The sequence below is a fragment of the Methylobacterium sp. WL69 genome, assembly GCF_008039485.1.
In the GTDB taxonomy this organism is placed as follows: domain Bacteria; phylum Pseudomonadota; class Alphaproteobacteria; order Rhizobiales; family Beijerinckiaceae; genus Methylobacterium.
In genome coordinates this window covers 114,360-170,920 of record NZ_VRUZ01000001.1, presented here as the reverse complement: position 1 = coordinate 170,920, position 56,561 = coordinate 114,360, and the positions used below count along the sequence as shown (strand labels likewise).

Genomic DNA, 56,561 nt, shown 5'->3' with positions numbered 1-56,561 from the left:
CTGAGGCCGTGCCCTGCTCCACCGATTTCGAGACACCCCATGATCGACATCATCCAGGCCCTGCAGCAGCGTAATCCGACGCTCGGCCCCTACGTGCTGGTGTTGCGCGCCGATTCCCGCGCCCGCGATGCGGGCGATCCCAGCCGGCTCACCCCGGAGGCCGACGCGTGGCTCGCCGAGCGGGCGCCGGGCGCTAAGTTCTCGCAGGAGACCGTGCTTCTGGCGCCCTATCCGGGTGCGATGCCAGCCGACCGCGTGGTCGCCGTGATGGCCTTTGCCGATGCGCGCCAGCTCGCCGCCTTCGCCACCCACTGGACCGGCGATCCGGAGCCGCCTGAGGACGAGGCCGCCTGACGAACAGCGTCAGAAGTGGCTGAAGGACGCCGCCGCGAAGGTTTTGCGTGATCCGTCCGACGCTTCGAAGGCCGGGGGAGCGTCACCGGCGGTTACCGTCCCGATGGGGTAAAGCGGAATGCCGATGGCCCCCGCGGCGAGGAGACAGGCATCGAGGCGCTCAGGCGGAATGGCGCAGAGGATCTCGTAGTCGTCGCCGCCGGTGAGGACCGTGTCCATGAGGATCGGCGCCTGCGCCACGGCGCGGGCGGCGGCCGGGGAAAGCGGAACATCGGCGAGCCGGATCAGGGCGGAGCGCCCTTCACCCGTCAGCATCTTGGCGAGATCACCGGCGAGCCCGTCCGAAATGTCCATGGCGGCCCGGGCATGGCGCCGCAGAATCGGCGCGAGGCCGAGGCGCGGACGCGGGTGCCAGTAGCGGTCGACCAGGGCGGCGCGAGCATCCCCACCGATGACATGACCCCAATCCGGTAGGGGTGAGCGACGAAGGGGCAACCCGAGGGCGGCATCGCCGATGGTGCCACTGACGCAGAGAACGTCGCCGATCTCCGCCGTCATCCGCCGTACCATGGTCCCGTTAGAGACCTCACCAATGGCGGTGACGCCGATCATCAGCGGCCCGGCGGCACGCACGGTATCGCCACCCAGCAGCGTACCGCCGAAATCCGCCAGGGCGTCGCCGAGCCCGGCGGCGAAAGCCCCGAGCCAGGCTTCGGTCCAGTCGTCGGGCAACGCCAGGGTCAGGAGGATGCCGCGCGGAGCCGCGCCCTTGGCGGCCAGATCCGAAAGGTTCACCCCGACGGCCTTGCGGGCGATGGAAGCCGGCGGATCGTCGGCGAAGAAGTGGATGCCCGCCACGATGGCGTCGGCCGTCAACACGAGGTCGCAGCCGGGGCTCGGCGTCAGGGTGGCGGCGTCGTCACGCATCCCGTCGGCCCCGGGGCCGGCGAGCGGCGCGAAGAAGCGCGCGATGAGGCCGTCCTCGGTGGGACGGTTCCCGCTCACGCCCGGCCGGAACCGGGCAGGCCGGCGAATTCCTGGCCGCGAACCTCGCGCGCCACTTTGTCGAGGACGGCATTGACCATGCCGGGCTCGTCACCACCATAGAAGCTGTGGGCCACATCCACGTACTCGGAGATGGCGGCTCGCGCCGGCACGTCGCGGCGATGCATGAGCTCGTAGGCGCCGGCACGGAGAATCGCACGCAGCACCGCCTCGATGCGCTTCAACGGCCAGCCCTGCGACAGGGCGCCGTCGAGCATCGGATCGATGGCGCGCTGCTCCTCGACGACGCCGCGGAGGAGATCGCGGAAGAAGGCGATCTCCGCCGGGGGATGCTCGACGCCGTCGACGGTCTGGCCGATCCAGAAGGTTTCGAACTCGGCCACCGCCTCGATGACGCCCTTGCCGGAGATCTCCATCTCGTAGAGTGCCTGCACCACGGAGAGGCGCGCGCCGCTGCGCTCGATGACTTTGGCCATGGTGCTCAATCCTCTCCGACGGGCGCGGCCGCGGCGGCCCGCTTGAGGGCCAGCACCGCGAGCGCCGCCTCGGCGGCCCCACCGCCCTTGTTCATCTCGGACACGCGGGCGCGGGCGAAGGCCTGCGCTTCCGTCTCCACCGTCAGGATGCCGTTGCCGAGCGGCAGCAGCCGCTGCACGGACAGGTCCATCAATGCACGCGCACTCTCGCCGGCGACGATGTCGTAGTGCCCGGTTTCGCCCCGGATGACACAGCCGAGCGCTACGGCGGCGTCGTAGGGCCGGCCGGCGCGCGCGGCGGCTTCGATCAGGATCGCGATGGCGGCGGGAATCTCGAGGGCGCCCGGTACGGTGACCACGGTGGCCTCGGCCTCGGAGGCGTCCAGCGCCGCCTGCGCGCCGGCAAGCAGTTCGTCGGCGAGTTCGTCGTAGTAGCGCGCCTCGACCACGAGGACGCGCGCACCCCTCACGATGGCGGGCGACGGACGGGAGGCGGGTGGGGTCGAAACCATCGAGGGGCCTTATCGAATGCGCGGCGTTTGGGCGGGCTTTTCGTGCTTTTTGGACGTCGCCACCCCGGATCGACCGGGTTGCCCCGGCTCGCGCGCCGAGTCTGTGCCGTAGCCGACCCGATCGGAAGGCCCGAGCGATAGACCTTAGGCGCCCGGCGGACAAGGCGGCGGACAACCGTCGCGGCCGTTTCAGTCGGCGAGCGCAGCCTATGCTTCCGTAAGGCGCGCGGCGTAGCGGGCAATGAGATCGACCTCGAGGTTGAGGGAATCGCCCTCGCGGCGCCGGCCCCAGGTGGTCACCGCCAGGGTGTGGGGGATCAGGAGGACCGAGAACAGGTTGCCCGCGACGGTGTTGACGGTGAGCGAGGTGCCGTCGAGGCAGACCGAACCCTTCTGGGCAATGAAGCGGGCAAGCCCCCCCGGCGCCCGTAGGGTGAAGCGGTCGCTCGGCGCCCATTGCGGATCGCCGATGCCCCCGGTCACCGATTCCCGGGCGACGATCTCGGCGCGGCCATCGACATGGCCGGTGACGAGGTGGCCGCCGAGTTCGTCACCGATCTTCAGGGAGCGTTCGAGGTTCACCCGCGTGCCCGCGACCCAGGTGCCGACGGTTGTCAGCGCCAGGGTCTCGGCGGCGGCGTCGACACTGAACTCGCAGCCCCCCGCCACGCCCTCTACGGCCACGGCCGTCAGGCAGGGGCCGGAGCAGGCGATGGAGGCGCCGAGGGCGACGGTGGCCGGATCGTAGGCAGAGCGAATGCGAATACGGCGCAGGCGGTCGTCGCCCGACACGCTCACGACCTCTCCGACATCGGTGACGAGACCGGTGAACATCTAGGGGCTCCGCTCATACGTGACCGCGCGGTCGGGACCGAAGTCGCGCGTCTCGACAGGTGTCAGATGGCCCCGCGACAGGCTGGCGTCGAGGTGCGGCCCGATCGCCGGAAGGCCGCCCGTTCCGAGGGCATGAGGGCCGGTGATCAGGGTACAGACATCGACGAGATCGGCGCGCGCCAGGGCATCGGCGAGATGGGGACCGCCTTCGCAGCAGATGCGAGTGACGCCGCGCTCGGCCAAGGCTTCCAGGGCAGCGGGAAGATCGATCCGACCGCCCGGCTCGGCGGCGACGCTGATCACCTCAACACCGAAGGAGGCAAGCATGCGCTTCGGATGAGCCGGTGCGTTGCGGGTGGTGATCACGAGGGTGGGGATGTCGCGTGCGCCCCGCACGAGGTGGGTCGAAGGCTGCAGCCGCAGGCTCGAATCGAGGACGACGCGCAGGGGCGAACGTCCCGAAAGACCGGGAAGGCGCACGGTGAGGGACGGGTCGTCGGCCCGGGCCGTGCCGATGCCGACGAGGATCGCGTCCGCATGGGCTCGCCATAAGTGGACGGCACCGTCGGCGATGGGGCCGGTGATGCGCAGGCGCTGGTCCGGCGCCCCGGCGGCGAAGCCGTCCAGGGTCCGGGCGAGCTTGAGGTGCAGGCTCGGGCGCCCCTTGGTGACGCGCGTGACGTGGCCGATGTGATCACGGGTAGCGCGCTCGCGCAGAAGTCCCGTCTCGACGACGATTCCGGCGTCCTCGAGGAGTCTGTGGCCGCGTCCGGCAACGCGCGGGTCGGGATCCTCCACGGCGGTGACGACGCGGGCGATCCCGGACGCGATGATGCTGTCCGTGCAGGGCGGGGTGCGGCCGTGATGCGAGCACGGCTCCAAGGTCACGTAGAGGGTGGCGCCGCGTACGGCATCGCCCGCCATGGCGAGCGCCTGCGGCTCGGCATGGGGCCGGCCGCCAACCGCGGTCACGCCCTGTCCGACGATGCGTCCGTCCGCCACTACGACAGCCCCGACGGAGGGGTTGGGCCAAGTCCGCCCGAGGTTGCGGTGGCCCAAGGCCAGGGCGAGCCCCATGAAGCGGATATCTGTGCCGCTCATGATCGTGGCCGGGGCAGGCCCTTGGGGCGCAGGGGCGTTACGCTGGACTCGTCGGTGGGCGCGGATCCGGCCGACGATTCGCCCAAGGTGCCCAGCAGCGCCTTGAAGTCGCTGGCTTCGCGGAAATTCTTATAGACCGAAGCGAAGCGCACGTAGGCGACGTCGTCGAGACCCTTCAACCCCTCCATCACCAATTCGCCGATGGATTCGGTGGTGATCTCCGCTTCGCCGCCGCTCTCGAGCTGGCGGGTGATGCCGCTCACGAGGCGCTCGATCCGCTCGGGGTCGACCGCCCGCTTGCGGAGCGCCACGCCGATGGAGCGCTGAAGCTTGTCCCGGTCGAACGGCACGCGCTTGCCCGAGCGCTTGAGCACGGTGAGCTCGCGCAGTTGCACCCGCTCGAAGGTGGTGAAGCGGCCACCGCAATCCGGGCAGACCCGCCGCCGGCGGATCGCATCGTCGGTGGGGCGCGAGTCCTTCACCTGGGTGTCGGGGCCGCTGCAATAGGGACAGCGCATCGGGCGGACACCTGTGTGGGCGCGGAGAAACGAGAAACGGCCGCGGATCACGTGACCCCCGGCCGCCCTCCTTAGCCTGTTGCAGTGCACGCGTTAAGCGCGAACACCGCCGTGCGGCTCATGCGTAGATCGGGAACCGATCGGTCAGCGCGTGAACCTTCTGCTTCACGGCCGCTTCAATCTCGGCGTCACCCGCCTCGCCCTTGGCCACGAGGCCGTCGAGCACTTCGACGATGAAGCCACCGATCTGCTTGAACTCGGCGACGCCGAAGCCGCGCGAGGTGCCGGCCGGGGTGCCGAGGCGGATGCCGGACGTGATGGTGGGCTTCGCCGGATCGAACGGCACGCCGTTCTTGTTGCAGGTGATGTCGGCGCGGCTGAGCGCGGCTTCAGCTGCCTTGCCGGTGAGGCCCTTCTTCTGCAGATCGACCAGCATCAGATGGTTGTCGGTGCCGCCCGAGGTGATGTCGTAGCCACCCGACATCAGGGTGTCCGCGAGCGCCTTGGCATTCTCGATGACCTGACGCGCGTAGATCTTGAACTCGGGCTTCAGGGCCTCGCCGAAGGCCACCGCCTTACCGGCGATGACGTGCATGAGTGGGCCGCCCTGCAGGCCGGGGAAGATCGCCGAGTTGAACTTCTTGGCGAGCGCCTCGTCGTTCGTCAGGATCATGCCGCCACGCGGGCCGCGCAGGGTCTTGTGGGTCGTGGTGGTGGCCACGTGGGCGTGCGGGAACGGCGACGGGTGCACGCCGGCGGCGACGAGGCCGGCGAAGTGGGCCATATCGACGAAGAAGTAGGCACCGACGGCATCGGCGATCTCACGGAACTTGGCGAAGTCCCAGTGGCGCGGGTAGCCGGAGCCGCCCGCGATGATCACCTTGGGCTTGTGCTCGTGGGCCAGCGCCTCGACCTGCTCCATGTCGATGCGCTGGTCGTCGCGACGCACGGTGTAGGAAACGGGCTTGAACCACTTGCCCGAGACGTTCGGGGGCGCGCCATGGGTGAGATGGCCGCCGGCGGCGAGATCGAGGCCGAGGAAGGTGTCGCCCGGCTGCATGAGCGCCATGAACACGCCCTGGTTCGCCTGCGAACCCGAGTTCGGCTGCACGTTGGCGAAGCCGCAATCGAACAGGCGCTTGGCGCGCTCGATGGCGAGGTTTTCGGCGATATCGACGAATTGACAGCCGCCGTAATAGCGGCGACCCGGATAGCCCTCGGCGTACTTGTTGGTGAGAACCGAGCCCTGCGCTTCCAGCACCGCCTTGGAGACGATGTTCTCGGAGGCGATGAGTTCGATCTCGTGCTGCTGGCGCCCGAGTTCCTGACCGACGGCGGCGGCCACTTCCGGATCGGCGTCGGCGAGCGACGCATTGAAGAAGGAATTCGAGAAGTGCTTGTCGGCAACGGTACCGGCGCTCATGGAAGGCCTCGATTTGTTGAACGGGCGAAGGCGTCCGTTATCCGCTGGCGTAAGGCGGGCGGACGCTCGATGGGCAATTTACTACACGTGCGGCGGGATGAGGCCAAGCGCAGCTAATTTGCAGCGTCCTTGGAAAAAATTTGAAATTCCTTCCCACGGCGGGTTCGCGAAGCTGGGCCGATGCACCGTTGCGAGCCACGATCCGCAGGGCGGAGTACGCTCGACATCACACGAACAAACACAGAACTTACTTCTGGTTGTGAAATCGATTCGACGCAATCGCGTCGTTCCGCCTCAGCCATAACTCGTGGGAAGCCGCGTCATCGGGCGATCCGACACGGAAGGATGTTCCGATGTCATTATCTGCAACCGTTCTCGGCAACCGCCGCCTCACGACCGTCGGCGAGTGGCAGGCAGCCATCCGTGCAATCGGCTTCGATCTCGTCCTCGATAGTGAAGCGGACAGGCGCGTCGACGATCTGGGCGGCCATCTACCCGCGCACCGGGAAGGGCAGGAGGCCGGCTTCGAGTGCTGTCCTGTCGGCACCGACGACGCTGCGGAAACTGTCGAGATGGACCTGGATACGGATTTCGGCGGTCCCTGGACTTGCGCCCTCGATTTCAGGTTTGTCGGCTTTGCGAATGCGTGCGGCGTCAATATCGCGGGGGCAGCCTATGCCCACGTGACCGGCGGTATCTTCTACGAGAGCGAGGGCGGCGACCTTTACGACGCGCAAGCGGCGATCGCGTTCGCTCGAACGACGGAAATCGAAACGCGCCGGTACATCGCGCAATCCGAAGCGTAACATGCCGAAGCCTGACATGCGAAGACGGCGGACGATACCTCGCCCGCCGCCTGAGTCAGTGCTTGCGGATGCCACTCAGCGAGCTGTGCGCGCTGCGTCTCAACCTTTAGTTCTCTTCGTCGCCCGGCTCGAAGCTTGGCACCTGCTCGGCGCTGGCCACGGGAGTCGGGGCCGAGAGGGTGGACGGCACGTTCACGCCGTCGCGCTTGTAGATGTCGTCGCGGAACTGCACCGAACCGTCGGGGGTCGCCCAGGCGGTGATGTAGGTCCAGTAGACCGGCACGGGGGTGCTGAGGGTGGCGTCGACGCGCTTGCCGCTCTCAATGGCCTGCTCCACCTGATCGCGACCCCAGCCGGGCGTGTCCTTGAGAAGCCAGGTGATGTACTCGCGCACGTTCTGCACGCGCACGCAGCCCGAAGAGATGAAGCGGAAATCGTCGCCGTAGACGCCCTTGGAGTTGGTGTCGTGCATGAACACGCCGTGCGGATTCGGGATATTGATCCGCACGATGCCCATGGAGTTGAAGTCGGCACCCGAATCCTGGCGGTAGCGGTAGCGCGTGCCCTCGTCCGAGTTCCAGTTCACCGAAGCCGGGGAGATTTCGGTCTCGCCGGTGAAGATGCGGATCTTGTTTTCGGTGAGGTAGTTCGGGTCCTTCTGCATCTTGGGGATGAGGTCCTTCTTCACAATGGAAGCCGGGACCGTCCAGAACGGGTTGAAATTGATCTGCGTCGCCTTGGTGTTCATGATCGGCGACTGGCGATCGATCTTACCGACGCCGGCGGCGTGCAGGGTCACGACCTGACCGTTCTCCACCGTCTGCACCAGGGCGGCGGGGATGTTGGTGATGACGAAGCGGTTGCCGAGGTTACCTGCGTAGGAGCGCAGACGCTGCACATTGATTTCGAGCTGGTGCAGGCGGATGTCGGCCGGCACGTTCATGGCCTGCTGCGTTGCCATGCTCATGGCGCCGGTCTGGCTCAGGCCATGCCGGGCCTGGAAGCGCTTCACGCCGGCCGAGACGTAGGAATCGTAGACGCCCGAGCCGCCGGACGCCGAATCGAGGTCGCCGGAGACGATGAGGCGCTGGCGGACGGCGCCGACCGCCGGCCCCTTGGCGCCGATGCGCAGGCGGTCGGCCCCCGAGACCGGCTTCCAGCCGCCGCGGTTCACGATGTCCCGATAACGCTCGATGGTCTGCTCGGAAGCCGCGATGGTCTGGGGAGACAGGATCGGCGTCGAGGAACGCCGCACCTGCATGGTGGTCGGCGCGGCGTAGTCCTGCGCCCACTCGGCCTGGGCGAACCCGCCCTGCTCGCGGGCGGACGCCGCGTGGCCCACGAGGGCGACGGACGCGGCGAGGGCGAGGCCGAGGGACCGGGGATGGAGAGCCTGTTTCAGCATCGGGCGAACTCTGATCTGACGTAGGGTGCGGCGTCGGGGGCCCGGCCGCCGACGCCATGCGCCGGATTCGGACCACCCCTTGCCGCGAACGTGTCGGGGTGGGGTTAAGAACTCATGGCGGCCGGGCTAGAATATGGCGCCAGCGGACTTCGCGATGACTTCCGCGCGAGCGTATCGCCTCCGCCACAGGGCCAATGCGGGCGTGATCCGGGCTGCGGCCCGCTCGGGCACTATCGATCCCACACATCGGGCCCTACGGGAACCAAGCAGGGCACGGGACAAAGAGGTCTCATAAAGCATTGTCAGCACCGCATGATTCCCTGCGGCCCATCGTCGGCCCGGCCCTGCGTGGAGGAGACTGCCGGACACGAATGCCCGTGGGTCATCGCGGTCTCGTACGGTGCGCCGACGAAGTGCTCTTGCGCACGATCGATTTGCGCGCATGGTCGTCGCGCGTCGACCGCCCCGGGCTGGAGCCCGCTCGCCTCGTCCCTCCGCCTTACCTACGGACCACTTCGATGACCCAACGTATCTGCTCCGTCCTCTGCTTCGCCCTGTCGGTCGCCACCCTCGGTCTCGCTGCCCAGGCCCGCGCCACCGAGCCCGTCATGGCCGGGGCCCTGCGCATCGAGACGCCATGGATGCGGGCGACGCCGGGGGGCGCCAAAGTCGCGGGCGGCTACGTCCGCGTCACCAACACGGGCACGCAGGCCGACCGCCTCACGGGGGCGGCCATCGCCACTGCGGGCCGCGGCGCGATCCATTCCATGACCATGGCAGGCAGCGTCATGAAGATGGCGCCGGTGCCGGAGGGGTTGCCCATCGGGCCGGGCCAGACCATCGAGCTGAAACCGGGCGGCCTCCACCTCATGTTCGAGGATCTCAAGGCCGCGCCGAAGGTGGGCGAGCCCGTTTCCGGGACCTTGAGCTTCGAGCGCGCCGGCACCGTGCCGGTCACCTTCGCAGTGGCGCCGATCGGCGCGACGAGCCCGAACGCGGCCGGGCCTGCCGCTCCGGCCCCACACCATCACCATTGAGGTCATGGCGGAAGAGGGTGCACCTGCAGGCGCCTGCGTCTAGACAGCGGGCATGAGCCTCACAGCCGCCGTCGCGCCGTCCGTATCGAGCCACCCCGATGTGCATATCGGGCGCGACAACTGGCTGTTCCTGACGGGCGGCAGCAACGACGTCCAGGCGCAGTACGGCATGCCCGGCTTCCCGAGGGCCAAGCTCTGGCGCTGGCGCCGCCTTTTGGAGGAACGGACCCGGCGCCTCGCACGACGCGGCATCCGCTACGCCCACGTCGTCGCCCCGGAAAAGCTCGCGATTCACGACCACGGCTTCGATGGTCTCGTCGTCGATCCCGCCCGGTCTCCGGCCGTGCGCCTGGAGCGGTGGCTGCGCCTGTCGCCCGCCCGCCGATCCCTCGTCGATCTCGTACGGCCGTTCCGGGCGCGGGCGCGGGACACAGCGCTCTACCGGCACACCGACACGCATTGGACCTTCGCCGGCGGCTGGCTCGCCTATGCGGAGATCTGTCGGCATCTCGGTGTGCGCCCGCGCTACGACATCGCCGCGCGTCGCATGGGCTCACCCCACGTCTACGGCGGCGACCTCGGCGCGAAGTTCGAGCCGGTCCGCTGCGAAATCGCCGAACCGTGCCTGTTCGAAAGCGCGGCGCGGCGGGTCTACGCCAATGACCTGATCACGGCGTTCGAAGCGGAAGGCCGCGGTCGGGATGCGCATATCGGCGCCCACGCGATCTTTCGCAACGACTCACCGGAGGCCGATCCACGCCGCCTCGTGCTGTTCGGCGATTCCTACGCCCATCACACGGCCAACAACGCCACCGGCACCCTGACGCCGATGCTGGCCGATACGTTTCGCGAGGTGCACGTCATGTGGTCCACCAGCATCGACTGGAACACCATCAGTCGGGTGCGGCCGGACTTCGTCGTCTCGCAGATCGCCGAGCGCTTCATGGTGGAGGTGCCGCAGGCGGGGTTCGATATCGACAAGCTCGCGGCCATGGCCCTCGCGCGCAAGGGGTTTTGAGACGCGAGACCGGCCGGGACAGGGGTCCGGTCGGTCTCGCAGCGTCGCTCGTCAGTAGAGTCCGCCGGCCTGGGCGGCGCGGTCGGCATCGGGCGGCACCGCTCCGCCCGACGGGGGAGCGTTGTTGTTGGCGGGCGCCGCCACGTAGGCGTCGGGCGGCGCGGTGCCGGGCTTGAACGCCTCGAGCAGGGTGCCGGCGCCCTCCCCGGAGCCGGCGCGCATGCCCGACGAGGCCGAGACGCGGATGAGCTTGATGCCGGGCGGCACGCGGAACGGCGTCGGCGGCTTGTCCTTCAGGGCCTGCTTCAGGAAGTCGAGGGCGATGGGGGCCGAGAGGCCGCCGCCGGTGGCGCGGTCACCCAGCGAGCGCGGCTTGTCGAAGCCAAGATAGACGCCCACCGCGAGGTCCGGCGAGAAGCCCACGAACCACGCGTCCTTGGCGTCGTTGGTGGTGCCGGTCTTGCCGGCCAGCGGCTTGCCGACCTGCTTCAGGATGGTGGCGGTACCGCGCTGGACCACACCCTCCATGATCGAGACCATCTGGTAGGCGGTGAGCGGGTCGAGGACCTGCTCGGAATCGTCCACGAGCTTCGGCTCGTCCTGGCCGGACCATTTCTCCGCGTCGCAGCCGAGGCACTTGCGGGCATCGTGCTTGTAGATGGTCTCGCCGACCCGGTCCTGGATGCGGTCGATGAGGGTCGGGCGGATGCGCCGGCCGCCATTGGCGAGCATCGAGTAGGCGGTGACCATGCGCATGACCGTGGTCTCGCCGGCGCCGAGCGACATGGGCAGCACGGGCAGCATGTCGTCGTAGACGCCGAAGCGGCGGGCGTACTCGGCGATGAGCGGCATGCCGACATCCTTGGCGAGTCGCACGGTCATCAGGTTCTTCGAGTGCTCGATGCCGTAGCGGAGCGTGTGCGGGCCACCGGACTTGCCGTCGTAGTTCGAGGGCGTCCACGCCTCCTGGCCGGGGCCGGCCTCGATGGTGATGGGCGAATCCTGCACGATGGAGGACGGGGTGTAGCCGTTGTCCAAGGCCGCCGAGTAGACGATGGGCTTGAACGACGAGCCCGGCTGGCGCATCGCCTGCGTCGCCCGGTTGAACTGGCTCTCGTCGTACGAGAAGCCCCCGACCATGGCATGGACCCGACCCGTGTAGGGGTCCATGGCCACGATGGCGCCCGAGACCTCCGGACGCTGACGCAGGCGATAGGTGCTGCGCCCGCCGTCCATGGCCTCGACGTAGACCACGTCGCCGGCGCTGAGGGCGGCGGCCGGCGAACGGCCGGTCCAGCGAGTGCCCTCGGCCGCGATGGTGCCGGTCTCGCGGTCCTTCGAGACCTGACCGGACGCCTCGCGCCGGGGCTGGAGACCGATCTGCGCGGCGCCACCACTCGTGCTCAGCACCACGGCGAGGCGCCAGGGCTGCACGTCGCCGAGACCCGGCACTTCGGCCACGGCCAGACCCCAATCGCGGCCGACGAGGTCGACCTTGGCCTGCGCCCCGCGCCAGCCATGGGACTGGTCGTAGCGGATCAGGCCGTCGACGAGGGACTTGCGAGCCCAGGCCTGCATCTTCGGGTCGAGGGTGGCGCGCACGGACAAGCCGCCTTCGTAAAGCTTCTTCTCGCCGTAGCGCTCGGCGATCTCGCGGCGGACCTCTTCGGTGAAGTAGTTGGCGTTGGCAGCGTTGGCGAAGGCGACGCGCGGATTGACGCCGAGCGGCATCTTGCGGGCGGCCTCGCCCTCCTCCTTGGTGATGTACCCGTTCTGGGCCATCAGCCCGATGATCTCGTTGCGGCGGTCCAGGGCCTTCTGGGTCTGGCGATAGGGATGGTAATTGTTCGGCCCCTTCGGCAGGGCGGCGAGATAGGCCGCCTCGTTGATGGTCAGTTCGTGAACGGACTTGCCGAAATAATCCAGCGCCGCGGCGGCGACGCCGTGCAGGTTGCGTCCCGGCACGATGGTACCGAGGAAGATCTCGTTGAGGTAGAGCTCGAGGATCTTGTCCTTCGAGTACGCCGCCTCGATCCGGAAGGCGATGAGCGCCTCCTTGGCCTTGCGCTCGAAGGTCTGCTCCGGCGACAAAAGGAAGTTCTTGGCGACCTGCTGGGTGATGGTCGAGGCGCCCTGCTTCTTGCCGCTCTTGAAGTTGGTCAGGGCCGCGCGCACGAGCCCCTCGGGGTCGACGCCGCCGTGCTTGTAGAAGTTCTTGTCCTCGGCCGAGAGGAAGGCCGCAACCACGATCTTCGGCATGGCCTGGATAGGCAGATAGAGCCGGCGCTCGGTGGCGTACTCGGCCAGCAGCGAGCCGTCGGCGGCATGCACCCGGCTCATCACCGGCGGCTCGTAATTGGCGAGGGCCGCGTGGTCGGGCAGGTCCTGGCTGTACTTCCAGTAGAAGAACGCCCCGGCGGCCGAGGCGACCACGAACAACATCGCGCCGATGCTGAACAGGAAGCCGAAGAAACGAAGGATGATGCGCATCCGGGTCCCGTTCGTCGCTGGATCTGCCGCCGGTCCGGCCTGGACTCGGCTCGCCACCGTTCGGGCAGCGGGCATGAGGAAGGGCGGCGTTCGCTTGGGGCTTCCCGCGCGGCCGTTCCCGTCGAACTCGCGACGTCGGTTGGACCGGGGCGCCGTGAGCCCCGGTTTCACTCTCATTCTATGGTGAAACTGGGGCGATTGCCGCCGAGCGCCGGGGCGGGTTCGGCCGGGTCAGGGAGGTGCGGCTGCCGAAGAACGCGTCGATGGCCTTGGCCATGCCGCCGGTGACGTCGGCACGCCAGGCGTCCGACTGCAGGAGGTCGAGGTCGCGCTTGCTCGACAGGTAGCCGAGTTCGACGAGCACCGAGGGTACGTCCGGCGAGCGCAGGACCATGAATCCGGCTTCGCGGTGGGGTTTGGGACTCATCTCCATCACCGGCCCGAGCTGCGTCATGAGACCTTTGGCGAAGCCCGAGGAAAAGGTGCGGGTCTCGCGCAGGGTCAGTTCCTGGAGGATGTCGGCGACGTGCCCCGGGCCCTCGTTCGATTCCGTACCAGCGGCGGCGTCCGCCCGGTTCTCGCGTTCGGCCAGACGCGCCGATTCGGCGTCCGTGGCCTTTTCCGAACCGGTGTAGATGGTCGCACCCCGCACCTGCGGGGCGGATTGAATCGAGTCGGCGTGGATCGAGACGAACAGGTCGGCCTTGGCCTCGCGGGCGATGCGGACCCGCTCGGACAGGGGCACGAACACGTCACGGTCGCGGGTCATCCGCACCCGGTAGCGGCCACCCGATTCGAGGCGGGTGACCAGGGCCTGGGCGAACCCGAACACGATGTCCTTCTCGAACACGCCGGTCGCCGCGATGGCGCCCGGGTCGGTGCCACCGTGGCCCGCATCGACCATGATGAGCGGGCGAGCATCCATCGGCTCGACCGGGGCCATGGCTTTGCGGGGTTGGGGCGCGGGATCGCTGGCCACGGCGGCGCGCTTGAAGCCCTCGCGGTCGCTGCGCTGGAACTCGACGGTGAGGAGCACGGCGCCATCGCGGGGCCGGGTCACCGTCTCGATCCTCCCGACGGTGGCGGTCTGCGCCAGATCGACGACGATGCGGGAGCGGCCGGGTGCGAACAAACCGTAGCGGAACGAGGACACAACGCCTTCGCGCTTGCGCCCGGTCTCCGCGCCGAGCTGGAAGTTCACCTCGGCCAGATCGATGACGGCACGGTCGGGTCGTTCCATGACGAAGGCGCGGGCTTCGATGGGTTTCGACAGGGTCAGGGTGAGCTTCGTGATGCCGGGGCCGCCGTTCGACAGCTCCGCCGCGATGGCCACCGCCGCCGGGGCCCGGGCCGTCCTGTCGCCGTCCTGAGCACGCACGGACGGGCCGGCGATGAGGACGAAGCTCACCGCTAGGATCATCGACCGAAGCAGGCGGCGGCGAATCCAGCGATGCGATGCGAGCATGGGTCCGGCGTTCCGGTTCCTGATGGCGTCCGGTTAAGCGATACGACCGGGATGGTTAACTGTTCCTTGTGCCGCGGCGACGGTTTGCGCCGGGTTGTGGCCGGGGCGCGACACCCGCGCAGGTCACAGGAATCGCGAACGCAGAACGTCGGCAATGAAAACGTTCTTCGCCGCTTGGTACGCGTCCATCGGCCCGCCGTCGCATTGGATTTTCAGCGCGTTGTAACCCGCGACCAGGGTCGAATCGGCGCGCAGGGCCGCGGCGAAGCAATGGAACACATCGAAATCCCCGCCCCGGGTCGTCACCTGGATGCCGAGGGCAGGCGACGCACCGGCATCCGCGAAGGCGGCGAAGTCGGTTGTACGGATCGATCCCGCGTTGCGGGGGAAACGCGCGGCCAGGGTCGCCTCCACGGAGGGGAAGTCGTCCGCATCGACCCGCACGGCCACATCGAGGTCGCCCTTGGTCAGGCACCCTGGAATCGCCGTGGCACCGACGTGCAGCACTTCGGCGGAGGCGGGCAGGATCGGCACGAGGTCACGCCTTACCGACGCGAACAGCGCTTCGGCGGCGCGGCGGGCGCGACCCTGATCGTTCGCAAGGCTGAATGTCGCGTCGCCATCCATCGCTGCATTCCCCTCCCGGAAACTCCAGCGGGCCGGGCGCCCGGCCGGTGAAGACCACAGATGGAATCCCTCGTCCGCCGGGGGCACGCGGCTACGGGACGGGATGTGCGTCAGGGGCGCCTTCGTCACAATAGGAACGGGACTTATCGCGGGACGCACCGCGTTTCCATCTTGCCAAATCCCTGCGACGATCTGTAATGAACCTGTACCCTTCCCGGTGCCGTGCGGTATGCTCCGCGGCCCGCGGGCGTTTCGAGATCTTACTCGGGCGTCTTCGCCGTCGGTTCCCGCGCCATGCTCGCCGGTGCTCCATGAGCCGGGCAGGTGACGGTTCAAGCTGCGGCCGCTCGGCTCGCGGCCTTCTTCGAAATCCGTGGCCGGCGGTATCCGGCCCAAAGAGTCTTCGCGAGGTCAGGGAGAGGATGGGAGGACACACAGCATCGGTTGCCGTTGCTCGTGTTCGACGCATGCGCGTTTCGCGTGGCGCCGCAGTCCCGTCGGCCCTGGCCAGGATCAACCCCACGCGCGCCGATCACCGGCGCCCAAAGGCGGTTGACGGCAATCCCTTCCCCACAGTTCCCGCGATCCACGTTTTCGGGTCGTCGCGCGCGTTGACCGTCCGGCCCGATGGGCCGGGACGGGGCGGCACGCCACGGGAGCCGCTCGGTTCGAGGAGAACGACGTCGACCGCCCTGTCGAAAGTTCGTCATGGCCAACAACAACAAGATGCTCATCGATGCGATGCACCCGGAGGAGACCCGGGTCGTCACGGTCCACGGCTCTAGGGTCGAGGAATTCGACTTCGAGGCCGCCAACCGGCGCCAGCTTCGCGGTAACATCTACCTCGCCAAGGTGACGCGGGTGGAGCCTTCGCTCCAGGCGGCCTTCATCGAATACGGCGGCAATCGCCACGGCTTCCTCGCCTTCAGCGAGATCCACCCCGATTATTACCAGATCCCCCTCGCCGACCGGCAGGCCCTGCTGGAGGACGAGGCGCGCGACGCCGAGGAGCACCGCGAGCGCGAGGAGCGCAAGCCCCGCCGCCGCTCGCGCGGCCGCCGTGCCGAGGCCGCTTCCGCCAAGACCTCCGAGACCGTGAGCGTCGCGGATCCGTCGTCGGAGACCGACGGTTCGGCCGTGAGCGCCGGCGAGCAGACGGTGTCCGGGTCCGACGTGACCGAGGCCCACGGGGCGCATTCGGCCGAGACGGGCGGCGACGCGTCCGCCGAACTGGCGCAGGCCGAGCACGCCGTGGAATCCACCGAGGAAGCCGCAGCCCAGGCGAATGCCGACGAGGCCCCCGCGGCGGACGGTTCCGCGGCCGAAACCGACTCGGCCCCGGAGCCGCACGTCACTGCCGAAGCGCACGTCGCCACCGAGCCCCACGTGGAGCCCCACGTCGAGCCGGCCGCCGAGATCGACCTCGAGGCCGCGCCCATGGGTGGGTCCGCCGAGCCCGTCACGGCGCCTAGCGGCTCGACACCCGCCGAGACCGCAGAGGACGAATCCGACGAGGATGAGTCCGATGAGGAGGACGAAGACGACGACGATTCGGATGAGGATTCCGACGAGGACGACGATTCGGACGAGGACGACGACGAGGATCACGAAGGCGAGGACGGCGAACGCGAGCCCAAAATCGCCCAGGTCGGCGGCAACGGCGACGCCCTGGCCGAGATCCCAGAGCGTCCGCGCACTTATCGGCGGCACTACAAGATCCAGGAGGTGATCAAGCGCCGCCAGATCATCCTGGTGCAGGTCGTCAAGGAAGAGCGCGGCACCAAGGGCGCCGCGCTCACCACCTACCTGTCGCTCGCCGGCCGCTATTCGGTGCTGATGCCCAACACCGGCCGCGGTGGCGGCATCTCGCGCAAGATCACCAGCGCCGCCGACCGCAAGCGCCTCAAGGAGGTCGCCCAGGATCTGGAGGTGCCGGAGGGCATGGGGGTCATCCTGCGCACGGCCGGCGCGTCCCGCACCAAGCCGGAGATCAAGCGCGACTTCGAATACCTCATGCGCCTGTGGGAGAGCGTGCGCGAGCTGACGCTGTCGTCCTCCGCTCCGGCTCTGGTCTACGAGGAAGGCTCGCTCATCAAGCGCGCCATCCGCGACCTCTACAACAAAGACATTGACGACATCCTGGTGGCGGGCGACGCGGCCTACCGCGAGGCACGCGACTTCATGCGCATGCTCATGCCCGGCCAGTCCAAGGTGGTGCAGCCGTATCGCGACCCGACCCCGATCTTCGCGCGCCACGGGGTCGAGCAGCAGCTCGACGCGATGTTCTCGACGCACGTCACGCTCAAGTCCGGCGGCTACCTCGTCATCAACCCGACGGAGGCGCTGGTCTCCATCGACGTGAACTCGGGCCGCTCGACCCGCGAGCACGACATCGAGGACACGGCGCTCCGCACCAACCTGGAGGCGGCGGAAGAAGTCGCCCGCCAGCTGCGCCTGCGCGATCTCGCCGGCCTTGTCGTCATCGACTTCATCGACATGGAGGAGAAGCGCAACAACCGCGCCGTCGAGAAGAAACTCAACGAGTGCCTGAAGAACGACCGCGCCCGCATCCAGGTCGGCCGCATCTCGCCGTTCGGCCTCCTCGAAATGAGCCGGCAGCGTATCCGCACCGGTATGCTCGAGAGCTCGTCGCTGCCCTGCGTCCATTGCGGCGGCTCGGGCTTCGTGCGGGCGACGGCATCGGTGGCCCTTCAGATCCTGCGCGCCATCGAGGAATCGCTGCTCAAGAGCGCCTCGCACAACCTCGTCCTACGCACCCGCACGGAGGCGGCCCTCTACATCCTCAATCAGAAGCGGGGCCACCTGCACGAACTGGAAGTACGGTTCGGCGTCACCGTGACCATCGCGGCCGACGAGCGTCTCGCCACCACGGCAGCGTTCCAGCTCGATCGCGGCGAGCCGGCCGTGCGCGCCGAAGGCGCCATCACGGGCGTTCGCGCCATCGCCATCAACCCGGCGATGGAGACCGAGGACGACGAGGAGTTCGAGGACGAGGCGGTCGAGACCGCCGAGATCGAGGCGGAGACCGAGGCGCAGGGAACCGAGACCGAAGAGGTCCGCGAGGGAACGAGCGAAAGCGGGGAAGGTCGTGGCGGACGCCGCCGGCGCCGGCGCCGTCGTGGTGGACGCCAGGAGAATGGCGCCCAGGCCGGCGGCGAAGACGAAGGTCGCTCCGAAACCGACGAAGACGAGTCCGACGAACCCGGCGCGACCGCGCAGACGGAGGGTGACGAGGGCACTGCGGACGGCGAAAGCCAGCCCGAGGCTGCCAGCAGCGGCGACGATGACGGCTCCGGCCGCCGCCGCCGCCGGGGCCGCCGCGGCGGCCGCGGCCGCGACCGTGACGGTCGTTCGCGCGAGGCCTCGAACGGCGAGACTTCGAACGGCGAGATTCCGAACGGGACGTCGGGCGACGATGCCGAGGACTACGAGCCCGAGACGGTGGCCGATGCCCCGACGGCCTTCGCTGGCGAGGAGCCGGTGAACGCGGAAGCGGTGGCCGAGGCGATGCAGTCCAGCGCCGAGCCGGTGGCCGTGGATTTGCCGGTGGCATTACCGACATCCGAACCGATGTCCGAGGCTGCTGCGGAGGCCCCCGCCGATACCGGTCCGGCCGTCGAAGCCTCCCCGGTGCGAGAATCCGAGTCCGCCGCCGCGGCACAGGCTCCGTCCCCGGAGCCGGTCGCCGTCGTGTTGACGCCGTTCGATCCCGATCGGCCCAAGCGCGCCGGTTGGTGGTCCCGCACCAAGGCCGCCCTCTCGGGCGAATGACGCCGACGACTTCGCTGATCCTGTCTCCCTCCGACGTGGTTGCGGAGACAGGATCAGCCAGTCTGCGCGGTGCCAGGGCAAGCGTTAGAACCGCCCCGCGAAGCGATCGAACAGGTTGCGCATGCGACCAAACAGAAAGGCCGGACCAGGACATCCTGATCCGGCCTTTCCCGCATTCAAAAGTCCCTGGGGGCAGTCGAACCTACTTGGCGCCGAGGAGCTCTACGTCGAAGATCAAGGTGGCGTTGGGCGGGATCAGACCGCCTGCGCCGCGTGCGCCGTAACCCTGATCGGGCGGAATGATGAGAGTGCGCTTGCCACCGGTCTTCATGGTGGCGACGCCGGCATCCCAACCCGCGATGACCTGGCCGGCGCCGAGGGTGAAGCTGAAAGGCGTACCGCGGTCCCGCGACGAGTCGAATTTCTTCCCGGGCTTGCCGTTGTCGTCGAGCCAGCCGGTGTAGTGGACGTTGACCTTCTGGCCGGCCTTCGGCTCGGGGCCGGTACCCACGACCTCGTCGCGGTACTGGAGCCCGGAGGGCAGGGTCACGGTCTCGGCGGCGGAAGACGCTGTGGTCATGGCGAGGAACAAGGCTCCGGTGAGGGCGAGGGTCGGGCGAAACATACGGCGCTCCTGTCTGGCGAACCGATGTGGGCCAGTCGCGAGGCACGATGTGGGGCGTCAGCGGCGGCCCATCAACCTCTGAGCCATCGCACTCTCGGCCAGACGCCGCTTCGCACCGGCTTTCGCCGCGTGCTCGAACCGGGCGAGGCGCACCCGCCGCTCCAAGGACACGAGCCCGCGCCCGCCATCCGGAACGCCGACGATCTCCGCGATGGTCTCGCGGTCGGGGTAGAGGCTCTCCAGGGCCGATCCAGCGAGGGTCGCCGAGTCGAGGCGCTCGGCGAAGGCGGTCTCGTGCAGCACGCGCACGATCTCGGCTTCAAGGACAAGGCCCGGCGCCCCGGCCCGCTCGGCCTCGTCGTAGGTGGTCTTCAGGAGGCAGGCGGTTCCCCCGGCCAGGAGGGCGAGGCTGACGGCGAGCGGCCGTCCGTCGCGCGCAAGCGTATCGGCGCGCGCGCTCACGGGTCCCCCGCCTCCGGAGAACAATGCCCGGGCGAAGGCGGCATGCGGCGCCCGGCAGGCCATGGCGCTGCCGGCCGCGCCTTTCCAGCTGATCTTCTCGAGGGCGAGGAAGGTCTCGACGGCGGCGGCCAGGGCGTCGCCGACCGTCGCGGTCTCCAGGGTGAGGTGTCCGCCTTCGGAGAGGCGGCGCTGGCGTCGGCGGAGGTCCTTCAGGCGGGCACGGTGGGGATGGTCGGTGACGAAGGCGTCGTGGGATGGGCGTCGATCGAGCATCGGGCGCGCGAAAGCTTCGACCTCGCCGAGCGCCCAGCCATCGGCTTTCATGGCGGCGCAGAGGGCCTGTCCGAGGCGAGTCCCGGTGGCCAGCAGCGGCCAGCGCCAGGGCCGCCCGCCTGAGGCGGCGCGCAGGCCGGCCACGAGGGCGGCGAGGGTCGCGGGCCAATCCGGACCGTCCCCGACGAGGGGATGGGTGGCGGTGACGAAGGGCGACAGGAACGGCTGCGCGACGGGACGGCCGAGGCCGCACAGGTCGTAGGTGGACCGGAACGGCAGCACTGCGTCGAGGCGTACGCCGGAGCGGACCACCACGATCCGGAGATCGTCGGGTGCGAGGCCTGCGGCGCGGTGGGTAGCCAGGACGTGGCGGCTGTAATGCGGATGTGGATCCATAGCCCGGCTGACGAGATCGTCCCAGGCCGCCCCCTCCCGCTCCAAGGCGGCCAGATCGAGAATCGCGAAGGTCGGGGTGGATGACGGAGCGGGCAGGCGACTCGGAGCGGTCATCGCACGATCTTCCGGAAGGGGCCGAGTCGAACCGGCGTCACGAGGCCATGGATCGAACGGGCGGCCAACGCCATGGCGAGTCCCCGCACGGTGCCGGCGACCGCCATGGCGAGGGCGGCTCCGATCACGCCGTAGGCCGGGATGAGGGCCCAGCAGAGCCCGGCGGCGAGGCCCAGGGTCGCGAGGGTGATGGCCGCGCAGACGCCTTCACCGCCCAGCATGGTCAGGAGATCCTCGCCCGGCCCGAACACGCTCGCGACGATGCTGCCGGCGACGAGGATGGCGAGGATCGGCAGGCTGCCGCGGAATTCCGGACCGAACAGGCCGAGGAGCAGGGGGGCGGCCACGAGGACACCGGCCCCGATGACGATGGTCGCCGCCAGGGTCAGGTTGGCCTGAATGCGGACGAGGCTGGTAAGGCCGGGCCGATCGCCCGCCGCGTGGATGGCGGCGAAGCGCTGCGCCGTGGCGGCGGAGGCGGCGAAGTGCACGAAGACGACGAATTGCTGAATGCGGGTCGCGGCGAAATACAATCCCACAGTGGCCGGCGGCATCAAGGCACTGAGGATCACAACATCGACGACATTGAAGCCCGCACTCGCGAGATCCGTCAGCGCGATCGGCAGGCAGGCTCGGAGCCATCGGCGCCATCGATACACGCGTGGACCGGACGGGCAGACGGTTCGCAGGCGGAAGATCAGCCAGCCCGCCTGGAGCGCCACCGCGATGGCGGTTGCCAGGAGGGTGCAGGCCACGGCGACCCAGGCCTCGGCCGGAGCGCCGGACCAGACCGCCCCCACCATCGCCACCATGATCAGGCCCTGGCGCAGGAGGTAGGGCGGCGCGATGGCGAGGATCGCCCAGTTCTGGCTTCGGGCGAGGCCCTCGCAGAAGTCCTGCAGGGCGAACAGGGGCAGGATCGCGGCGGCGAGGAGGATCGGCGCGCCGTAGGGACCGGCCAGTAGGGTACCCTCCGCCCGCAGGACGAGAAGGCCGCCGACCGCCAGCAGCAGGGCGCCCAGGATCGTGACGATGGCACCGCCGACGAGGAAGCCGCGCGCCGCGTCGCTCCGGCCCTGGGCCTGCTCGGTCGGCAAGAAGCGGCAGGCCCCCTGCGACAGGCCGAGGGTGGCGGAATGGCCGAGGATCCCGATCCAGACCCAGACGGCAGCGAAGATTCCGTACTCGGCGCCGCCCATGAGGCGGGCCATCAGCACCTGGGCAATGTAGGCGAAACCCGCCGAGGCGATGCGGATGGCGAACACGTCGAGGGCGGCCCGCGCCGGTCCGGTGCGAATGCCGCGCAGGCGCCCCAAAATTCCGCGCAGGCGCCCCAAGAGGGGACCGAGGTTCGACGCAGCGATGCGATCCGTCGCCATGCCCATCTGTGCTTCCCCGGCTCGACGGAACCGGGTTTAGAGCATGGGCCTTGCGGCGCGGTTAAGCGCGAAGGTCAATCGCCGGGCGCGATGAGGACGGGCGGCGGCGGCGACGTCGCCTTCGCTGCAGCGTCGCGGGGCGGAACGATCACAGCCGCGGGCGGCTTCGCCGTTCCGGTGACGGCGGGATCGGCCTGCAGCAGCGACAGGGTGATGGCGCGGGTGACGTGCTCGGCCATGCAGCGCAGGCCGAGATCATTGAGGCGGAACTGCGAGCCCAGGAGGTGCCCCTCCCCCTTCTGGCCCTGGCCGGAGAGATAGCGCATCGCCTCGTAGCGCTGCACCAGGGGCACGCCCTCGCGCAGGGCGACTTCCTGAACCTTGCGCACGAGGTTGTTGTAGTACTCGTCGGATGCGAGGCTGGCGGTGTAGACCGGCGTGACCAGCACCACGTCGATCTCGTGGCCCTTGATCCATTGCACGGTCTCGTCCAGGGCACTGGCGAAGGCCTCGGCGTCCACCCGCGCGAGGGCGTCGTGGGTGCCGACCTGCCAGATCACGAGGTCGGGCTCGACCTCGGCGACCATGTTGCGCAGGCGCTCGGCGGCACCAGATGCGATCTCGCCCTGCATGCCGCGGCTCTCCACCACCACGTCGACGTCGGGCAGGGAGCGCTCCAGGGCGGTCTCGAGCTTGACCGGGTAGGTCGCCGACGCCCCGAGCCCGGCCGAGGACGAACCGATGGTGAGCACCCGCACCGAGCGCTTCTCCTGCAGGGCGAGCTTGACCGCCCCGAGGCGTGCCAGGGTGTAGAGCTTCGAGCCCGGCACCCGGCATTCGGGCGACAAACTCACGTCGAGGGCTTCGGCCCCGTCGCTGCCGGCTGCGGGCTTCGGGGGCGAGACCACGGTGACCGGGCCCGCCGGGGAAGCCGGATTGGCCCACGCCGCCAGGCCCGACACGGCGAGCGTCAGGCTGGCGGCGAGGAGGGCCGCGGCTTGCGGGAGCGCCATTCGACGAACCATGCGGTGAAACCCAGTGCGATCACGCCCGATCCTACGACGGAAACGTCAACGAAGACACCGCCCCCCGTCCAGAAGCGGACCAGTTGCGCGGCGAGGCTGAGGAGCGATCCGATGGAGAAGACGGCGAGGGAATTGCGCCCGAGGCCGGCGAGGTACCCAGTCACCGGGCCGAGGCGTGGCGCCAGCACGGCGTAGAGGGTCTGGAAGGCGAGCAGCATCCCGACGAAGTGAATGAGCCGCGCGGGAGTCAGGTACGTCTTGTCGAAGGTGAAGAGCAGGCGCGGCTCTGGCACGAGAAGCGGGTCGGGCCGGATCTCGAGGACTGCCAGGACGATGCCCGTGGCGACGATGGCTATACCGAGGGGCACGAGGCGCACCGACCAAGTCCGCAGCCAGGGCGAGCGCCGATTCCAGTCCTCCGCGACGAAGCCGAGGACGAGGAGGAGCTGCCAGCACAGGGGATCGAAGAACCAGTCTCCCTCCCCGGGCCAGGACGGCAGGTTCCACGCGAATACGAGGCTCGCCCCGTAAAGTCCGAAGGACAGGGCCAGGGCCGCGATGCTGTTCGCCCGGGCGAGGAGGACGAAGACCGGTGCGATCCCGAGCAGCACCACATAGAGCGGCAGGATGTTGAAGAACCCGAGCTGGTGCGTCAGCAGCACGAAGCCGACCATGGTCTGGATCGGGTCGGCGAAGAATCCACCGGCATTGTGCCATTCGAGGAGCAGCGGGTTGTCGAGGGCGAGGGCCGTGCCGGCGATCATCCCGAGCGCGAGCGCCATGGTGGTGATCTGCGCCCGATAGACCTCGATGGTGCGCGACAGCAGCCGCAGAACGGTCTTGAGGCGCGGCTCGGGATAGCCGTCCCGCCCCCGTGTGGCGATGCCGATGGACCAGCCGGCGAGGAATACGAACAGCTCGGCGGCATCCGAGATGCCGTACTGCGAGTAGGTGTAGCGCTCGAAGGTGTTGCCTGGGATGTGATTGACGAAGATCGTGACGAGGGCGAGCCCGCGCCAGAAGTCGATCGCGTTCGGTTCGCGCATCGGAAGATCCGGCTCCGTCGGCTCGAAAGGGCTTCGCGGGTGGGCCGACCCGGACGGGACGCCCCGCACGGCCGAGGCCGGCCGTGATACGGCGCGCTCAGCCGTCTGCAAAGGGTCGATCAGCCGCCGACACGTCCGTTCGCCGTGTGCGGCCGCACGGCTCAGAGCTGGCCTACGCCCTCGGCCCCTCACGTCACGGGGGGAACGCCTCTGCGGGCCGCCTGTTGCGTTAGGCTGGAGACGATGCATTTCATTCGCCTCACACGACCTCTCACCTCGATCGACCGAGTCCGTTTATGTCCTTCGCCACCGATGCTGCGCCGATCCCTACGGGCGTGCCGGGCCTCGACCAGATCCTCAACGGCGGTTACGCGGCCCAGCGGGCGCACCTCATCGAGGGTCGGCCCGGAGCGGGTAAGACCACCCTGAGCCTCCAGTTTCTCATGGACGGCGTGAAGCTGGGCGAGCGGGTACTCTACATCACCCTGTCGGAAAGCCGGCGCGAACTTCTTTCGGTGGCCGAGCGCCATGGCTGGAACCTCGACGGCATCGACATCTACGAACTGGTGCCGCCCGAACTCAGCCTCGATGCGGAGCTTCAGCAGAGCCTGGTCCACTCCTCCGACCTCGAACTCGGCGAGACCCTGCAGATGGCGCTGGCCGAGATCGAGCGGGTGCGGCCGTCACGGGTGGTGTTCGACAGCCTTTCGGATATCCGCCTGCTGTCCCAGGGGGCCCTGCGCTACCGGCGTCAGGTGCTGGCCCTCAAGAGCTACTTCCTCATCAACAATGCGACCGTGTTGATGCTCGACGACCTCAGCGCGGACGACGTCAACCTGCATTCCCTCAGCCATGCGGTGATCCGCCTGGAGCAGGTGATCCCGGGCTACGGCGCCGCCCGTCGCCGGCTGCACGTCATTAAAATGCGGGGTACGAAGTACCATGGCGGCTTCCACGATTTCACCATCCTGAAGGGCGGCCTGCGCGTCCACCCGCGCCTCGTTGCCGCCGGGCGCCATGCTCCTTTTTCGGACGAGTCCGTCGCAAGCAACGTCCCCGAACTCGACAGCGTCCTCGGCGGCGGTCTCGACCGGGGCACCACGACCCTGGTGATGGGCCCCTCGGGCGCCGGCAAATCGACCTTGGCGCTGAGCTTCCTCGTTGCGGCCCTCGAACGGAATGAACACGCCCTCGTGCTCTCCTTCGACGAGACCATCGGTATCCTTCTCCGGCGTGCGGCCGGCGTCGGCATGAATCTCACCGGCCACGTCGAGGCCGGTCGCCTGCGGATCGAGCAGATCGATCCGGCCGATGTCTCGCCAGGCGATTTCGCGGCGCGCATCCGCGACGCCGTGGAGGAGGACGGCGCCCGGATCGTCGTCATCGACAGTCTCACGGGCTACATGAGCGCGATGACGGGGGAGCCGGCCCTGGTGCTGCAGATGCACGAGCTGGTCACCTACCTGAACCAGCAGGGCGTGGTCACCCTCCTGATCCTGGCCCAGCACGGCATGGTCGGTCGGATGGAATCCCCCGTTGACCTGACCTACGTCAGCGACACCGTGGTGATGCTGCGGTTCTTCGAAGCCTCGGGCCGGGTGCGCCGCGCCCTCTCGGTGCTGAAGAAGCGCACCGGATTGCACGAAGACACGATCCGCGAGTTCCGGATCGACCGAAAGGGCCTGCGGGTCGGCGAAGCGTTGACGGGGTTCCACGGGGTGCTCACCGGCGTGCCCACCTACGACGGCGACCGCCGCGACCTCCTCGACGACCGGGATACGGGAAAGTCCGAACTCGGCGGTCTTCATGCCGACTCGTGAATCCGTCGTCCTGATCCTTGCACCCATCGGCCGGGACGGGAAGGTGGCGCAGGCGATCCTGCAGGAGGTCGGCATCGCCTCACGCATCGCGGCGAACCTCGCCGACCTCGTCGCCGGGCTCGATGGCGCCGCATGCGCGGTCATCACCGAGGAAGCGCTCCTGAAGTCGGACCGTCGCGCCATCGCCGGTTGGGTGAAGCGTCAGCCGACCTGGTCGGACTTCCCTTTCGTGCTTCTCAACCATCGCGGGGCAACGCCCGACGAGCGCCTGACCGGACTTCTGGGCAACGTCACCGTTCTCGAACGCCCGTTCCACCCCGCCGTCCTTGCTAGCGCGGTACGCTCGGCCCTGCGGGCGCGGCGCCGGCAATGGGAGGTCGAAGCGCATCTTGCGGAACGTGAGAAGACCCACGAGCGCCAGGCGCTACTTATCCGCGAGCTTCATCACCGGGTGAAGAACACCCTCGCGACCGTCCAAGGTCTCCTCGGGGCCACGGCGCGCAGTACGAAGAATATCGACACGTTCTACCATTCCTTTTCCGACCGCATCGTATCGCTGGGCAAGACCCATACGCTTTTGACGGAAGATTACTGGCAGACGGCGCCCCTGCACGAGCTCCTGCAGAACGAGCTTGGCCATTACAACGCGGCTGATGGCAAGCGCATCGTCCTCAATGGTCCAGCCATCGAGCTCGCCGCCGACCTCGCGGTACCGGCCGGAATGGCATTTCACGAATTGACCACCAATGCGGCGAAGCACGGCGCCCTGTCGCAGCCGGGGGGCAGGATCGCCGTGACGTGGTCGGTGACGCAGGGGGAAACCGGCCGTACGCTCAACCTCGATTGGACGGAATCCGGCGGACCGACCGTGTCCGTCCCGGAACGCAAGGGCTTCGGTTCGACCCTGCTGCAGCGGGTGCTGGCTCAGCAATGCAACGCACTCGTCGCCATCGAATACGACCCCGCCGGTCTGCGCTTCCATCTGGAGGCGCCGATGCCGGAGGAACGGCTGGTGCCGAGCTATTGACGCTCGGTGCGCCTACTTCACGATGCGGTCGAGGCGGTTGTTGACGAAGAAGTACAGCTCTTTCGCGCCGGGCTCCGTGTAGAGCACCTGGACCTCGCGGCCCGAACGCCCCTCACCGACGAGAACATCCGTCGGCGGCTTACCCTTGAGGCGCACCAGATCGCATTCGCCGATGCCGGGCTCGATGGCGGCTGCCGTCGTAGGTACCGGGCCGGTACAGGTGCCGTCGCCGGTCAGCACCGGACCGGAAAACGTGGGCGCCGGTGCGGGCCTCGGTGCGGGTGCCGCCACCGGTACCGGCTCGTGAACCCGTGTCTCCACGCTGGTACAAGCGGACAGACCCCATCCGATGAGGACGAGCGCGCCGAGATGCGGCAACGGGTGCGCGGAGTCTGAGATCACGGCGTATCCTTGGATCGAGACTTGCCGGCGTCGCCTCCCGGTATCCGCCGCGCGTCCAGCGCCTTCGCGAACAGGTCGGCGGCATCCTTATGGAAGGCGGCGCGCGAATCCGGGCGGGAATAGAACATGTGTCCGCCCGGGTACACGGCGAGATCGAGGCGGCCGCCGCCAAACGCCGGCATCTGGTCGATGAGGAGTTTCGAGGCGAAGTACGGCGTCACCAGGTCGGTGAAGCCATGGGCCACCAGCACCCGCAGATTGCCGTCGAGCGCCAGGACGCCGCGCAGGGTACCGATGGCCTCCGGCGCCATGCGCCCGCTGCCCCAGGTCCAGCCCCGATTGACCGCGTTGTTGAGGAGTTCGTAGCGGAGATCCGCCACCTTCCAGTTCAGACGCTCCGTGTAGAGGGCGATCATCGCGCTCGTCAGCGGCGCCTGGATGGCCGTGAGCAGCGGATCCTCGAAGCCCGACGACAAGGCCGCCGGGTCGGGGTCCCAGCCGGTGACGCCGGTGTCGTAGGCGCTGGCGACGCGGCCGGTGTCGCGGCCGATCTCGCGCTGGACGCCGTTCGACGAGAGTCGCCCGGCCTGCCGGCGGACGAAGGCCGGATCGAGCCCGGCGAGGGCCCCGACGCGGTCGGCGAGGCGCGCCACAGCGGCGGTGTCCGACGGACCCTTCAGGAGGTCGGCGAGGTAGGGGCCGGTGGCGTAGGCCTCCGCTTCGGCCAATGTCGCCCGTGTCGGCGTGCCCCCCGCCCGTTCGATGGCGGCGGCGGCGAAGGACGGCAACTTGAGGACGTGCCCCCACGGCGTCGTGCGCGGGGTCTGAAGCCAGGCGAAATCGAGGACCGGCGAGAGCAGGACGAGGCCCGACAGGCCGATGCCGATCTCTTCCTGAAGCTTCGCGGCGATGAGCGGCCCCCGGAACCCGCCGTAGCTCTCGCCGACAAAGAATTTCGGTGCCGCCATGCGCTCGTTGACGCGCAGCCAGCGGGCGATGGCCGAGGACAGGACCGACGCGTCGGACTCCACAGTCCAGTACTTCTTACCGTCTCCGTCCGCCGCGCGGCTGTAGCCGGTCCCGACGGGATCGATGAAGACGAGGTCGGTGAAATCGAGCCAGGTGCCGTCGTTCGGCACCAGATCGACCGGCGCGGACGGGCTGATGCTCGCTCCCTCGACCGGGAGGCGCCACGGCCCGAGGGCGCCGATGTTGAGGTAGGCCGAGGCAGCCCCCGGACCGCCGTTGAGGGCAAAGGTGACGGGGCGCGGCGCACCCTCCTTGCCCGGCATCGTGTAGGCGATGTAGGCAATCTCCGCCTGGAGCTTGCCGGCCTCGTCCACGAGGGGCAGGCTGCCGGCGCGCGCCGTGAAAGCCAGGATTCGCCCATCCGGCAACGTGACCTTGTGCTCGGTCACCGCGTCGGCGGGCAGCTTGCGCCCTTCGGGCCCCCGCGCTTCGGGGGGCTTTCGCACTTCCTGCGCCGGACGCTCTCCATGCGGCGAGGGCTGAGCGATGAGCGGCGTGGCGGCGATCAGCACGGCCGCGAGGCCGAGGGCGAGGCGTTGCATGGCGTATCCTTCGGGGGCGTGCATCAGGCCTTCTTCTGCCAGCGGCCATCCTCGTCCTGCTGCCAGTAGGCGATGGTGTGTCCGGCGGCCTTGGCCTCCTTCCACTGCTCACGGGCGCGCAGGAGGGCGTCCTGGTCGCTGCCGTCGAACAGCACGCAGATGCGCGCATAGTCGCCGGCGTCCGCCGGCAGGGGCGCGCCCTCCACGAGGAAGCGGATGGCGGCTTCGTTGGGGTTCGTGTCCCTGAGGGTCAGGACGACGGGCTGGCCGGCATGGTCCGGGTCACGGTCGGTACCGTGGGGCAGAAAGCTGTCGTCGGTATAGGTCCAGAGCTGATCGTCCAGGGCCTGGAGACGCTCCTCGCTCGCCGCCTGGATCGCCGCCCGCCAGTCCCGGGCCAGGGAGCGCTCGACGAGGCTCGGCAGGACACGTTCCAGGGGCTGGTGCTGCAGATGATAGAACAGGATTTCGGTCACACGGGCATCCGTCTGGGTCGCGGCGGAACGCGGGGCGTCGGGACCCGATACCACGTCGCCGTCAGATAGGTCCGCACCGGCAGTTTGACAGCCGCATCTCAACGTCACTCGGCCTCGATGAAATGCGGGACGAACAGGGCCGTGTCGGTGGTGACCGGACCGGCCCCCTCGCGCACGCACAGGCCGACCGCGACGTCCCCGACGATCCAGGACCCGACGAGTGGTCGCCTGCCGTTGAAATCGGGCAGCTCCGCCAAGCCCTGACGGATGAACCCCTCGGTGCCGTAAGGTCCGCCGGCATTCGACAGGACCTGGCCGTCCCGCAGGATCAGCACGTTGGCGCCCTCGCGCGAGTACAGGGGCTTTCGCGCGAAGGACTGCCCGAGGCTCGCCTTCTCCGGATCGGTCTCGAAGAAGGCCGGCAGCAGGTTGGGATGGCCGGGTTCGCGGGCATAAAGATGGGCGAGCAGGCCCTTGTTGGAGAGGATTGCCTTCCATGGCGGTTCCAGGAACCGCGTCGGCGTGGCGTGGAGCGCCGTGCCGAAGGGGTCGGCGAAAGTCCATTCCCACGGGTAGAGCTTGAACAGCAGCGGGATCGGGCAGAGCACCCGATCGACGAAGGTGCCGTCCGGTCCGAGACCGATGTCGGCCAGATCGAGAAAGCGCGTTCCGAGCCCGGCCTGACGCGCGCAATCCTCCAGATACGCCACGGTGCCGCGATCCTCGGGCGCGTCGGCATAGGCCGTGAAGGCCACGTCGCCCCCGGCGCCGATCTCGCGAAACCGCGCGATCAACCGCTCGTGGACGGTGTTGAACTGGTCGGCCCCTGGGGGAAGGCGGCCGGAGGCCATCGCGTCCTCAAGCCAGAGCCACTGGAACACGCCGGTCTCGTAGAGGGCGGTCGGGGTATCGGCGTTGTATTCGAGGAGCTTGGCCGGGTCGATGCCGCCATAGGCGAAGTCGAGGCGGCCATAGAGGGACGGGTCGCCCCGCCGCCAGCTCGCCCGCACCGCGTCCCAGGCATGCTCAGGGATCGCCAGTGAGGCGAGGATGCGCTCATCTTCCACCGCGTCGGCGACGAAGGCGAGGCAGAGGGCATGAAGCGCGGTGCTCGGCCCCTCGATGTCCGCCTCGATCTCCGCGAGGGTGAAGCCGTAGGCGTGGCTCTCGTCCCAGTAATCCAAGCCGTCGGAGCCGTGGAAGGTGAAGCCGTTGGCGCGCGCCGTCGCGCGCCAGTCGGGCCGGGACCCGAGGGGAACGCGGCGCATCAGCCGCCGCTTCCATGGCTCGAACCGCTACCATGGGCCGAGAAGCCGCGCCCGGTGCCGCCGAACCCACCGAAGCTGGCGCGCCGGACGGCGGACGAGGCGACTCGGGCACTCGATGCCGTACCGCCGCTGCTCGTGACAACACGGCCGCCCCAGCCTGTGCAGTACCCGCCGCCGCCACCACTGCCGACGAATCCCCGGGCCGCCTCGTCGGGGCGGTGTTCATAGACCGGCTGTGGGGCGAGTTCCTGCTCGGGACGCCGGCCGAGGAGGAAGGCCGCCATGATCGGCACGAACTGGCCCGTGGCGCCCGCGGTGACGACGGCGCCATTCAGGCAATGGTTCGCCCCGTGATGGGCTTCGCACCCCGTGAGCGTTCCGTAGCGCGGCGCGGAGTCCGGGTAGGCGGCCAGCGCCGTGGCATAGTCGCGCCGGCAATCCGCCTCCGTGCGAACACGGCCGGCCGTGCAGGCCTCGGGGGTCGGATAGACGAGGACATCTTCCTCGCGCTGGGATGGATCGACCTGCGTCAGGGCCAGGGCTGTGGCACCGGCGCCTGCCAGCAGAACGAGGGTGACGGTCTGCGAGCGCTTCGAGCGCGGCGCCGACGATTCGGTCTGCGATGCCATCTCAGATGCGGCGCGACGCGCGGTCCTCTCCCGCGCGACCGGGTTGTCGCGCCATGCCGAAGCTTAGCATCGGCATGGCGCCTTGGAAGCGCGCGAGCGTAGGAAAAATCCGCCGGGAAGCCCGGCGGACCGCGTCAGTAGGTCATCGCCGCCGCGTCGACGAGGCCGCCGGCCAGGGAGAACGCGGCGATGAGGATGGCGGACGAGACCTCGCCGGCCTCGATCCGCCGCGACAGGTCGGGCAGGATCAATCGCACGACGAAGTAGATCAGGATCTGCACCACGAGGGCGACGAGGCCCCAGATCACGCAGTCGAGAATCGTCTGTGCGTTGGCGATCGCGGCCGCCAGCGGCAGGGTATAGCCGATGAGGCTTCCGCCGAGCGCCAGGGCCGCCGCGCTGTTGTTGGCTCGGATGAGGGCGATTTCGCGATGCGCCGTCGCCGACAGGTAGACCACGAGATAAAGTGCGACGAGCCCAGCGGCCGCCGCCATGTAGGCGAGGAAGGCGGGAAGCCCCGAGATCGAGACCATCGCCCTCTCCTCAGACGAGCCGGCTCTGGACGATGGCCGCCCCGACGAAGCTCTGGAACAGCGGATGCGGCTCGAACGGACGGGACTTCAGTTCCGGGTGGAACTGCACACCGATGAACCACGGATGGCCGACATGCTCGACGGTCTCCGGCAGGAGCCCGTCCGGCGACAGTCCGGAAAACCGCAGGCCCTTGGCCTCCAGGCGCTCGCGATAGGCCATGTTGACCTCGTAGCGATGGCGGTGGCGCTCGGAAATGGCCGTTGTGCCGTAGATCTCGGCGATCTTGGTGTCGGCGTGCAGGGTCGCATCATACGCGCCGAGCCGCATGGTGCCGCCGAGATCACCGGCGGCCGCGCGCTGCTCCAGCTCGTTGCCGCGCAACCATTCGGTCAGCAGGCCGACCACGGGCTGCCTGGTCTCGCCGAACTCCGTCGAGTTCGCCTCCGGCACGCCGGCCAGTGACCGGGCCGCCTCGATCACGGCCATCTGCATGCCGAAGCAGATGCCGAAATACGGGATCTTGCGCTCGCGAGCATAGCGGGCTGCCCGGATCTTGCCCTCGGCGCCGCGCTGGCCGAAGCCGCCGGGGACAAGAATGCCGTTGATGCCTTCGAGGAAGGGCGCAGGGTCCTCGCGCTCGAACACCTCGGCCTCGATCCATTCGAGGTTGACCCTGACCCGGTGGGCGATGCCGCCATGGGTCAGGGCCTCGGTGAGCGACTTGTAGGCGTCCTTCAGCCCCGTGTACTTGCCGACGATGGCGATGGAGACCTCGCCCTCGGGGTTGCGTACGCGCTCCGAAATGGTCTTCCACCGGGTCAGGTCCGGCTCCCCCTTCGGTTCGATGCCGAAATGCGCCAGCACCTCGCGGTCGAGGCCGGCCTCGCGGTACGAGAGCGGCACGTCGTAGATGGAATCGACGTCGCGCGCCTCGATGACGGCGGTCTCGCGGACGTTGCAGAACAGGGCGAGCTTGCGGCGCTCGTCCACGGGGATCGGACGATCGCAGCGGCACAGCAGCATGTCGGGCTGAATACCGATGGAGCGAAGCTCCTTGACGGAATGCTGCGTCGGCTTGGTCTTCAGCTCGCCGGCCGATGGGATGTAGGGCAGCAGAGTCAGGTGCACGAAGGCCGTGGCGCCGCGCGGCAGTTCCTGACCGAGCTGACGGATCGCCTCGAAGAACGGCAGGCCCTCGATGTCGCCCACCGTACCGCCGATTTCGACCAGCACGAAGTCGAACGCCTCGTTGCCCTCGAGCACGAACGCCTTGATGGCGTTGGTCACGTGCGGGATGACCTGAATGGTGGCGCCGAGATAGTCGCCGCGCCGCTCCTTGGTGATGATGTCGAGGTAGATTCGGCCCGTGGTGATGTTGTCGGCCCGCGTCGCCGGCAGACCGGTGAAACGCTCATAATGGCCGAGATCGAGGTCGGTCTCGGCGCCGTCGTCGGTGACGAACACCTCGCCGTGCTGCGTCGGGCTCATCGTGCCCGGATCGACGTTGAGGTAGGGGTCGAGCTTGCGCAGGCGGACCGTGTGGCCGCGCGCCTGGAGCAGGGCCGCGAGGGCAGCCGATGCGAGACCCTTGCCGAGCGAGGAGACCACGCCGCCGGTGATGAAAACGTACCGCGTCATGGGCCTCGGTCCATAAACAAGGGTGGACGATTCGCCAAACCACAAAAACGCTTATCCCCCGCGCCGCCAGGGCAGGCGCAGGGTATCGCGTCCGGAACGACGATCGGAGATCAGGCCCGACCGAAATCGGACCTACGAAGTTCGTGCGGCCTGCCGCCAGCCGAGATCAGCGCGACTGCGGCGCCTCGGGAGCCGCCGGGGCAACGGGAGCGGTCGGAGCGGCAGGGGCCGCCGGCTGAGCGCCGCCCTGATTCTGCCGAAGGGTGTCGAGCAGGTTGCCGGCGTTCGGCTGGTTGGCGGGCTGAGATGTGCCGGCACCATCCAGGATCGACCGCGGTGCGGCGCTGCGATGCGACAGGACCCCGAGCGTCATGCTGGTGGCAAAGAACAGGGCGGCCAGGATCGCGGTGGCCCGGGTCAGGGCGTTCGCCTGACCGCGCCCGGTCATGAAGCCGGACACGCCGCCGCTGCCGCCACCGCCGAGACCGAGGCCACCTTCGGAGCGCTGGAGCAGTACCACGGCGATGAGGCCGAGGACGACGATGAGATGGATCGAGATCAGGACGGTCTGCATCTTTTATCCAGGGGCGGCACCGGCCACGGCACACGCGGGAGGGATCGGACGCGACGCACGCACCCGCGCCGGCCGCTTATTTGGCCGGCTGTTACACGAGAACGCGCGCGAACGCCACTTCTCCCAACGGCTACCGCGCGTAGGCGTCGACGATCCCCAGGAAGTCGTCGGCCACGAGGCTGGCGCCGCCGACGAGGGCGCCATCGACGTTCTCGACGGCCATCAATTCGCGGGCGTTGCCGGGCTTGACCGAGCCGCCATAGAGGATGCGCACCTTTCCGGCCTCCGGGCCGATGAGCTGGCCGAGCATTTCGCGCAAGGACGCATGGACCTCGGCGATATCGGCTGGCGTCGGGGTCAGGCCGGTGCCGATGGCCCAGACCGGCTCGTAGGCGATGACCGTGTCGGCGCCCGTGGCGCCCTTGGGCACGCCGATGGCGAGCTGCGCCCGCACGATGTCGAGGGTCCGGCCCTCCTCGCGTTCGTCCTGGGTCTCGCCGACGCAGATGATGCCGCACAGGCCGGCGCGGCGCGCACCGAGCGCCTTGGCATGGACGCCGTCATCGGTCTCGTGGTGGTAGGCCCGGCGCTCGGAATGGCCGACGATCACGTAGGAGGCGCCGAGATCGGCCAGCATCTCCGCCGAGATGCTGCCGGTGAAGGCGCCGCTGCGCTTGGCGTGGAGATTCTGGCCGCCGATGGCGATGGGCGAGCCGTAGACCGCCGCGACGCAGGACGAAATCAGGGTCGAAGGCGGGCAGATCAGGACATCGACGTCGCCGAGCAGATCCGGGCTCAGACCGTTGCGCACCGCCTCTACGACGGAGACGGAGGCGCGCAGGCCGTTCATCTTCCAGTTGCCCGCGACCAGTGGCCTGCGCCCCGTCTTCGTCATGGATCTCCGCTCCACCTGTCGACCAGTCCAGCTTCGTGCCGGCCCTACCAGATCAGTCGGGCGGGGCGCAAACCGGCGGGGCGTCGGGCCGGCGGTCTTTGCGATGGCGTGCGGATGGTCTATCGCGGGCGACCTTCAGAGTGGCGCCGGCCCGTCCGCGCGCCATTTTCAAAGACAAGAACCCGGACCTTTCGATGCTGACGAACATGCGCAAGGCGAGCCAGCACTGGCTCGGCAAGATCATCCTCTCCGTGGTGTTCGTCTTCCTCATCGCCGGCGTCGCGATCTTCGGCGTCGAGGAATTCTTTCGCGCCGGCTCCACATCGACGGTGGCGACCGTCGGCAAGACGCCGATCTCGGCCGAGGCCGTGCGCAGCGCGTACCAGAACCAGCTCCAGCGCTACCAGAGCCAGACCCGCCGCACCCTGACGCCGGACCAGGCCCGGGCGCTCGGCCTCGACCGTCAGGTCCTGGCCCAGCTCGTGAGCGAAGCGTCCCTTGACCACCAGACCGCGTCCCTCGGCCTGAGCATCCCGGACGCCGCCGTCCTGCGCGCCATCCGCGAGGAAAAGAGCTTCCAGGGCGCCGACGGCAAGTTCGATCCGTCGCTGTTCTTCCAGACCCTTCAGCGTGCCGGCCTCAACGAGGCGACCTTCGTGCGCGAGCAGCGCTCCGTCGCCGCCCGCCTCCAGCTCGCCGAGGCGGTGGCCGCCGACCTTCACGTGCCCGCCGCGCTCCGCGAGGCGGTGCACCGCTACACCACCGAGCGGCGCGCCGTGGCGCTCATGATGCTGCCGCCCTCCTTCGCGGGCGAGGTCGCACCTCCCACGGACGAGGTGCTCAAAGCCTACTACGACGAGAACAAGTTCGCCTTCCGCGCACCCGAGACCCGCGCCGTGAACCTCCTCGTCCTCGACCCCCAGGCCATGGCCAAGCCCGACTCTGTGAGCCCGGAGGACATTGCCAAGCGCTACGAGGCCGACAAGGCGAAGTACGGCACGCCGGAGCGCCGCACGATCCAGCAGATCGTGTTCTCTGACGAAGCATCGGCGGAGGCCGCGCGGAAGAAGATCGAGGCCAACGAAGCGCCATTCGAGGCCGTCGCCGCCGAGAGCGGGGCTGACGCCAAGAACCTGACCCTTGGCACCCTCACCAAGGCCGAGCTGTTCGACAAGCCCGTGGCCGACGCCGCCTTTACACTCGCCAAGGACGCCGTGAGCGCACCCGTGAAGGGACGGTTCGGTACCGTGCTCCTGCGCGTCACCGCCATCGAACCCGGGACCCTGAAACCCCTGGCCGACGTACAGGCCGACATCGCCAAGGCCATCGCGCTGGAGCGCGCCACGGACGGCATTGAGGCGGCCCACGACGCCATCGAGGACGCCCGCGCCAACACAAAGCCGCTCCCCGAAATCGCCAAAGATCGCGGCCTCCCCCTCGTGGCGGCTACGGTCCTGAATGCGCAGGGCCTCGACGCGGACGGCAATCCCGTTGCGGGCATCCCCGACCGCGAGACCACCGTTACGGCCCTGTTCCGCTCCGAGATCGGTGGCGACAACGAGCCCCTGCGCACGAAGTCGGGCGGCTATGTCTGGTACGACGTCACCAACATCGACCGCGCCCACGACAAGCCTCTGGAGAACGTCCGCGACGAAGTCGTGGCGCGCTGGCGCGCCGCCGAGAGCGCGCGCCTCCTCGCCGCCAAGGCCAAGGAGCTGTCCGACCGCCTCGACAAGGGCGAGAGCGTCGAGGCCGTGGCCCAGGCCGCCGGCCTCAACGTCGAGTCCGTGTCCGACATCGCCCGCAACCAGCCCCAGGGCGACCTCACCGCCGACGTGGTGAACCGCATCTTCGCCACGGCGATCGACAAGTCGGCCTCGGCGGAAGCCGGCGAGCGCCGCGCCCTGTTCAAGGTCACCGCCGCCACCATGCCGGCCTACGTCCCCGGTGCCCCGGCCGACACGGCGATCGCCAAGCGCTTCCAGTCGACGCTCGCTGACGACGTCCTCGGCGAGTACATCGCCGAGGTGCAGAAATCCGTTGGCATCACCGTCAACCAGGCGGCCTTCCGTCGGGCCGTCGGCGGCGGCGAGTATTGATCGATCGATGACGCAAGCCCCCGAAGACGCGGCCTTCACGGAGGCCTACGAGGCGGGGCGCCCGACCCTCCTCAACCTCACCCTGCTGGCCGACCTCGAGACGCCCGTCGCCGCCTTTCTCAAGCTGCGCGCGCGCTATCCTGGGGCGGCCTTCCTGCTCGAATCCGTCGAGGGCGGCGTGGTGCGCGGCCGCTACTCGATGATCGGCCTCGATCCGGATCTGGCCTGGCGCTGCCGCGACGGCCGGCCCGAGATCGCCCGCGATCCCGGCCTCACCGCATTCGTCGCCGAGGACGCGCTCCCGCTCACGAGCCTGCGCGCCCTCATCGCCGAGAGCGCCATCGGCGTCGAGACCGAGGCCGAGGCCCTGCCGCCCATGGCGGCGGGCCTGTTCGGCTACCTCGGCTACGACATGGTCCGGGCCATGGAGAATCTTGGGAGCCCGAACGCGGACCCACTCGGCGTGCCCGACGCGATCCTCGTCCGACCGCGGGTGATGGTGGTGTTCGATTCCGTGCGCGACGTGATCACCGTGGTTGGCCCCGTGCGGCCCGAGCCCGGCGTCACCGCGCGCGCCGCCTACGAGGCCGCCCTCGCCCGCCTGGAACGGGTGGCCGAGGCCCTGGAAGGTCCCCTGCCCATCGAGGCGCGCATCGACCCGTGCACCATGGCGGCCCCCGAGCCCGTTTCGAACACCACGCCGGAACAGTATCTCGGCATGGTGGCGCGGGCGAAAGAGTACATCGTCGCCGGCGACGTGTTCCAGGTGGTGCTGTCGCAGCGCTTCGAAGCGCCGTTCACCCTGCCGGCCATCGCCCTCTACCGCTCCCTGCGGCGCACGAATCCGGCCCCGTTCCTGTGTTACCTCGACTTCGAGGCGTTTCAGGTGGTGTGCTCGTCACCCGAGATTCTCGTGCGGGTGCGCGACGAACGCGTCACCATCCGGCCCATTGCCGGAACGCGCCGGCGCGGCGCGACACCGGCCGAGGACGAGGCCCTCGCCCAGGAGCTACTCGCCGATCCGAAAGAGCGCTCGGAACACCTCATGCTGCTCGACCTCGGCCGCAACGATGTCGGCCGCGTCGCAAAGATCGGGTCCGTCACCGTCACGGGCTCGTTCTTCCTCGAATACTACAGTCAAGTGATGCACATCGTCTCCAATGTCGAGGGTGACCTCGACCCGCGCCACGACACCCTCGACGCCCTCGCGGCGGGATTTCCCGCCGGCACGGTCTCGGGCGCGCCGAAGGTGCGGGCCATGGAGATCATCGACGAGCTGGAGCGCGAGAAGCGCGGTCCCTATGGCGGCTGCATCGGCTACTTCGGCGCGCGGGGCGAGATGGACACCTGCATCGTCCTGCGCACGGCCATCGTGAAGGACGGGCGCATGCACGTTCAGGCGGGGGCCGGCATCGTCTACGATTCCGACCCGGCCTCCGAGCAGCAGGAATGCGTCAACAAAGCCAAGGCCCTGTTCCGCGCCGCCGAGGATGCGGTGATGTATGCGAGCCGGGCGCGGCGGGGGCAGTAGGCGCCAGGATTGACCGGGCCGCCCCGTGCGGTCAAACCGCCGTCACTGGCCAGTGAGCGACCGATGTCCAACGTCCTCGTCATCGACAACTACGACTCGTTCACGTGGAACCTCGTCCACCTGATCGGTCCCCTGTGCGGCTCCATCGACGTGGTCCGCAACGATCGGATCACGATCCCGGAGATCCGCGAACGGGCGCCCGATGCCGTGGTGCTGTCGCCGGGGCCGTGCTCGCCCAACGAGGCCGGCATCTGCCTCGACGTGGTGCGCGATCTGGCGGCCGAGATCCCGATCTTCGGTGTCTGCCTCGGGCTCCAGGCCATCGGGCAGGCCTTCGGTGGGGACGTGGTGCGGGCGCCCGCCCCCATGCACGGCAAGGTCTCGTCCATCGAGCACCGGGCCTCGGGCATCTTTCGCGGGCTCAATGGCCCGTTCGATGCGACGCGCTACCATTCCCTCGTGGTCGAGCGCATGAACTTCCCGGAGGCGCTGGCCGTGACGGCGGAGGCCGACGGCCTCATCATGGGACTGCAGCACACGCGCCTTCCGGTGCACGGCGTGCAGTTCCATCCCGAGAGCATCCTGTCGCATCACGGTTCCCAGATCCTGCGGAATTTCCTCGACATCGCGGCAGCCTGGAACGCGGCGCGTGACAAGGACCGGCCCGGCGTGCATTGAGCCATCAATCAAAGCTGATTGATCTCATTCCAAACGGCCCGTGGATTCGTTCAGGTGGATTCGTTCAAGCCGCTCCTCGCGAAAGTCGCCGCCGGCACGAGTCTCGATCGCGCCGAGGCCCGCCGTGCCTTCGACGATCTGCTGTCCGGTGAGGTGACGCCGGTCCAGGCCAGCGCCTTCCTCATCGCCCTCAAGGTGCGCGGCGAGACGCCCGACGAGATCGTCGGTGCCGTCGAGGCCATGCGGGCGCGGATGCTGCCCGTCGCCGCCGTGCCGGGCGCCATCGACGTGGTCGGCACCGGCGGCGATCATTCCGGCAGCTACAATGTCTCAACGCTGGCCGCGATCGTTACGGCGGCCTGCGGTGTGCCCGTGGCCAAGCACGGCAACCGCGCTGCCACCTCGCGTTCGGGCGCCGCTGACGTGCTGTCGGCGCTCGGCGTCCGCATCGGTCTCGACCCGGACGGCCTTGCCCGCTGCCTCGCCGAAACCGGCCTGTGCTTCATGTTCGCCCAGACCCATCACGGCGCCATGCGCCACGTGGCATCGGTGCGGGCCGAGTTGCCGACGCGAACGATCTTCAACCTCCTCGGTCCCCTCGCCAACCCGGCCGGGGTCAAGTTCCAGCTCTTCGGCGTCTCGGCGCCGGCCTGGGCCGAGCCCCTGACCCGGGTGCTGGCCGAACTCGGCAGCGAGCGCGTCTGGACCGTGCACGGCTCCGACGGCCTCGACGAGATCACGGTGACCGGCCCCAGCGCCGTGGTGGCGTTGGACGGAGGACATCTGACGCACGCCACCCTGGACCCGCGCGAGGTCGGTCTCGGCCTCCACACCCTCGACGCCCTCCGGGGCGGCGACCCGGAACACAACGCCGCCGCCCTGTACGGAGTGCTGGAGGGTGCGCGCAACGCCTACCGCGACATCGGCGTCATCAATGCCGGCGCCGCCCTCGTGGTGGCGGGCGCCGCCGCAACCCTCCGTGAGGGCGTCGTGCGGGCGCAAGACGCCCTCGATACCGGAGCGGCCCGCGCGACGCTGGCCGCCCTCGTCCACGTCTCGAACGCCTGAAGGCTGTCTCATGTCCGATTCCGAGACCGACGACACGGCCTCCCCCGGGCGGAACGACGTGCTCGCCCGCATTGAGGCCTACAAACGGCGCGAGATCGCCGAAGCGAAGCTGCGGGTGCCGCAGACTAAGCTCGAGAAGCGGGTGTCCGGCATGAACCCACCCCGAGGCTTCGCCGACGCCATTGCGGCCCATATCGCGCAAGGCCGCCCTGCCCTCATCGCCGAGGTGAAGAAGGCCTCGCCGTCGAAGGGGCTGATCCGCGCCGATTTCGACCCCGCCGCCATCGCCAAGGCCTATGAGAAAGGCGGCGCCACCTGTCTTTCGGTGCTCACCGACACGCCCTCGTTCCAGGGCAAGCCAGAATATCTCACCCAGGCCCGCGATGCCTGTTCGTTGCCGGTCCTGCGCAAGGATTTCCTGTTCGAGCCCTATCAGGTGTTCGAGGCCCGGGCCTGGGGCGCCGACTGCATCCTCGCCATCATGGCCTGCCTCGACGACGACGAGGCGGAAGCCGTGGTCGAGACTGCGCACGACCTCGGCATGGACGTGCTGGTGGAAGTCCACGACGATGCCGAGCTCGCCCGGGCGATTCCCCTCGGCACGAAGCTCGTCGGCATCAACAACCGCGACCTCAAGACCTTCGAAGTCTCGTTCGAGACGGCGATCCGCCTCGGTCATTCTGTGCCGAAGGACCGAATCGCCGTCGCGGAAAGCGGCATCTCCGGTCACGCCGACGTGGTGCAGCTCGGACAGAACGGCCTTCGCACGATCCTCGTCGGCGAAAGCCTGATGCGCCAGGACGATGTCGCGGAAGCGACCCGGCACCTGCTCTTCGGGGACGCGTGAGGACCGGGCCATGGCCGAACTGACCCATCTCGACGCGGCGGGCGCGGCCAACATGGTCGATGTCTCGGACAAGGCCGCCACCACCCGTACGGCCCGTGCCGTCGGCACGGTGGTGATGCTTGCCGAGACCCTGGCGCTCATCCGCGAGGGCGATGCCAAGAAGGGTGACGTCATCGGCACGGCGCGGCTCGCCGGCATCATGGCGGCCAAGCGCACCCATGAACTCATCCCCCTCTGCCACCCGCTCCTGATCTCCAAGGTCCGGGTCGATTGCGAAGTCGACGAGGCCCTGCCGGGCCTGCGGATCAGCGCCGAGGTCAAGGTCCTCGGGCCGACCGGCGTCGAGATGGAGGCCCTCACCGCCGTCTCGGTGGCGTGCCTGACCATCTACGACATGGTGAAGGCCGCCGACCGGGGTATGCGCATCGAAGGCATCCGGCTCCTGTCCAAGGATGGCGGTCGCTCAGGCGCCTACCTGGCGGAGGATGCCGTTTGAGCGGGCCGATCCCCGTCGCAGAAGCCCTGCGCCGGATTCTCGCCGGGCTCCCGGGGCCCGTGACGTCCGAAACCGTCGCCATCGCGGAGGCCGCCGGCCGGACCCTCGCCGAGGCGGTGTGCGCCACCCGCACCCAGCCCCCCTTCCCCGCCTCGGCCATGGACGGCTACGCTGTGCGCGCCGAGGACATCGCTGCTTGCCCGGCGACGTTGCGGGTCATCGGCACGAGTGCCGCCGGCCACGGCTTCACCGGTCCGCTCGGCGCGGGTGAGGCCGTGCGGATCTTCACCGGCGCCCCGGTGCCCGAGGGCGCCGATGCCATCCTGATCCAGGAGAACGCCGAGGCGGCGGACGGCATGGTAACCGCCCGCGAACCCGTGGCGGCCGGTCGTTTCGTGCGCCCGAGTGGCCTCGATTTCCGCGAGGGCGATGCGCTTCTTCACGCCGGTGACACCCTGGACGCCCGCCGCACGGCGCTCGCCGCCGCCGCCGGCCACGGCCGGCTCAGCGTGCGCCGACGCCCGCGCGTGGCGATCCTCGCCACGGGCGACGAGCTCGTGCGGCCCGGCGAGCCGGCGCGCTGGGACCAGATCGTCGCCTCCAATGCCCTCGCGGTGGCGGCCCTCGCCCGCGAGGCCGGCGCGGAGACCATCGATCTCGGCATCGCCGGTGATAGCCTGGAGGCCCTGGAGGCGGCACTTCTGCACGCTGCCGAAGCGCGGGCCGACATCCTCGTGACCCTCGGGGGGGCCTCGGTGGGGGACCACGACCTCGTGCAATCGGCCCTGACCCGCCAAGGTCTCGAACTCGGATTCTGGCGTGTGGCGCTCCGCCCAGGCAAGCCGCTGATGCACGGGCGCCTCGGTGCCGCCACGGTGATCGGATTGCCCGGCAACCCGGTCTCGTCCATCGTCTGCGGCCTGCTCTTCGTCGTGCCGGCGATCCGGGCGCTGCTGGGTGATCCTCACGCCGGGAAGGATCGCAGCGAACCCGCTTGTCTCGGCCACGACATGCCGGCCAATGACGGCCGCCAGGATTACCTGCGCGCACGCCTCGACACCGCGCCCGACCGGCTGCCGATCGTCTTCGCGGAGAACCGGCAGGATTCGTCCATGCTTTCCGTCCTCGGCCACGCCGAGGCCCTGCTGATCCGGCCGCCCCACGCCGAGGCCGCCAAGGCCGGTGATCTCTGCCGCATCCTACGCCTCGACCGGCGCATCCTGTAGATCCGTGGGATCGAAGGGCGAAGCGCTCGGGCGATCCGCGAGCGTCCGCGAGACGCGCCTCATACGAGACCGTTTCTGGTTCGAAGCCGGGGAGCCAGGGTGCATACCGGTGCGAACGTTTACGTACGAAGTTGCAACTTTCGACAGAACCCTTGCGGAACACTTCCAGAACGTCTAGCGTGTTCGTGATTTGTTTCTGCAGCCTGTGCTGCCTTCATCTATCGCAGGAAGAGTGTCGGCATGTTGACGCGTAAGCAGCTGGATCTGCTCCAGTTCATCCAGCAGAGAATGAGCGAGGGCGGTGTCCCGCCATCATTCGACGAAATGAAGGACGCCCTCGATCTGAAGTCGAAGTCGGGCATCCATCGCCTGATCACGGCCCTGGAGGAACGCGGGTTTCTGCGCCGCCTGCCGAATCGCGCGCGGGCCATCGAGGTGATCCGCATGCCAGAAAGCCTTGGCGGTCAGGCCGGCGCCGTGAAGGCGTCGCCCCCTCCGGAGACGCGGCGTTTCACCCCGAGCGTCGTCGAGGGCGGCAAGGGCAAGGCGCCCGTCGAAAGGATGCCGGCGGCGCGGTTGCCGACGACGCGTGCGACGGACGGCGATGGCCGCGCCATCACCATCCCGGTCATGGGTCGCATCGCGGCCGGCACGCCCATCTCGGCGATCCAAGAGCAGAGTCATTCCGTGACCCTGTCACCGGATTTTCTGTCCGGTGGCGAGCACTACGCCTTGGAGGTACGTGGCGATTCGATGGTGGATGCCGGCATTCTCGACGGCGATCTCGTCGTGATCCGCAAGCAGGATACGGCCAACACCGGTGACATCATCGTCGCCCTCATCGACGATGAGGAGGCGACCCTGAAGCGCCTGCGCCGTCGTGGTTCGTCGATTGCCCTGGAAGCGGCCAACCCGGCCTACGAGACCCGCGTTCTCGGTCCCGATCGCGTCCAGATCCAGGGACGCCTCGTCAGTCTGGTCCGACGCTACTGAAGGGGTTCGCCCGAACCTTCCGGCGACAAGTCGGGTTCATCAGTTTCGAGCACTTTTGGCGTGGCGGGAACCGTGTTCGCGGGAGCGGCCGTCGATTTTGGTGGCCGCAACGGGCGCCATGGCACCACATCGGTCGAACGTCGCGCCGTCGTCACGACTGGATCTCCCGCCGCCGGGAGGCGGATTGCCGTCGCGCCATGCGCGGCGAGGAAGGGCCGGTCGAGGATATGCTTGGCGGTGCAGCCGGGGGGCGCTTCCCGGCGGCTGATCAGGATGTCGGCCCGGGCGCAATCCTCCCCCAGGGCGCGCTTGTCTGTGACGAGGGCGATCACCCGTCCGTCCGGCATCCGCGCCGCGCAACCGAGACGATCGCAACGGGCCGTCGGCAGGGCGAGGACGGTTCCGGCTTTGCGTCCATCGCCATCGGCCTTGAGCCATTGCTCCATCACGAAGTTGGGCGGTTTTCCGAGGGTGGCCAAGCGACCGTCGGCAGCGCGGATCGCGACGCCCGCTCCCTCACGGTCGATGTAGATGTCCGGCCGCATCGGGCTCGCAGCGAGGGCGACGCCGAACGCCATCGGCAGTAGGCCGAGCCAGTGCAGTCGCGACACCGGCAGCGTGAGGGCGACGAGGCCCAGGGCCATCGCCGCCAGGGCCGCGGGCCCGAAGGCCGGCACCACGTAGGTGGCGCGCTCGAAGCCGGCGATCCAAGTGGAGATGGTCAGCATGCCGCGCACGGCGAGGCCCATGAGCCACCACACCGGCTGATCGAGGGCGAAGGGGTAGGCCAGGATGCCGAGGACTGCCGCCGGCATGACGGCGAGCGATACCAGCGGCAGAGTCAGAGCGTTGCCGACGAGGCCGAAGGGTTGGATCGTCTGGAAATGATAGGTGGCGAACGGGGCCGTGGCGAATTGCGCGACGAGGGTCGTCGCCAGGGTGCCGATGATGGCCGTGGCGACCCAGATGGCGGCGCGGCCGATGGGGCCCGCGCTCTGTCCGCGCAGGCCCAGGGCGCCGATGAGGGGAGCGCAGGCGATGAGGCCGGCCACCGCCCCGAACGACATCTGGAAGCTCGGGCCGAGGAGTCCGTCCGGTTCGCGGGCCAGGGCAATGAGGGCCGCGAGGGCGAGGTTGCGCATGCTGAGGGCCGGCCGGTCCACGAGGATCGCGCCCAGCATGACGAGCGTCATGATCAGGGCGCGCTCCGCGGCGATGTCCCAGCCGGAGAACACGCAATAGGCCGTCACCCCCGCCATGGCGAAGGCGGCGGCGATCTTCTTGATCGGCCAGCGCAGGGCGAGCACGGGCACCAGGGCGAGGAGTGCCCGCACGAGCCAGAACACCACACCGGCGGCCAGCACCATGTGAAGGCCGGAAATCGATACGACGATTGGCAGGGTTGGCCGGCAACGTGTTATGGGGGGCCATCACGTCAGAAAGCCTGGACTTCGATGGGTCTACCCTCCGGCCTTCCCGCCGCACCCCCACCGGCGATCGCCTATTCCTACCTGCGCCTGAGCTCGAAACGCCAGGTCAGCAAGGGCGACGGCGAACGTTACCGCGACGGCTTCCAAAGGCAGATCGAGCTGCGCGACGCGTACCTCGCCGAGAACCCGCATCTCACGCTCGACACCCGCTTCAACCTGCATGACATCGGGGTCTCGGCCTACACCCGCGCGAACATCGCCGAGGGCGGCACGGGCAAGCTCAGGCTGTTCGTCAACGAGGTCGAGGCCGGCAGGATCGCCGCGGGGAGCTATCTCCTCGTGGAGTCCCTCGATCGCGTCTCGCGGGCCGAGATCAACATCGCGCAGGAACTCCTCCTGCGGCTGGTCAACAACGGGATCATCGTCAGGTCGATCATCGACAGGCAGACCTACCACGCCCGGTCCGACCCGATGCAGTTCATCATCTCGATCGTCTACCTGATGCGGGCTCACGACGAGTCGTTGATGAAGGCCGCGCGGCTGAGGGAGACCTGGGTCCGGAAACGGGCGAACATCGGCAAGCGCAAGCTCACCGCGAGGATCCCGTCGTGGCTTGAGGTCGACGGCGACGGCTTCAGGCCGCATGGGCATCGGAAGCGGATCGTCGAGCGGATCTTCTCCGAGCTCGCCGACGGGCAGGGGCGCGATGCGATCGCCCGGGGGCTCAACAGGGACGGGGAGCCGACCTGGGGCAAGGGCCGCGCATGGCACGGGGGCGTGATCCAGAAGATCACCGACACCCGGGCCGTCCTCGGCGAGTTCCGGCCCCACAGGTTGGAGTTCAGCATCAGGAACGGCATCAAGGTCGGCAAGCGCATCCCCGCCGGCGACGTGATCCCGGACTACTATCCGGCGGTGATCGACGAGGAGCTGTGGGACCGGGCCCGGCGCGTGGCCGACGCGCGTCGGCTGGGCACCACGCCGAACGCCGGCGGCCGGCAGGGCACGCGCATCTCGAACCTCTTCGGGATGGTGGCCGAGTGCGCGATGTGCGGCAAACCGATGAACTACCGCGACCGGGGACCCCGGTCGACGATCGTGCTCATCTGCTCGACGAGCCGGGCGGGCACCTGTGCGAACGACGTCCGCATCCCCTACCTGGAGACCGAGGACGCCGTGCTGACCTGGTTCGTGCAGGTCGACCTTTCCAAGGCCGACGCCGGCGAGATGCAGCGCCTGGAGCAATCGTTGCGGGATGCCATCGCCCGCCGGGACGGCCTCCAGGCCGAGGCCGAGACCCTGATGCGGGCCTTCGGTCGCGGCGACCGGTTCGCCGAGCCCGCGATCGACAGGATCCGCGGCGAGGTCGCCACCATCGAGAAGGGGATCTCGGAGACGTCCGCGACGCTGCTCACGCTGAGGGAGGCCGGCGGTTCGGACGGCAGGGAGCCCGCCATCGCCCTCATGCTGGACCTCGACCGCGCGAACGCGCCCGACGAGGAACGCTACGCTGCGCGCATCCGCGTCCGGCAGATGCTGCGCGACACCGTGACGTCGATGCGATGCCGGCAGGACGGGCACGTCGACATCGTGGCCATCGACGGATCGATGCACCGGTTCCGGGACGGGTACTGGCTGCACGAAGGCAGGTGGCACCCTTCCGGCCCCGGCCTGTTCGGTTTCTCGCGCAAGGTCTCGAAGAAGGTGGAGGCACGTCGGCGGGCATGGCTGGAAGCGGCCGTGGCCGCCTATGAGGATCCCTGACGGGTCCGGCCACCCGGGAGGTCGCGGGCGGCCCATGGTCCCAAGACGGGACCGTGGGCCGTGCCGCCTCGCCGGACCGCAGCGTGTCGGGGAAGGCCGCCGCGGCCTTGGGGATCAGCTGGAAAGGCCGGGGACCCCTTCCAGGGTCTCGACACGCCAGTGGACCGGTCGGCCGGCCTCCGAGTGGCGCAGGGCCTCGTCGAGGACCTCCACGTCCGTGCGCCCGTGAAGGAGCACGGCGAGACAGGTCGCGTTCCGGTCCGACGGCCGCGCGAACGTCGTCAGGACGTCCATCGCCATGCCACGCACCCGCCAGCGTCCGCCCTGGTCGCTCGGGGGCCTCAGGTCGATGTGCCTGTGGACGTAGTGGGAGCACGTGTTCTCGAACAGGCTGAACGCCCTCTGGCGGCTGAGGGCGTTCAGGTCGAAGTAGGGATAGGCCCGCGCATCGAGCACGACGGCCGGCTTGGCCTGACTGAAGACGCGGGCGAAAACCTCCCCGTGCAGGTCCGCCATCGGAAAGCAGATCACGCGCTGGACGGGGCGGAAATCGAAGAGGGACAGCTGCTCCTGATGCGCCCGCGACGCGACGGCGGGGGCCTCGTCACGGGCCGTCCCGGCCACGAGACGAAGGTGCGGATGGCTCATGCTGGGCGAATCCCGAGGTCCCGTTCGAGGTCGGTATAGCGTAGCTTGAAGAGGTCGGACGGGCCACCCCAGTCCGGTTCGCCCATGGCGAAATTCCCGGTCACCTTGTCCTTGTAGTCACGGTCCTTGAGGAACACCCTCGCGTACATCCGGGGCGCGACGCCGACGAAGGGCCTGAAGAGAACCTTCGGCCGGGGCTTCGCGGCCTCGCGCGGCGCCGCTCGCTCGCGCGGGGATTCATGCCGGAAACGGGACGGAGGTTCCCAATCCTCCGACACGGTGGTGATCGCGTCGCAATGCAGGTCGAGCGCCCGGCTCTTCGGGTAGGGCTCGATGTACTGGACCTCGTCGATCCCCGCCGAGACGATATGCCGGGCGCAGTAATGGCAGGGGAACGCGCTGACGAAGAGCCGCGTGCCGCGCGGCGAGACGCCCGTCCGGGCGGCGGAGAGGATCGCATCCATCTCGGCGTGGACGGCACGGCTGAACTCGATCAGGCCGCCGAGCCGCGTGCGCCGGAGCTCGGCGACGACCACGGACCTCTCCCGGCCCGCGAGCAGCATGGGGTACGCCACGAGCAACGCGTCGATGATGGCGTTCTGTTCCCGGTTGCTGCTGCAGTACCGGTCCGGCCTGAAGGCGCATCGCTCGTCGTCCCCGGGCTCGAAGGCCTCGCCGTAGACCCCTCCCCCGGCCTTCGGCACCTCGTTCGTCCCGGTCGCGACGACGTTGCCCTGCGCGTCGACCAGGGCCGCGCCGACCTGGCGCGAGAGGCACGCGCTCTTGAGCTGCGCCGAATGGGCCTGATGCATCGCCGTCTCGGCGACGTTCGGCCGGATGACCTCGCTCAGGGTCAGGAGCCGGACCAGGCGTCGGAGCGGCTCGTTCATGGCCGTGTTGTTCGGGTCGTCCTCGGCGTCCTTGGAATTGTCGACGAAGAAATCCGCCTCGTGGAACGTGTCCACGACGTGCTGGCCGTGCTTCTCGGGGGCGTCGGCATCGCGGTCCATGAAGGCGGAGATCGCCGCCTTCGTGGCCTGCGTCTGGCGATCGTCGAGGCTGTAGAGCTCCGTCCGCAGCCTCCGGCTTCGCTTCTCCGGGTCGCACACGACGCCGACGAGCGTGAACGCGTCCTGATAGAGACGGCGGAGGAGGTGCGCTTCCGCCGGGTGCCGCAGGGAGTCGATGATGTAGGCTCGGGGCCTGCCGTCGAGCTCGCCCTCCGGCTGGCCGCTCGCCTTGGCGCGGACCGCCCTGATCTCGCCGACCACGGCCCTTGCCACGGCCGCGTTGTCACGCGTGGCCAGGCGCATGGCATCGCCGTGGTCCTGCATGTCGACGATGCCTTCGAGGGTCTTGCGCGCCCCGTCGCCGGCGATCGCACGCCCCTCGGCGCGCCCCCACGCCTTTATGGCCGAGCTCGCCTTCACGACATGGACCTCGTGGCGGGAGGCGCCCGCCTCCTCCAGGAACTGCTTGATGATCTTCGCCGCCCGTCCGGCCCCGGCCCCGACGGGCCCGACCACGGCGATGAACAGCTCGTTTCCCCGCGACCGTCTCAGGACTTCCTGACTGGTCTCACCGGCGTGCCCGAGCTTCGCGGCCGCGGCCGGGCGAGCGACAACGACACCATCGACCATCTTGACCCGCCTCGCCGCCACCGAATTCGACCGGCACCGAAGGCGCTCGATGCAACCATACGTTCGGAGCCCATCGCCGATATACGCTTCCTCGACGAACGTACATGTCCCGAGGTGGACGGCGACAAACGACCTGTTGACCATGAAACGCGCAGGGGCGGGCAAGGCGGTCGCTCGATGAGGGCGGCAGGACCGACCGAAGCATCCGCATGCCGGCTCCGTCCGAACGAGGCGGCAAGCATCATCCCTAGGTTTCCCCGCGGGCGATCCCGCCGAGATGGCGGGGTTCGCGCCGACAGGCTTCACCTAAGCATCTCCCGTGCTCGCCAAGCACGTTCAGCTTCTCGCAACGCGTCTCCACTTCGGGCGGCCCGCGATGGGGAAGCGCATTCCGACACACGCGTTACGGCAGCCTTGCGAGAGCGCCAGGCAGTCGGGATTTCCCTCTCGACGGGAGCGCTGGATGGCCATGCCCGAGCCTAGGTCTCGCCGTGGCCGATCGCTGCGAGACCGCGAGCCTCGCGCTGATAGGTCAGGTCGTAGTTCCGGACGAAGAACTTCCCGTGATGCACACGCACGTCCATCTTCTTGCGTAGCGTTTCCACGTCGAGAGGTTCGCGATGGAGCCGCGCCCCCCGGCGCGTCGATTGCCGCAGCCTCGGAAGGATCTCCTCGACCGTCATGACCCCGCGCGGGGGGATGAGCGCGAAGACCTCGCGCATCACGCGGTCCCAGAACTCCTCCGCCCGGATGTGGTCGAGGCGCCTGCGCACGCGCTCGACCTCCGCCACGAGCTTCGCGTTCTCGTCGCGTAGCCGGACGACCTCCTCCTCCCGGAGCCTACCGGTCGCCTCGTTCCTTTCCAACCTGGCGCCCGCCTCCCGCAGCAGCCCGTCGGTGGCGACCCGCTCAGCCTCCGCCAGCCTGTGCCGATCGGCGAGCCGGGCCGTCGCCTCGACCATCGCCGACGCCCAGACCCTCTCGGCGAACTCGATCAGCCCCGCCTGCATCGCCTCCGGCAACAGCTTGAGGTCGAGCCGCGGCTTGTACGCGTTCGCCGCCTTCCAATCCCGCACGTGCAGCATGACCGCCCCACGGGCCATGGCTCGAAAGGGGGGCTTGCCCGTCATGTCGTCGATGACCGCCTGGACGCTCACGTCGTCCCTGCCCTTCGAGCCGAGCCGGTCGCAGACCTTCCAGACCCTCTCCCGCGGCGTCATCGCGAACCCCTCCGAACCGAAGGATAGATTGGACGGACCTTGGTTAAGCACCCCCTGAAAATCCGGGGAACGGGAACGGGGAACGTTCCTCGTTCCCGTTCCCCACGGAGTCGCCGTCCACGCACCGCCGGGGGATTCCCGTTAACCAACGGTCAACCATGTTCCGAGCGGCCGGCTTGACCCCAGGCCCTCCCCCGCCCACCTGGGCTCCCATGACGAACGCGTTTGCCCGCACCCGAATGAAAGCCCCGCAGGCCGCATAACGGCCTGCGCCCGACGGCGCGCGCACCAGGCCCGATGGGCCGACCGAGGGTGAAAACCCCGGGCATCGTCATCACCACGGCCTCGAAAACCGTGGGCATCGGAGGGCCGCGACATGCGCCTCTGGACCCTTTCCGACCTACACCAGGAACGCGCGACCAACGCCTGGGACCCGGCGGCGCACGCGCCGGCCGGGGGCTTCGACGTGGTCGTCATCGCCGGCGACGTGCACGTCCCGCTCGTGCGCTCGCTCGAATGGATCGCCGAACGTTTCCTCGGGGTCCCGGTCGTGTACGTGCCGGGCAACCACGACTTCTGGTGGGACCGTGGCGAGGACCGATACACCCTTTCCGACCAGGTCTCGCGCGGGCGGGCGGCCGCCGATCGCCTCGGTGTCCACCTGCTGATGGATGCCGCCGTCACGATCGGCGACATCCACTTCGTCGGGTCGACCCTGTGGACCGATTTCCGCCTCGGCGCCTTCGGCCTGCTCCACGGCCTGCGGTCGGCCGGCGGGCGCGAGGGCATGAACGATTATCGCCGGATCCGCACCGGGCCGACCTCCCGGCACCGCATCCAGCCCGAGGACGTGCTGCGCCTGCACCGCGCGAGCCGGCCCTTCGTCCAAGGTGCGATCCGGCCGGCGCCGGAGCGCACCGTCGTCGTCTCGCACCATGCGCCGAGCCGACGGAGCCTGCCCCCGCAGCCGGACCTGGCGTGGTGCTACGCCAGCGACCTCGAAGACGTCATCGAGGCGTCCCGCCCGACCCTCTGGATCCATGGGCATGTCCACCGGCACGCCGATTACGAGCTGTTCGATACCCGCATCGTCTGCAACGCCCGGGGCCATACCGACGAGGAGGCGGGCTTCATTTCCGACCTCGTCGTCGAGGTCCCCCGACCGCGGCACGATGCGGCATCCCTCACGCCCTCGACCGAAAAGGAAGGATCCGACCGATGATCAGCGTCCACGACGACCTCCATCTCGCGGTGGAATTCATCAACAGGGCCGCAGTCCTTCGCGACGAGCTGGGCATCGCGGCTTACCGCAAGGCCATGCACCAGGCCCTCGTCGCCCTCGGCGACACCGTGATCGCGGAGGCGGAGCGCATGGCCGGAACCTCCGCCCGTGCCAGGGCCCCGAGCGGCGTCGTGGTGCCGTTCGGCAGGACGTCGCGGGCGGTCCGACGCCAGGGGGACACGCCCGATACGGACGGGTCCAAACGACGGTCGGGCCCAGACGGATCCTTCCACCCGGCCGCCATGACGGGCCCGGACCCACTCAGCAGTCGGGCGGTCGCGTAAGGTCTTCCGATCCGCCTCGACTTGGCTTCGTCCCCGTTATCCACCGAAGTTCTTAAAACTACCCGTCTCTGCACTTTCGTCTTGACGCGGATTACTTCGATCTCGTAGTATCTACCTATCGCCGATCAGGCGACCTACGCTCCCGCCGTCGGCCGGAGCCCATCCCGCCCTCGGAGCTGATGCTCGGGCGGACCCGCCCCCAGAGGCACACCATGACCCTTCGCCCCCACGCGCCGAAACGCGCGCCCCGGCCTGTCCCCAGGCCGGCCCGGTCCGTCGGCATCGCCGCCCGGCCGCGCCCTCCCCGCACGACCCCCATTCCCCACGAGGCCTGACCGGCGCCGCGATCGCGGCCGGCTGCCTCGCCCCGGAGGCAGCCATGTCGAATTCCCTCATCGCCCATGCCAAGCGCGTCGCCGCCCAGGCCGCCCTCGATTTCAACGAGGAACACCACCCCGCGGACGACGCCGATACCGTCTACGTCCGGGCCGGTCTCGCCGGTTGCCGGGACGCCCGGGAAGCACTGCCTGTTGCGGCCCTGCTCGACGCCCTCGGCCCGGCGGGCCTGCGGCGCATCCGGGAGGAGGAGGGCCTCGCCGTCGTCGTCGAGGTGCCGGGTCCCGATTGGTCGACGAAGATCCAGATGGCGCTCGGCGACCTAGCTGCCTTCGCACAGGTCATCGTCAGGACCGGCGCCAGGCAGGACCGCCCGACCGAGGGCAACGGGACGGTCGCATCCGCGCTGTCGCGGGGTGCCAGTATCGCAGGCGTCTGCCACGCTCCGGCCCGTTACCTACCGGCCACCCTCGTCCAGGCCGCCGACCTGGTCGTCCGCATCGGGCCGCCGTCGAATCGGGTCGTCGCCGACGTGATCAAGGCGGTGACCGGCAAGCGGGCACGCCGGCTGCCGCCCGCCGTCGCCGCCGGCCTCTCGTTCGACGACATCACCGCGTCGATCAGGATGGGCACCTCGCCGGCGACCTGCATCGCACGGCTCCAGGCTTCCGCCCGCGCCCTCTCGGGCGGCGACGCGCTCGGCGAGGACGTCCCTGACCTTGCCTCTCTCTACGGCTACGGAGCTGCGATGTCGTTCGCCCTCGCGCTCGTGCGCGACCTCGACGAATGGCGAGCCGGACGTCTGGAATTCTCCCAGATCTCCAAGAACTGCACGCTGTACTCGGAACCTGGCCTTGGTAAGTCCAGCCTCATCCGCAGTCTCGCAAAGGCGGCTCGGGTCCCGCTTGTCTCGGCGAGCGTAGCCGAACTCTTCACCTCGTCTTCCGGTCATCTGGACGGCGTGCTCAAGGCGTGGGAGGCGAAGGTCGCGCAAGCCGCCGCTATAGCACCTAGTATTCTGTTCCTAGACGAAATAGACAGTATTCCTAACAGAGCAACCATGGATAATCGTGCTAGAGATTGGTGGAGTCCATTCGTTAACTCAGTGCTTGCAAGTATTGACTCAACGACATCCGATATAACCTCGAAGGTTATTGTAATCGGGGCGACAAACCACATCAATATGCTTGACGCGGCCCTGATCCGTCCGGGCCGGCTTCATCCGGTGATCCGGATCGACCGGCCGGACAAGGATGCCCTCGTGGGGATCATGCGACAGCACCTTGGGATCGACCTCCAGGAGGCCGACCTCTCCGGCGTCGCCCAACTCGGTGCCGGGTCTACCGGTGCCGAGGTGACCGCTTGGATCAAGACCGCGCGCTCGCTCGCCCGCGCCGAAGGCCGTCGCATGGTCCTTGGCGACCTCATCGCGCAGGTGGCCCCGGCCGAGACGCGCACCCCCGCGGAGGTCCGGGCCATCGCCACCCACGAGGCGGCGCATTGCGTCTGCGCGGCGAGGCTCCACGTCGCGTCGATGACCTCGGTCACGATCGCGGACCGCAAGTCGAGCGAGGGGGCCGCGCGGGGGATCATGACCCCGAGGGCGTTCCTCACGAAGACGCAACTTGAGAACGTCGCCGTGGTAGCCCTCGCCGGCCGCGCGATGGACGCCCTCGTCGGGGCGCCCCACACCGGGGCGGGCGGCGGTCGCGGCTCCGACCTGGACCGCGCGACGGGGATCGTGGTGTCGCTGCACACGGAGTTCGGCCTCGGCGACCACCTCGCCTACCGCGGCGGCAACGCCGAGGACGCCATGCGCACGGACCCGGCACTGCGCCGCACGGTCGAGGCCGACCTGCTTCGGCTCTACGCACAGGCGACCGATCTCGTCCGGGAGAACAGGGGGGTGATCGAGGTCCTGGCGAACCGGCTCGTCGAGGCCCGGGTGCTCTCGGGCGATGAGATCCGCACGATCATCGAGGCCGGGTCCACCGCAAGGGGCCGCCGACGCCGGGGAGGCCACCATGCCGCCCGTTGATCCCGACCGCGACGGCAGGGGTAACCTCGGAGCCCACGGCGTCGCGACGCGATGCAAAATCAGGGTCGATGACAGCCGTCCCGACGACACCGCCGCGCCCGGTGTTCGGAGCCGATGTTCCTGGCCGGGCGAGGCCACCGACCGTCCGGAGTGGCGATCGGCGGCCTCGCAATGCAAATAAGGCGCCTCGGAGCTAAAAAAGCAGTCGCGGTTTGCCCGGTTTTCCGGTGTCCGCCGCGATCCATGGATCGAAGGATCGGCGCAGAAAATCCCGTCTCAATGGATTCAAGGGCTTAGGGCCAGGGAATCGGACGGCCTCGGACCTCGGTTTGAGCGGCGGGAATGCCCGAACTAAGGATAAAGTTGTCTATCCTTCGATTTCGGAAAAGACCTTCAATAACAAAGGTTTACGCGATACTATGATCGCCGATTCGACGCCTGGTCGAGGCCCTTGCATTCCTGTCAAGGCCCTGTAGCAGGGCCTGGCGGCACGGGGCTCCCGGCCGGCGCATACGGCGCAAGGGGAGAACGAGGATGTAGGACGAACCATCGAACCCAAGGCCCGATCCCAGGCGAGCGAAAGCCCCGCCGGCGGACCAACGGGGCTTTCGTCTGCAGAGCAGTCGATCACGGCGCACGGTTACGAAGCGACCGCCGTGATCGAGGGCAGGCTGACCGAACAGGACTGCGCACCCTCTTTAGAGGGTCACCGAATCCGGGTCAATCCCGGCTGCGGGCGGACGACCCATGCCGGTCGCCCTCCCGTGGGGATCGCCAGGCCTCGTTCAGACGGGGCCGGGGACGATCCGGTGAAGGCCCGCCGCGCGCCACGACGAAGCGACGTGTGCGGCGGGTCCGGTGAAACAGCCCCGCAGGGGCAAGCAAGGAAGACCGAACATGTACGCGAGTGAAAGCCGCGCCCCCGAGCGGGAGTGCGATCGGGGAGCCATGCCCGGCGGATGGCACGCCGGCGTCGAGATCGTCTTCGAGATCGGCAAGGCGTTCAAGCTGCCGGAAGTGGCCGAGACGCTCGGGATCAGCCTGCGCCAGGTCCAGGGCCACGTCACAGACGGCACGCTGGTGGCCGTGAACGTCGGCCGCGGGATCGTGCGGCGCGATCTCCGGGTGATGGAGGAGGCCATCGAGGACTTCGCCCGCAGCCGGAAGGTGGCCCCCCGGGGCATCCCCCCGAGGCTGTCCGCCCGCGCGCCCCGGCGCATCGCCGTCCGCAACCGAAACGGAGGGATCTGAGCCATGGCGACGAGGAAGCAGCAGCCGGAGCCCGAGCTCACCCGCGAGCGCAAGGGCAGCCCCTACCGGCACTACGACTTCAAGGTCGGCGGGTTCCGCCACTGCGGATCGACCAAGCGGAAGAAGGATGACATCGCGGGTGCGGAGAGGGTCGCCAGGGCCCTCCGCAACAGGCTCCTCGACGAGGAGGCGGCCCGGCGCGTGGCTCCCGCTCCCGATCCCGACGACATCGACATGACCTGGGAGGAGGCGGTGGCGTCGTACCGCGACAACGCCGGCGACTACCCCTCCTACGTCGGCGAGAGACCGTATTTCGCATGGCTCAAGGTCAGGATCGGCGACCTGTCCGTACGGGCGATCGACAACGCCAAGCTCGCCGAGCTCATCGCCGAGCGACGGAAGAAGCGGCGGTTCGACCGTCCCAACCTCGGCAGGATCTCGAACGCCGCCGTGAACAACAGCGTGACGCACATGATCCAGAAGGTGCTGCGGCACGCCAAGGTCAGAGGGGTGTCGCTGCGAAGGGAGCCCCACTACAAGGACCACCTCCTGAGCGTGGCGCCGCGCGAACGCGAGATGGTGATCGACGAGGAGATGATCCTCGAAGGCATCCGTCCCGATGTATGGCCGTACGTCAGGTTCGTCCTGGAGACCGGCCTTCGAAAGAGGGCGTCGCTGATCGAGAAGAAGCAGGTGCACTGGCGGCAGGGCGT

General features: G+C 68.8%; 48 protein-coding genes and 2 pseudogenes (1 of these 50 only partly in view). 21 read left to right on the top strand and 29 right to left on the bottom strand.

Annotated features, from left to right (window positions below; translation table 11 throughout):
* Positions 1–39: 39 nt before the first annotated feature.
* Complete coding sequence (locus FV218_RS00775) at positions 40–354, top strand: hypothetical protein (protein WP_147708334.1); 315 nt, start codon at positions 40–42, stop codon at positions 352–354.
* Between the two features lie 9 nt (positions 355–363).
* Here FV218_RS00775 and thiL read toward each other — a convergent pair whose 3' ends face one another.
* From thiL to glyA, 7 genes are all read right to left on the bottom strand, one after another.
* Complete coding sequence (gene thiL, locus FV218_RS00770) at positions 364–1,359, bottom strand: thiamine-phosphate kinase (protein ID WP_147708333.1); 996 nt, start codon at positions 1,357–1,359, stop codon at positions 364–366.
* Positions 1,356–1,835 carry a transcription antitermination factor NusB gene (nusB, locus tag FV218_RS00765; protein ID WP_056086458.1) on the bottom strand — a complete coding sequence of 160 codons (480 nt, stop codon included), beginning with the start codon at positions 1,833–1,835 and terminating at the stop codon, positions 1,356–1,358. Before nusB ends, thiL begins: the two co-directional genes overlap by 4 nt.
* Positions 1,836–1,840: 5 nt before the next feature.
* On the bottom strand, positions 1,841–2,347 hold the full coding sequence (gene ribH, locus FV218_RS00760) for a 6,7-dimethyl-8-ribityllumazine synthase (RefSeq protein ID WP_147708332.1): 507 nt from the start codon (positions 2,345–2,347) through the stop codon (positions 1,841–1,843).
* Positions 2,348–2,554: 207 nt separating this feature from the next.
* A complete protein-coding gene (locus FV218_RS00755; protein ID WP_147708331.1) occupies positions 2,555–3,181 on the bottom strand; it encodes a riboflavin synthase in 627 nt (208 codons plus the stop codon).
* A complete protein-coding gene (gene ribD, locus FV218_RS00750) occupies positions 3,182–4,282 on the bottom strand; it encodes a bifunctional diaminohydroxyphosphoribosylaminopyrimidine deaminase/5-amino-6-(5-phosphoribosylamino)uracil reductase RibD (RefSeq protein WP_147708330.1) in 1,101 nt (366 codons plus the stop codon).
* On the bottom strand, positions 4,279–4,800 hold the full coding sequence (gene nrdR / locus FV218_RS00745; protein WP_056091002.1) for a transcriptional regulator NrdR: 522 nt from the start codon (positions 4,798–4,800) through the stop codon (positions 4,279–4,281). Before nrdR ends, ribD begins: the two co-directional genes overlap by 4 nt.
* 118 nt (positions 4,801–4,918) lie before the next feature.
* Complete coding sequence (gene glyA, locus FV218_RS00740; protein WP_056086469.1) at positions 4,919–6,223, bottom strand: serine hydroxymethyltransferase; 1,305 nt, start codon at positions 6,221–6,223, stop codon at positions 4,919–4,921.
* 353 nt (positions 6,224–6,576) lie between these two features.
* Here glyA and FV218_RS00735 point away from each other — a divergent pair, with 353 nt between their 5' ends.
* Positions 6,577–7,029, top strand: a complete 453-nt coding sequence (locus tag FV218_RS00735; protein WP_147708329.1) for a hypothetical protein — start codon at positions 6,577–6,579, stop codon at positions 7,027–7,029.
* Positions 7,030–7,135: 106 nt separating this feature from the next.
* On the opposite strand, the gene FV218_RS00730 is transcribed toward FV218_RS00735, so the two are convergent.
* Entirely contained in the window at positions 7,136–8,434 is a 1,299-nt protein-coding gene (locus FV218_RS00730; RefSeq protein ID WP_056086475.1) for a L,D-transpeptidase family protein, read from the bottom strand.
* A 611-nt stretch (positions 8,435–9,045) separates the two neighbouring features.
* On the opposite strand from FV218_RS00730, the pseudogene FV218_RS23035 reads away from it, so the two are divergent.
* Together FV218_RS23035 and FV218_RS00720 are read left to right on the top strand one after the other, a co-directional pair.
* Positions 9,046–9,471, top strand: a pseudogene (locus FV218_RS23035) (copper chaperone PCu(A)C); the annotation flags it as partial.
* A gap of 52 nt (positions 9,472–9,523) precedes the next feature.
* Positions 9,524–10,489, top strand: coding sequence for a hypothetical protein (locus tag FV218_RS00720; protein WP_056086482.1), 966 nt, complete (start codon positions 9,524–9,526; stop codon positions 10,487–10,489).
* Between the two features lie 51 nt (positions 10,490–10,540).
* Here FV218_RS00720 and FV218_RS00715 read toward each other — a convergent pair whose 3' ends face one another.
* From FV218_RS00715 to FV218_RS00705, 3 genes are all read right to left on the bottom strand, one after another.
* A complete protein-coding gene (locus tag FV218_RS00715; RefSeq protein WP_147708327.1) occupies positions 10,541–12,979 on the bottom strand; it encodes a penicillin-binding protein 1A in 2,439 nt (812 codons plus the stop codon).
* 178 nt (positions 12,980–13,157) lie between these two features.
* Positions 13,158–14,399 carry an N-acetylmuramoyl-L-alanine amidase gene (locus FV218_RS00710; protein ID WP_246684931.1) on the bottom strand — a complete coding sequence of 414 codons (1,242 nt, stop codon included), beginning with the start codon at positions 14,397–14,399 and terminating at the stop codon, positions 13,158–13,160.
* Positions 14,400–14,567: 168 nt separating this feature from the next.
* On the bottom strand, positions 14,568–15,071 hold the full coding sequence (locus tag FV218_RS00705; RefSeq protein ID WP_147708325.1) for a GrpB family protein: 504 nt from the start codon (positions 15,069–15,071) through the stop codon (positions 14,568–14,570).
* A gap of 708 nt (positions 15,072–15,779) precedes the next feature.
* On the opposite strand from FV218_RS00705, the gene FV218_RS00700 reads away from it, so the two are divergent.
* Positions 15,780–18,863, top strand: a complete 3,084-nt coding sequence (locus FV218_RS00700) for a ribonuclease E/G (RefSeq protein ID WP_147708324.1) — start codon at positions 15,780–15,782, stop codon at positions 18,861–18,863.
* Between the two features lie 202 nt (positions 18,864–19,065).
* Here the strand turns inward: FV218_RS00700 and FV218_RS00695 are convergent, their stop codons facing one another.
* The 5 genes from FV218_RS00695 to FV218_RS00675 all read right to left on the bottom strand — a co-directional run bounded on the left by FV218_RS00695 (position 19,066) and on the right by FV218_RS00675 (position 24,183).
* Positions 19,066–19,488 carry an FKBP-type peptidyl-prolyl cis-trans isomerase gene (locus FV218_RS00695; protein ID WP_056086498.1) on the bottom strand — a complete coding sequence of 141 codons (423 nt, stop codon included), beginning with the start codon at positions 19,486–19,488 and terminating at the stop codon, positions 19,066–19,068.
* A 57-nt stretch (positions 19,489–19,545) separates the two neighbouring features.
* Entirely contained in the window at positions 19,546–20,733 is a 1,188-nt protein-coding gene (locus FV218_RS00690; RefSeq protein WP_147708323.1) for a GNAT family N-acetyltransferase, read from the bottom strand.
* Positions 20,730–22,112, bottom strand: coding sequence for an oligosaccharide flippase family protein (locus FV218_RS00685; protein ID WP_147708322.1), 1,383 nt, complete (start codon positions 22,110–22,112; stop codon positions 20,730–20,732). The genes FV218_RS00690 and FV218_RS00685 overlap by 4 nt, the downstream gene beginning before the upstream one ends.
* Positions 22,113–22,186: 74 nt before the next feature.
* Entirely contained in the window at positions 22,187–23,125 is a 939-nt protein-coding gene (locus FV218_RS00680; protein WP_147708321.1) for a GDSL-type esterase/lipase family protein, read from the bottom strand.
* A complete protein-coding gene (locus tag FV218_RS00675) occupies positions 23,083–24,183 on the bottom strand; it encodes an OpgC domain-containing protein (RefSeq protein ID WP_147708320.1) in 1,101 nt (366 codons plus the stop codon). The genes FV218_RS00680 and FV218_RS00675 overlap by 43 nt, the downstream gene beginning before the upstream one ends.
* Positions 24,184–24,479: 296 nt before the next feature.
* Between FV218_RS00675 and FV218_RS00670 the strand changes: the two genes are divergently transcribed.
* Both FV218_RS00670 and FV218_RS00665 read left to right on the top strand, forming a co-directional pair.
* Positions 24,480–26,003 carry an ATPase domain-containing protein gene (locus tag FV218_RS00670; RefSeq protein WP_056086509.1) on the top strand — a complete coding sequence of 508 codons (1,524 nt, stop codon included), beginning with the start codon at positions 24,480–24,482 and terminating at the stop codon, positions 26,001–26,003.
* Positions 25,990–27,030 carry a sensor histidine kinase gene (locus tag FV218_RS00665; RefSeq protein WP_147708319.1) on the top strand — a complete coding sequence of 347 codons (1,041 nt, stop codon included), beginning with the start codon at positions 25,990–25,992 and terminating at the stop codon, positions 27,028–27,030. The genes FV218_RS00670 and FV218_RS00665 overlap by 14 nt, the downstream gene beginning before the upstream one ends.
* Positions 27,031–27,042: 12 nt before the next feature.
* On the opposite strand, the gene FV218_RS00660 is transcribed toward FV218_RS00665, so the two are convergent.
* The 9 genes from FV218_RS00660 to tpiA form a co-directional block, all read right to left on the bottom strand.
* Positions 27,043–27,429 (bottom strand): hypothetical protein, encoded by a 387-nt coding sequence (locus FV218_RS00660; protein WP_246684930.1) that lies wholly within the window; start codon positions 27,427–27,429, stop codon positions 27,043–27,045.
* Positions 27,429–29,003, bottom strand: coding sequence for a peptidase S10 (locus tag FV218_RS00655; protein WP_246684929.1), 1,575 nt, complete (start codon positions 29,001–29,003; stop codon positions 27,429–27,431). The genes FV218_RS00660 and FV218_RS00655 overlap by 1 nt, the downstream gene beginning before the upstream one ends.
* Before the next feature lie 23 nt (positions 29,004–29,026).
* Positions 29,027–29,479 carry a DNA polymerase III subunit chi gene (locus FV218_RS00650; protein WP_147708317.1) on the bottom strand — a complete coding sequence of 151 codons (453 nt, stop codon included), beginning with the start codon at positions 29,477–29,479 and terminating at the stop codon, positions 29,027–29,029.
* 104 nt (positions 29,480–29,583) lie between these two features.
* On the bottom strand, positions 29,584–30,747 hold the full coding sequence (locus tag FV218_RS00645; RefSeq protein ID WP_147708316.1) for a glutathionylspermidine synthase family protein: 1,164 nt from the start codon (positions 30,745–30,747) through the stop codon (positions 29,584–29,586).
* Positions 30,747–31,376 (bottom strand): DUF1190 domain-containing protein, encoded by a 630-nt coding sequence (locus FV218_RS00640; protein ID WP_187272918.1) that lies wholly within the window; start codon positions 31,374–31,376, stop codon positions 30,747–30,749. The genes FV218_RS00645 and FV218_RS00640 overlap by 1 nt, the downstream gene beginning before the upstream one ends.
* Before the next feature lie 134 nt (positions 31,377–31,510).
* Positions 31,511–31,909, bottom strand: a complete 399-nt coding sequence (locus tag FV218_RS00635; RefSeq protein ID WP_147708315.1) for a DUF350 domain-containing protein — start codon at positions 31,907–31,909, stop codon at positions 31,511–31,513.
* Positions 31,910–31,919: 10 nt separating this feature from the next.
* Positions 31,920–33,548, bottom strand: a complete 1,629-nt coding sequence (locus tag FV218_RS00630) for a CTP synthase (RefSeq protein ID WP_147708314.1) — start codon at positions 33,546–33,548, stop codon at positions 31,920–31,922.
* A gap of 166 nt (positions 33,549–33,714) precedes the next feature.
* A complete protein-coding gene (gene secG / locus FV218_RS00625) occupies positions 33,715–34,122 on the bottom strand; it encodes a preprotein translocase subunit SecG (RefSeq protein ID WP_056086528.1) in 408 nt (135 codons plus the stop codon).
* A 130-nt stretch (positions 34,123–34,252) separates the two neighbouring features.
* On the bottom strand, positions 34,253–35,017 hold the full coding sequence (tpiA, locus tag FV218_RS00620) for a triose-phosphate isomerase (RefSeq protein WP_056086531.1): 765 nt from the start codon (positions 35,015–35,017) through the stop codon (positions 34,253–34,255).
* Positions 35,018–35,211: 194 nt separating this feature from the next.
* On the opposite strand from tpiA, the gene FV218_RS00615 reads away from it, so the two are divergent.
* The 8 genes from FV218_RS00615 to lexA all read left to right on the top strand — a co-directional run bounded on the left by FV218_RS00615 (position 35,212) and on the right by lexA (position 43,955).
* On the top strand, positions 35,212–37,116 hold the full coding sequence (locus FV218_RS00615) for a SurA N-terminal domain-containing protein (RefSeq protein ID WP_147708313.1): 1,905 nt from the start codon (positions 35,212–35,214) through the stop codon (positions 37,114–37,116).
* A gap of 7 nt (positions 37,117–37,123) precedes the next feature.
* Positions 37,124–38,647 carry an anthranilate synthase component I gene (trpE, locus tag FV218_RS00610; protein WP_147708312.1) on the top strand — a complete coding sequence of 508 codons (1,524 nt, stop codon included), beginning with the start codon at positions 37,124–37,126 and terminating at the stop codon, positions 38,645–38,647.
* A 63-nt stretch (positions 38,648–38,710) separates the two neighbouring features.
* Positions 38,711–39,325 carry an aminodeoxychorismate/anthranilate synthase component II gene (locus FV218_RS00605; RefSeq protein ID WP_056086536.1) on the top strand — a complete coding sequence of 205 codons (615 nt, stop codon included), beginning with the start codon at positions 38,711–38,713 and terminating at the stop codon, positions 39,323–39,325.
* 54 nt (positions 39,326–39,379) lie between these two features.
* On the top strand, positions 39,380–40,393 hold the full coding sequence (gene trpD / locus FV218_RS00600) for an anthranilate phosphoribosyltransferase (protein WP_147708311.1): 1,014 nt from the start codon (positions 39,380–39,382) through the stop codon (positions 40,391–40,393).
* A gap of 10 nt (positions 40,394–40,403) precedes the next feature.
* On the top strand, positions 40,404–41,240 hold the full coding sequence (gene trpC / locus FV218_RS00595) for an indole-3-glycerol phosphate synthase TrpC (protein WP_147708310.1): 837 nt from the start codon (positions 40,404–40,406) through the stop codon (positions 41,238–41,240).
* A 10-nt stretch (positions 41,241–41,250) separates the two neighbouring features.
* A complete protein-coding gene (gene moaC / locus FV218_RS00590; protein WP_147708309.1) occupies positions 41,251–41,736 on the top strand; it encodes a cyclic pyranopterin monophosphate synthase MoaC in 486 nt (161 codons plus the stop codon).
* The gene (glp, locus tag FV218_RS00585; RefSeq protein ID WP_147708308.1) at positions 41,733–42,962 is read left to right on the top strand and encodes a gephyrin-like molybdotransferase Glp; all 1,230 of its coding nucleotides are present in this window, start codon (positions 41,733–41,735) and stop codon (positions 42,960–42,962) included. Before moaC ends, glp begins: the two co-directional genes overlap by 4 nt.
* A 240-nt stretch (positions 42,963–43,202) precedes the next feature.
* Positions 43,203–43,955: a transcriptional repressor LexA gene (lexA, locus tag FV218_RS00580; RefSeq protein ID WP_147708307.1), complete on the top strand. Its 753-nt coding sequence runs from the start codon at positions 43,203–43,205 to the stop codon at positions 43,953–43,955.
* On the opposite strand, the pseudogene FV218_RS00575 reads toward lexA, so the two are convergent.
* A pseudogene (locus FV218_RS00575) lies at positions 43,949–45,346 on the bottom strand (ComEC/Rec2 family competence protein); the annotation flags it as partial. The gene lexA and the pseudogene FV218_RS00575 overlap by 7 nt on opposite strands.
* A gap of 63 nt (positions 45,347–45,409) precedes the next feature.
* On the opposite strand from FV218_RS00575, the gene FV218_RS00570 reads away from it, so the two are divergent.
* Positions 45,410–47,149 carry a recombinase family protein gene (locus FV218_RS00570; protein ID WP_147708305.1) on the top strand — a complete coding sequence of 580 codons (1,740 nt, stop codon included), beginning with the start codon at positions 45,410–45,412 and terminating at the stop codon, positions 47,147–47,149.
* A 114-nt stretch (positions 47,150–47,263) separates the two neighbouring features.
* Here the strand turns inward: FV218_RS00570 and FV218_RS00565 are convergent, their stop codons facing one another.
* From FV218_RS00565 to FV218_RS00555, 3 genes are all read right to left on the bottom strand, one after another.
* Positions 47,264–47,797, bottom strand: a complete 534-nt coding sequence (locus FV218_RS00565) for a hypothetical protein (protein ID WP_147708304.1) — start codon at positions 47,795–47,797, stop codon at positions 47,264–47,266.
* Positions 47,794–49,437 carry an anti-phage dCTP deaminase gene (locus FV218_RS00560; protein WP_147708303.1) on the bottom strand — a complete coding sequence of 548 codons (1,644 nt, stop codon included), beginning with the start codon at positions 49,435–49,437 and terminating at the stop codon, positions 47,794–47,796. The genes FV218_RS00565 and FV218_RS00560 overlap by 4 nt, the downstream gene beginning before the upstream one ends.
* Before the next feature lie 479 nt (positions 49,438–49,916).
* Positions 49,917–50,657: a DNA-binding protein gene (locus tag FV218_RS00555; protein WP_147708302.1), complete on the bottom strand. Its 741-nt coding sequence runs from the start codon at positions 50,655–50,657 to the stop codon at positions 49,917–49,919.
* Positions 50,658–51,033: 376 nt separating this feature from the next.
* Between FV218_RS00555 and FV218_RS00550 the strand changes: the two genes are divergently transcribed.
* The 5 genes from FV218_RS00550 to FV218_RS00530 form a co-directional block, all read left to right on the top strand.
* A complete protein-coding gene (locus tag FV218_RS00550; RefSeq protein WP_147708301.1) occupies positions 51,034–51,879 on the top strand; it encodes a metallophosphoesterase in 846 nt (281 codons plus the stop codon).
* Positions 51,876–52,223 carry a hypothetical protein gene (locus FV218_RS00545; protein WP_147708300.1) on the top strand — a complete coding sequence of 116 codons (348 nt, stop codon included), beginning with the start codon at positions 51,876–51,878 and terminating at the stop codon, positions 52,221–52,223. The genes FV218_RS00550 and FV218_RS00545 overlap by 4 nt, the downstream gene beginning before the upstream one ends.
* A 379-nt stretch (positions 52,224–52,602) precedes the next feature.
* Positions 52,603–54,597 (top strand): AAA family ATPase, encoded by a 1,995-nt coding sequence (locus tag FV218_RS00540; protein ID WP_147708299.1) that lies wholly within the window; start codon positions 52,603–52,605, stop codon positions 54,595–54,597.
* Positions 54,598–55,545: 948 nt separating this feature from the next.
* Positions 55,546–55,848, top strand: coding sequence for a helix-turn-helix domain-containing protein (locus tag FV218_RS00535; RefSeq protein WP_147708298.1), 303 nt, complete (start codon positions 55,546–55,548; stop codon positions 55,846–55,848).
* A 201-nt stretch (positions 55,849–56,049) separates the two neighbouring features.
* Positions 56,050–56,561, top strand: partial view of a tyrosine-type recombinase/integrase gene (locus tag FV218_RS00530; protein ID WP_187272917.1) — the 5' portion only. It continues 481 nt past the right edge of the window; 512 of the gene's 993 nt are visible here — the first part of the coding sequence; its start codon is at positions 56,050–56,052; its stop codon lies off the right edge, out of view.

What these genes read in the sequence shown, in the direction of transcription:
- FV218_RS00775 (WP_147708334.1), top strand. Translation starts at nt 40, where the DNA reads ATGATCGACATCATCCAGGCCCTGCAGCAGCGTAATCCGACGCTCGGC.
- nusB (WP_056086458.1), bottom strand. Translation starts at nt 1,835, where the DNA reads ATGGCCAAAGTCATCGAGCGCAGCGGCGCGCGCCTCTCCGTGGTGCAG.
- ribH (WP_147708332.1), bottom strand. Translation starts at nt 2,347, where the DNA reads ATGGTTTCGACCCCACCCGCCTCCCGTCCGTCGCCCGCCATCGTGAGG.
- FV218_RS00755 (WP_147708331.1), bottom strand. Translation starts at nt 3,181, where the DNA reads ATGTTCACCGGTCTCGTCACCGATGTCGGAGAGGTCGTGAGCGTGTCG.
- ribD (WP_147708330.1), bottom strand. Translation starts at nt 4,282, where the DNA reads ATGAGCGGCACAGATATCCGCTTCATGGGGCTCGCCCTGGCCTTGGGC.
- nrdR (WP_056091002.1), bottom strand. Translation starts at nt 4,800, where the DNA reads ATGCGCTGTCCCTATTGCAGCGGCCCCGACACCCAGGTGAAGGACTCG.
- glyA (WP_056086469.1), bottom strand. Translation starts at nt 6,223, where the DNA reads ATGAGCGCCGGTACCGTTGCCGACAAGCACTTCTCGAATTCCTTCTTC.
- FV218_RS00735 (WP_147708329.1), top strand. Translation starts at nt 6,577, where the DNA reads ATGTCATTATCTGCAACCGTTCTCGGCAACCGCCGCCTCACGACCGTC.
- FV218_RS00730 (WP_056086475.1), bottom strand. Translation starts at nt 8,434, where the DNA reads ATGCTGAAACAGGCTCTCCATCCCCGGTCCCTCGGCCTCGCCCTCGCC.
- FV218_RS00720 (WP_056086482.1), top strand. Translation starts at nt 9,524, where the DNA reads ATGAGCCTCACAGCCGCCGTCGCGCCGTCCGTATCGAGCCACCCCGAT.
- FV218_RS00715 (WP_147708327.1), bottom strand. Translation starts at nt 12,979, where the DNA reads ATGCGCATCATCCTTCGTTTCTTCGGCTTCCTGTTCAGCATCGGCGCG.
- FV218_RS00710 (WP_246684931.1), bottom strand. Translation starts at nt 14,399, where the DNA reads ATGATCCTAGCGGTGAGCTTCGTCCTCATCGCCGGCCCGTCCGTGCGT.
- FV218_RS00705 (WP_147708325.1), bottom strand. Translation starts at nt 15,071, where the DNA reads ATGGATGGCGACGCGACATTCAGCCTTGCGAACGATCAGGGTCGCGCC.
- FV218_RS00700 (WP_147708324.1), top strand. Translation starts at nt 15,780, where the DNA reads ATGGCCAACAACAACAAGATGCTCATCGATGCGATGCACCCGGAGGAG.
- FV218_RS00695 (WP_056086498.1), bottom strand. Translation starts at nt 19,488, where the DNA reads ATGTTTCGCCCGACCCTCGCCCTCACCGGAGCCTTGTTCCTCGCCATG.
- FV218_RS00690 (WP_147708323.1), bottom strand. Translation starts at nt 20,733, where the DNA reads ATGACCGCTCCGAGTCGCCTGCCCGCTCCGTCATCCACCCCGACCTTC.
- FV218_RS00685 (WP_147708322.1), bottom strand. Translation starts at nt 22,112, where the DNA reads ATGGCGACGGATCGCATCGCTGCGTCGAACCTCGGTCCCCTCTTGGGG.
- FV218_RS00680 (WP_147708321.1), bottom strand. Translation starts at nt 23,125, where the DNA reads ATGGCGCTCCCGCAAGCCGCGGCCCTCCTCGCCGCCAGCCTGACGCTC.
- FV218_RS00675 (WP_147708320.1), bottom strand. Translation starts at nt 24,183, where the DNA reads ATGCGCGAACCGAACGCGATCGACTTCTGGCGCGGGCTCGCCCTCGTC.
- FV218_RS00670 (WP_056086509.1), top strand. Translation starts at nt 24,480, where the DNA reads ATGTCCTTCGCCACCGATGCTGCGCCGATCCCTACGGGCGTGCCGGGC.
- FV218_RS00665 (WP_147708319.1), top strand. Translation starts at nt 25,990, where the DNA reads ATGCCGACTCGTGAATCCGTCGTCCTGATCCTTGCACCCATCGGCCGG.
- FV218_RS00655 (WP_246684929.1), bottom strand. Translation starts at nt 29,003, where the DNA reads ATGCAACGCCTCGCCCTCGGCCTCGCGGCCGTGCTGATCGCCGCCACG.
- FV218_RS00645 (WP_147708316.1), bottom strand. Translation starts at nt 30,747, where the DNA reads ATGCGCCGCGTTCCCCTCGGGTCCCGGCCCGACTGGCGCGCGACGGCG.
- FV218_RS00640 (WP_187272918.1), bottom strand. Translation starts at nt 31,376, where the DNA reads ATGGCATCGCAGACCGAATCGTCGGCGCCGCGCTCGAAGCGCTCGCAG.
- FV218_RS00635 (WP_147708315.1), bottom strand. Translation starts at nt 31,909, where the DNA reads ATGGTCTCGATCTCGGGGCTTCCCGCCTTCCTCGCCTACATGGCGGCG.
- FV218_RS00630 (WP_147708314.1), bottom strand. Translation starts at nt 33,548, where the DNA reads ATGACGCGGTACGTTTTCATCACCGGCGGCGTGGTCTCCTCGCTCGGC.
- secG (WP_056086528.1), bottom strand. Translation starts at nt 34,122, where the DNA reads ATGCAGACCGTCCTGATCTCGATCCATCTCATCGTCGTCCTCGGCCTC.
- tpiA (WP_056086531.1), bottom strand. Translation starts at nt 35,017, where the DNA reads ATGACGAAGACGGGGCGCAGGCCACTGGTCGCGGGCAACTGGAAGATG.
- FV218_RS00615 (WP_147708313.1), top strand. Translation starts at nt 35,212, where the DNA reads ATGCTGACGAACATGCGCAAGGCGAGCCAGCACTGGCTCGGCAAGATC.
- trpE (WP_147708312.1), top strand. Translation starts at nt 37,124, where the DNA reads ATGACGCAAGCCCCCGAAGACGCGGCCTTCACGGAGGCCTACGAGGCG.
- FV218_RS00605 (WP_056086536.1), top strand. Translation starts at nt 38,711, where the DNA reads ATGTCCAACGTCCTCGTCATCGACAACTACGACTCGTTCACGTGGAAC.
- trpC (WP_147708310.1), top strand. Translation starts at nt 40,404, where the DNA reads ATGTCCGATTCCGAGACCGACGACACGGCCTCCCCCGGGCGGAACGAC.
- moaC (WP_147708309.1), top strand. Translation starts at nt 41,251, where the DNA reads ATGGCCGAACTGACCCATCTCGACGCGGCGGGCGCGGCCAACATGGTC.
- lexA (WP_147708307.1), top strand. Translation starts at nt 43,203, where the DNA reads ATGTTGACGCGTAAGCAGCTGGATCTGCTCCAGTTCATCCAGCAGAGA.
- FV218_RS00570 (WP_147708305.1), top strand. Translation starts at nt 45,410, where the DNA reads ATGGGTCTACCCTCCGGCCTTCCCGCCGCACCCCCACCGGCGATCGCC.
- FV218_RS00565 (WP_147708304.1), bottom strand. Translation starts at nt 47,797, where the DNA reads ATGAGCCATCCGCACCTTCGTCTCGTGGCCGGGACGGCCCGTGACGAG.
- FV218_RS00560 (WP_147708303.1), bottom strand. Translation starts at nt 49,437, where the DNA reads ATGGTCGATGGTGTCGTTGTCGCTCGCCCGGCCGCGGCCGCGAAGCTC.
- FV218_RS00555 (WP_147708302.1), bottom strand. Translation starts at nt 50,657, where the DNA reads ATGACGCCGCGGGAGAGGGTCTGGAAGGTCTGCGACCGGCTCGGCTCG.
- FV218_RS00550 (WP_147708301.1), top strand. Translation starts at nt 51,034, where the DNA reads ATGCGCCTCTGGACCCTTTCCGACCTACACCAGGAACGCGCGACCAAC.
- FV218_RS00545 (WP_147708300.1), top strand. Translation starts at nt 51,876, where the DNA reads ATGATCAGCGTCCACGACGACCTCCATCTCGCGGTGGAATTCATCAAC.
- FV218_RS00540 (WP_147708299.1), top strand. Translation starts at nt 52,603, where the DNA reads ATGTCGAATTCCCTCATCGCCCATGCCAAGCGCGTCGCCGCCCAGGCC.
- FV218_RS00535 (WP_147708298.1), top strand. Translation starts at nt 55,546, where the DNA reads ATGCCCGGCGGATGGCACGCCGGCGTCGAGATCGTCTTCGAGATCGGC.